The sequence below is a fragment of the Hymenobacter negativus genome (genome assembly GCF_017571495.1).
Classification (GTDB): domain Bacteria; phylum Bacteroidota; class Bacteroidia; order Cytophagales; family Hymenobacteraceae; genus Hymenobacter; species Hymenobacter negativus.
In genome coordinates this window covers 401,680-451,834 of sequence record NZ_JAGETZ010000005.1, presented here as the reverse complement: position 1 = coordinate 451,834, position 50,155 = coordinate 401,680, and the positions used below count along the sequence as shown (strand labels likewise).

Annotated in this window: 34 protein-coding genes (1 of these 34 cut by a window edge); 7 read left to right on the top strand and 27 right to left on the bottom strand. The window is 59.3% G+C overall.

The window, feature by feature from the left end:
* The first annotated feature begins 43 nt into the window (after positions 1–43).
* The 6 genes from J4E00_RS14070 (at position 44) to J4E00_RS14045 (ending at position 11,648) form a co-directional block, all read left to right on the top strand.
* Positions 44–493 carry a MaoC/PaaZ C-terminal domain-containing protein gene (locus J4E00_RS14070; RefSeq protein WP_208175805.1) on the top strand — a complete coding sequence of 150 codons (450 nt, stop codon included), beginning with the start codon at positions 44–46 and terminating at the stop codon, positions 491–493.
* 70 nt (positions 494–563) lie between these two features.
* On the top strand, positions 564–1,868 hold the full coding sequence (gene fucP / locus J4E00_RS14065; RefSeq protein ID WP_208175804.1) for an L-fucose:H+ symporter permease: 1,305 nt from the start codon (positions 564–566) through the stop codon (positions 1,866–1,868).
* A gap of 147 nt (positions 1,869–2,015) precedes the next feature.
* Positions 2,016–5,534, top strand: coding sequence for a glycosyl hydrolase (locus J4E00_RS14060; RefSeq protein ID WP_208175803.1), 3,519 nt, complete (start codon positions 2,016–2,018; stop codon positions 5,532–5,534).
* Positions 5,535–5,537: 3 nt separating this feature from the next.
* Positions 5,538–7,577 carry a glycoside hydrolase family 127 protein gene (locus J4E00_RS14055; protein WP_236049773.1) on the top strand — a complete coding sequence of 680 codons (2,040 nt, stop codon included), beginning with the start codon at positions 5,538–5,540 and terminating at the stop codon, positions 7,575–7,577.
* Between the two features lie 259 nt (positions 7,578–7,836).
* Complete coding sequence (locus J4E00_RS14050) at positions 7,837–9,201, top strand: sialate O-acetylesterase (protein ID WP_236049772.1); 1,365 nt, start codon at positions 7,837–7,839, stop codon at positions 9,199–9,201.
* Positions 9,202–9,302: 101 nt separating this feature from the next.
* Entirely contained in the window at positions 9,303–11,648 is a 2,346-nt protein-coding gene (locus tag J4E00_RS14045) for a DUF5703 domain-containing protein (RefSeq protein WP_410779755.1), read from the top strand.
* A gap of 34 nt (positions 11,649–11,682) precedes the next feature.
* Here J4E00_RS14045 and J4E00_RS30030 read toward each other — a convergent pair whose 3' ends face one another.
* Positions 11,683–12,198: a helix-turn-helix domain-containing protein gene (locus tag J4E00_RS30030; protein ID WP_317196628.1), complete on the bottom strand. Its 516-nt coding sequence runs from the start codon at positions 12,196–12,198 to the stop codon at positions 11,683–11,685.
* On the opposite strand from J4E00_RS30030, the gene J4E00_RS14035 reads away from it, so the two are divergent.
* Positions 12,172–12,840 carry an NAD(P)H-dependent oxidoreductase gene (locus J4E00_RS14035; protein WP_208175800.1) on the top strand — a complete coding sequence of 223 codons (669 nt, stop codon included), beginning with the start codon at positions 12,172–12,174 and terminating at the stop codon, positions 12,838–12,840. The two genes, J4E00_RS30030 and J4E00_RS14035, sit on opposite strands and share 27 nt — an antisense overlap.
* Positions 12,841–12,902: 62 nt before the next feature.
* Here J4E00_RS14035 and J4E00_RS14030 read toward each other — a convergent pair whose 3' ends face one another.
* The 26 genes from J4E00_RS14030 to J4E00_RS13910 all read right to left on the bottom strand — a co-directional run.
* Positions 12,903–14,492 (bottom strand): sodium:solute symporter family transporter, encoded by a 1,590-nt coding sequence (locus J4E00_RS14030; protein WP_208175799.1) that lies wholly within the window; start codon positions 14,490–14,492, stop codon positions 12,903–12,905.
* 170 nt (positions 14,493–14,662) lie between these two features.
* Positions 14,663–15,730: a Gfo/Idh/MocA family protein gene (locus J4E00_RS14025; protein ID WP_208175798.1), complete on the bottom strand. Its 1,068-nt coding sequence runs from the start codon at positions 15,728–15,730 to the stop codon at positions 14,663–14,665.
* A 141-nt stretch (positions 15,731–15,871) separates the two neighbouring features.
* Positions 15,872–16,537 (bottom strand): L-rhamnose mutarotase, encoded by a 666-nt coding sequence (locus J4E00_RS14020; RefSeq protein WP_208175797.1) that lies wholly within the window; start codon positions 16,535–16,537, stop codon positions 15,872–15,874.
* Positions 16,538–16,701: 164 nt separating this feature from the next.
* Positions 16,702–18,885: an alpha-rhamnosidase gene (locus J4E00_RS14015; protein ID WP_208175796.1), complete on the bottom strand. Its 2,184-nt coding sequence runs from the start codon at positions 18,883–18,885 to the stop codon at positions 16,702–16,704.
* A gap of 135 nt (positions 18,886–19,020) precedes the next feature.
* Positions 19,021–20,898 (bottom strand): right-handed parallel beta-helix repeat-containing protein, encoded by a 1,878-nt coding sequence (locus J4E00_RS14010; protein ID WP_208175795.1) that lies wholly within the window; start codon positions 20,896–20,898, stop codon positions 19,021–19,023.
* A 149-nt stretch (positions 20,899–21,047) separates the two neighbouring features.
* Complete coding sequence (locus J4E00_RS14005; RefSeq protein WP_208175794.1) at positions 21,048–22,445, bottom strand: alpha/beta hydrolase family protein; 1,398 nt, start codon at positions 22,443–22,445, stop codon at positions 21,048–21,050.
* A gap of 187 nt (positions 22,446–22,632) precedes the next feature.
* The gene (locus J4E00_RS14000) at positions 22,633–23,763 is read right to left on the bottom strand and encodes a sialidase family protein (RefSeq protein WP_208175793.1); all 1,131 of its coding nucleotides are present in this window, start codon (positions 23,761–23,763) and stop codon (positions 22,633–22,635) included.
* A gap of 26 nt (positions 23,764–23,789) precedes the next feature.
* A complete protein-coding gene (locus tag J4E00_RS13995) occupies positions 23,790–25,031 on the bottom strand; it encodes a glycoside hydrolase family 105 protein (RefSeq protein ID WP_208175792.1) in 1,242 nt (413 codons plus the stop codon).
* Positions 25,032–25,224: 193 nt separating this feature from the next.
* Positions 25,225–27,981, bottom strand: coding sequence for an alpha-L-rhamnosidase (locus J4E00_RS13990; protein ID WP_208175791.1), 2,757 nt, complete (start codon positions 27,979–27,981; stop codon positions 25,225–25,227).
* Positions 27,982–28,220: 239 nt separating this feature from the next.
* Positions 28,221–29,093 (bottom strand): hypothetical protein, encoded by an 873-nt coding sequence (locus J4E00_RS13985; RefSeq protein ID WP_208175790.1) that lies wholly within the window; start codon positions 29,091–29,093, stop codon positions 28,221–28,223.
* Between the two features lie 92 nt (positions 29,094–29,185).
* Positions 29,186–29,554: a hypothetical protein gene (locus tag J4E00_RS13980; protein WP_208175789.1), complete on the bottom strand. Its 369-nt coding sequence runs from the start codon at positions 29,552–29,554 to the stop codon at positions 29,186–29,188.
* A 175-nt stretch (positions 29,555–29,729) separates the two neighbouring features.
* Positions 29,730–30,887, bottom strand: coding sequence for an acyltransferase family protein (locus tag J4E00_RS13975; protein ID WP_208175788.1), 1,158 nt, complete (start codon positions 30,885–30,887; stop codon positions 29,730–29,732).
* A 128-nt stretch (positions 30,888–31,015) separates the two neighbouring features.
* Positions 31,016–31,360, bottom strand: a complete 345-nt coding sequence (locus J4E00_RS13970) for a hypothetical protein (protein ID WP_208175787.1) — start codon at positions 31,358–31,360, stop codon at positions 31,016–31,018.
* An 89-nt stretch (positions 31,361–31,449) separates the two neighbouring features.
* On the bottom strand, positions 31,450–35,907 hold the full coding sequence (locus J4E00_RS13965) for a DUF6531 domain-containing protein (protein ID WP_208175786.1): 4,458 nt from the start codon (positions 35,905–35,907) through the stop codon (positions 31,450–31,452).
* 12 nt (positions 35,908–35,919) lie between these two features.
* The gene (locus tag J4E00_RS13960) at positions 35,920–36,771 is read right to left on the bottom strand and encodes a hypothetical protein (protein ID WP_208175785.1); all 852 of its coding nucleotides are present in this window, start codon (positions 36,769–36,771) and stop codon (positions 35,920–35,922) included.
* A gap of 118 nt (positions 36,772–36,889) precedes the next feature.
* The gene (locus J4E00_RS29860) at positions 36,890–37,012 is read right to left on the bottom strand and encodes a hypothetical protein (protein WP_262898413.1); all 123 of its coding nucleotides are present in this window, start codon (positions 37,010–37,012) and stop codon (positions 36,890–36,892) included.
* Between the two features lie 16 nt (positions 37,013–37,028).
* Positions 37,029–37,253, bottom strand: a complete 225-nt coding sequence (locus J4E00_RS13955) for a hypothetical protein (protein WP_208175784.1) — start codon at positions 37,251–37,253, stop codon at positions 37,029–37,031.
* A 174-nt stretch (positions 37,254–37,427) separates the two neighbouring features.
* On the bottom strand, positions 37,428–37,922 hold the full coding sequence (locus J4E00_RS13950; RefSeq protein WP_208175783.1) for a nucleotidyl transferase AbiEii/AbiGii toxin family protein: 495 nt from the start codon (positions 37,920–37,922) through the stop codon (positions 37,428–37,430).
* Positions 37,912–38,085 (bottom strand): hypothetical protein, encoded by a 174-nt coding sequence (locus J4E00_RS13945; protein WP_208175782.1) that lies wholly within the window; start codon positions 38,083–38,085, stop codon positions 37,912–37,914. The genes J4E00_RS13950 and J4E00_RS13945 overlap by 11 nt, the downstream gene beginning before the upstream one ends.
* A 145-nt stretch (positions 38,086–38,230) precedes the next feature.
* Positions 38,231–41,071 (bottom strand): glycoside hydrolase family 2 protein, encoded by a 2,841-nt coding sequence (locus J4E00_RS13940; protein ID WP_208175781.1) that lies wholly within the window; start codon positions 41,069–41,071, stop codon positions 38,231–38,233.
* 126 nt (positions 41,072–41,197) lie between these two features.
* The gene (locus J4E00_RS13935; protein ID WP_208175780.1) at positions 41,198–43,051 is read right to left on the bottom strand and encodes a six-hairpin glycosidase; all 1,854 of its coding nucleotides are present in this window, start codon (positions 43,049–43,051) and stop codon (positions 41,198–41,200) included.
* Positions 43,052–43,191: 140 nt separating this feature from the next.
* Complete coding sequence (locus tag J4E00_RS13930; RefSeq protein ID WP_317196627.1) at positions 43,192–44,157, bottom strand: glycoside hydrolase family 43 protein; 966 nt, start codon at positions 44,155–44,157, stop codon at positions 43,192–43,194.
* A 6-nt stretch (positions 44,158–44,163) separates the two neighbouring features.
* Positions 44,164–45,531: a glycoside hydrolase family 140 protein gene (locus tag J4E00_RS13925; protein ID WP_236049771.1), complete on the bottom strand. Its 1,368-nt coding sequence runs from the start codon at positions 45,529–45,531 to the stop codon at positions 44,164–44,166.
* A 155-nt stretch (positions 45,532–45,686) separates the two neighbouring features.
* On the bottom strand, positions 45,687–47,348 hold the full coding sequence (locus J4E00_RS13920; RefSeq protein WP_208175778.1) for a polysaccharide lyase family 1 protein: 1,662 nt from the start codon (positions 47,346–47,348) through the stop codon (positions 45,687–45,689).
* Positions 47,349–47,472: 124 nt separating this feature from the next.
* Complete coding sequence (locus J4E00_RS13915) at positions 47,473–49,191, bottom strand: RagB/SusD family nutrient uptake outer membrane protein (RefSeq protein ID WP_208175777.1); 1,719 nt, start codon at positions 49,189–49,191, stop codon at positions 47,473–47,475.
* A 13-nt stretch (positions 49,192–49,204) separates the two neighbouring features.
* Positions 49,205–50,155 carry the 3' portion of a SusC/RagA family TonB-linked outer membrane protein gene (locus J4E00_RS13910; RefSeq protein ID WP_208175776.1) on the bottom strand. The gene runs 2,043 nt beyond the window's last position, so 951 of the gene's 2,994 nt are visible here — the last part of the coding sequence; the start codon falls outside the window, past its right edge — the gene reads right to left on this strand; it ends in the stop codon at positions 49,205–49,207.

Sequence of the window (50,155 nt, the reverse complement as noted above, 5' to 3'; positions counted from 1 at the left end):
GCGCTCGCGCTCGGACTCGCAGAGTCCACGCTACCTTCCTCCCATGTACTTCAAATCAACCTTTTTCGAAGACTACACCATCGGCGACAAGCGCGTGACCCTCGGCCGCACCATCACCGAAACCGACTTCGTGGTGCACGCCGGGCACACCGGCGACTTCTTCCCCCACCACCTCGACGCGGAGTGGTGCAAAACCCAGCCGTTTGGCCAGCGCATTGCGCACGGCACCATGATTTTCAGCATCGGCATCGGCCTCACGGCTTCCGAAATCAACCCCGAAGCCTTCTCCAAGGGCTACGACCGGCTGCGCTTCGTGAAGCCTGTTTTCATCGGCAGCACCATTCATTCCGAAGTCACGATTTCGGCCAAGGAGGAAGGCAAAAAGCCGGGCTATGGCACCGTGACCGAGCACGTGGAAGTCATCAACGAGCACGGCGAAGTGGTGCTGGCCTGCGACCACCTGCTGGTGGTGAAGCTGCGGGGTCAGCTGTAAAACGGGCAGTGCGCCGCCTGACGTTCTTACCTTTCAATACGGACTACTTTTTACCTATTTATCCCACCCGATGGCCCTTGCTCCTGCTTCCACCCCGCCACCCGTTGCTACTGGCGGCCCCGTCAGTGCCCGCACTTATCTGCTGCCGTTTATACTGGTGGTAGGCGTGTTTTTTCTGTGGGGCATGGCGCATAGCCTGGATTCAATTCTGATTCCGCACCTCCAGAAAGCCTGCCAACTCAACAACCGGCAGTCCACCTTCGTGGATACGGCCGTGTTTTTGGCTTACTTCCTGATGGCCATTCCGGCCGGGATACTGCTCAAGCGGCTGGGCTACAAATTCACCATCATTCTAGGTTTGCTAGCCTTTGCGGGCGGGGCCTTTCTGTTCGTACCCGCCGCCGATGCCCGCTCCTACGGCCTGTTTCTGACCGCGCTGTTCATCATCGGCTGCGGCCTAACGACGCTGGAAACCGCCGCCAACCCCTACGCCGCCGTGCTCGGCCCGCCCGAGTCCTCGACAAGCCGGCTGAACCTGGCGGCCTCGTTCAACGGACTGGCGGTTTTCGTGGCCCCCATCATCGGCGCCAACATGATTTTGTCGGGCAAGGAATACACGAAAGCCCAACTGGCCGCGATGCCCGATGCTATCCGTAACACCTACCTCAACCACGAAGCCGCGGCTGTGAAGCTGCCCTACATCGTGCTGGGTTGTGTGCTGGTGGCCGTGGCGGTACTGTTCTTTTTCAGCAAGCTGCCCGAAGTGCGGGCCTCCGAGGCCGAGCCGTCGGAAGGCGGGGGCTTCTTCGCGGTGCTGAAACATCGGCACCTCACCTGGGCCGTGGTGGCGCAGTTTTTCTACGTGGGGGCGCAGGTGTGCGTCACGAGCTTCTTCATCCGGATGGCCAAGCAAGGCGCCGGGGTTGATGAGAAAACGGCCGGCTACTACCTGGCCGTGTACGGGCTGCTGTTTATGGTGGGGCGCTTCATCGGCACGGCTTTGCTTAAGTATATCGCCTCGCAGAAGCTGCTGTCGATTTATGCCGTTGTCGCCATGGCGCTGTGCGCGGTGGCCGTGTTCGGCGACGGGGCCTACGTCATCTACGCCCTGGGCGGACTAGGCTTTTTCATGAGCATTATGTTCCCCACCATCTTCGCCCTGGGCATCGCTGGCCTCGGCGACGACACCAAGCCCGGCTCGTCGTGGCTGGTAATGTCCATTGTGGGCGGCGCCATCATGCCTCCCCTCATGGGCACCCTCATCGACATGCGCGGCGATAACATCCAGATTGGCTACCTCATCCCGATGGTCTGCTACCTGGTGATTCTGCTCTTCGGTCAGTACGGCTACCGCATAAAAGGACAGTTGGCCTAATCGTCTGCGAAAACCAGAACGTCATGCAGAGCGCAGCGAAGCATCTCGCTCACTTCGTTGCAATTAGTTATGAATAGTGCTGCACGCGAGATGCTTCGCTGCGCTCTGCATGACGGTCAAATAATTACAGTTCAACTAATAACACGAATGAAAACCCGCTTGCTTCCCAAGACGCTCCTGTTGCTTGCGCTGCCGACGCTCGGCCTGCTGCCGGCCCCGGTGTGCGCCCAGCAAGCGCCCGATTTAGAATCCGTCTTTAAAAACCCGCCGGAAGCGGCCCGGCCGTGGGTGTTCTGGTACTGGATGAACGGCGCCGTGACCCCGGCCGGCATCACCGCCGACCTGGAAGCCATGAAGGAAGCCGGCATCGGCGGGGCGTACCTGATGCCGATAAAGGACGTGGAAAACCCGCCAGCCATTTCGCCGCCGGCCCGACAGCTCTCGCCGCAGTGGTGGGCCATGGTGAAGCATTCCATGCAGGAAGCCGACCGGCTAGGCCTGAAACTGGCCATGCACGTCAGCGACGGCTTCGCACTGGCGGGCGGGCCATGGATTACGCCCGAGCTGTCGATGCAGCACGTGGTATCGGCCCAAACGCAGGTAACGGGCGGCAAAAAGCTCAGCCTGACGCTGCCTCAGCCGCCCCGGGTGCAGGGCTATTACCGCGACGTGGCGGTGTACGCCTACCCCACGCCCACCGGCAGCGGCGTTTCTACCGCCACCCTTAAGCCCACCATTACCAGCAGCCTCACCGGCGAAAACCTGGACTTAATAGCCACACCCGGCAACAAAAAAGGCTTCAAAACCAGCGACACAGGCTGGATTCAATACGCATTCGACCAGCCTTTTACCTGCCGCAGCATCCGCATCCGCTCCAACGGCTATAACTACCAGGCCAACCGCCTGCGGGTGGAAGTGAGCGACGACGGCCACACCTTCCGGCCCCTCACGCGCCTGCAACCGCCCCGCAGCGGCTGGCAGGACAGCAGCGCCGTGACGCACGCGCTACCGGCTACTACAGCGCGATTTTTCCGCTTCCTCTACGACCCCGCCGGCTCGGAGCCGGGCGCCGAAGACCTCGACGCGGCCAAGTGGAAACAGTCGCTGAAAGTGTCGGAAATCCAGCTTTCGGGCGAGGCACGCATCCACCAGTTTGAGGGCAAAAATGGCGACGTATGGCGCGTGAGCCAGCGCACCACGCTCGCCCAAGTGCCCGACGCGCAGTGCGTGCCGCTGGGCAACGTCATCAACCTCACTGATAAGCTCGACGCCACCGGCCGCCTGACCTGGACCGCACCGCCCGGCCGCTGGACCATCCTGCGCATGGGCCACGCCAGCACCGGCCAAATCAATACCACCGGCGGCGGCGGGCGCGGGCTGGAATGCGACAAGTTCAACCCCGCTGCCGTCAGCTTGCAGTTTGACAAGTGGTTTGGCGAGGCGGTGCGGCAGGGCGGGCCGGAGCTGGCGGCGCGCGTGCTCAAGGTCTTCCACGTCGACAGCTGGGAATGCGGCTCGCAGAACTGGTCGACCAACTTTCCGGCCGAGTTCAAGCAGCGGCGGGGCTACGACTTACTGCCCTGGCTGCCCGTAATGGCCGGCGTGCCCCTGGCCAGCGCCGACCAATCGGAGCGGGTACTATCCGATGTGCGTCAGACGATTGCGGAGCTGGTGAACGACAAGTTTTACGTAACATTGAAGGACTTGGCGCACGCCAAAGGCTGCACGTTTTCGGCCGAGGCCATTGCGCCCACCATGGTGAGCGACGGCCTGCTGCACTACCAGCACGCCGACGTGCCGATGGGCGAATTCTGGTTGCGCAGCCCCACCCACGACAAGCCCAACGACATGCTCGACGCCGTTTCGGGCGCGCACATCTATGGCAAGAACATCGTGCAGGCCGAAGCCTTCACCGAGCTAAAGCTGGCCTGGGATGAGCACCCCGGCATGCTCAAGGCATTGCAGGACCGTAACTACGCGCTGGGGGTCAACCGCTTGGTGTACCACGTGTTCGTGCACAACCCCTGGCTCGACCGCAAGCCGGGCATGACGTTGAGCGGCATCGGCCTGTTCTTCCAGCGCGACCAAACCTGGTGGAAGCCCGGCCGCGCCTGGGTCGACTATGCCAGCCGCTGCCAGGCCCTGCTGCAACTCGGCCACCCGGTAGCCGATGTAGCAGTCTTTACCGGCGAGGAAACCCCGCGCCGCGCCATACTGCCCAATCATTTAGTGAACGACCTGTCCGGCATTTTCGGCCCGCAAGCCGTGACCGCCGAGCAAAAGCGCCTCGCCAACGTGGGCTTGCCGATGCGCGAGCAGCCCGAAAAAGTCTCCGCCTCGGCCAACATGGAAACCGCCGACATGCTGGTCGACCCGCTGCATGGCTACAAGTACGATTCCTTCAACAAGGACGCACTACTACGCTTGGCTAAGGTGGAAAACGGCCGTATCGTGCTGCCAGGCGGCGCCAGCTACGGCCTGCTGGTGGTACCGGGGGCGTTGAAAATGATTCCGGACAGCACGGCCATGTCGCCCGAAGTAGCGAAGAAACTGCGGGCGCTAGTAGATACTGGAGCCACCATTTTGCTCAACCAGCAGCCTAGCCGCTCGCCGTCGTTGCGCGGCTTCCCGAATGCAGATAAGGATGTACAAAAAGCAGTAGTAGACCTAGACCGAGTCAGTGATGTAGCAGCTTTTGCTTCTTATGCAGGAGCGGCGAATAGTGGTAGGTACAACAATAAAGTTTTATTAGGCCCATTCACTACTGAGTCTTTTCAGAAATTGGGTTTGGAGCGCGATGTAACGGCTAGCACCGTCAGCAGCCAGCGTGCCAAGGGCATCGCCTGGACACACCGCGCCGCGCCGGAGTTTGACATCTATTTCATTTCCAACCAACTCGATTCGGCTCGCACCATCAACCTGTCATTACGCGTGACGGGCCGACAGCCGGAGCTGTGGGATGCGGTGACCGGCGAAACCCGCCCGGCGACTGACTGGAAAGTGGAAAACGGCCGCACAATGCTACCGCTGCGCTTGGAACGCAATGGCTCCATTTTCGTGATTTTTCGTGAATCGACAACGCAACGAAGCGCCCAAAATGGCTCCAATTGGCTTGAAACGCAGCCCGTGCAAACCCTCGCCGGCCAATGGCAAGTCCGTTTCGACCCAAAAATGGGCGGGCCGGTCCAGCCAGTTAATTTCTCCCAATTGACGGATTGGAGCAAAAGCTCGGACGCCAGCATAAGCCATTATTCCGGCACCGCTACCTACACCCAAAGCTTCCGTTGGCAGCCGCCCAAGCAACTGAAGAAGCAAAAAGGACAACTCGCTGGCGCGCCTTCGGCCCAGGTTTACCTGGACCTCGGCACGGTTGCCAACCTAGCCGAAGTGCGCGTGAACGGCCAGCCCTGCGGCATCTCTTGGACGCCGCCTTACCGCCTCGACGTTACTCAAGCGCTCAAAAAGGGTGATAACCAGCTAGAAGTCAGCGTCACCAACACCTGGGCCAATCGCCTCATCGGCGACCAAGCCTTGCCCACCGAGCAACGCCAAACCTGGACGCCTGCGCCATCGCCGGCCGCGGGCAAGCCGCTGCTGCCGGCGGGGCTACTAGGCCCAGTAACGCTTGAAGTCAGCAACTCAGCCATTCCCACCTCCACCAAATAGCTTATGAACGTGTCCATTAAAAAGATTAGCCTAGGGCTAGTGGCGATGGCCTTCGCCAGCCCCACTTTTGCTCAGCAAAAGGCCCTCGTGAACACCTCCGCCAGCTCTCACGCCAAGCTGAGCAGCGTAGACATGGGCAGCGTGCAGTGGACCAATGGCTTCTGGGCAGAGCGGTTCGACGTGTGCCAGAAGTCGATGATTCCGACCATGTGGGCGCTCTACCACTCCGACCGCAACCACGCGTACAAGAACTTCGAGATTGCGGCAGGTCTGGAGAAAGGCGCGCATAAAGGCCCGCCTTTCCACGATGGCGACTTCTTTAAGCTGCTGGAGGCCCTGTCGGCATCCTATGCCGTGACCCACGACCCCAAGCTGGATAAACAGCTCGATGAAGCCATTGCGCTGGTGGTGAAGGTGCAGCGGCCCGATGGCTACCTCAGCACCCAGAGTACTATCGCAGAGTTGAATAATCCGGGCCAAAAAGCCGCCTTTAAGGACCGCCTGAATTTCGAGACCTACAACCTGGGCCACCTCATGACGGCTGGCTGCGTGCACTATCGCGCCACTGGCAAAACCACTCTGCTCAACGCCGCCAAGAAAGCCACCGACTACCTCTACAATTTCTACAAAAAAGCCTCGCCCGAGCTGGCCCGCAACGCCATTTGCCCGGCGCACTACATGGGCGTGGTGGAAATGTACCGCACCACCCGCGACCCGCGCTATCTGGAACTGGCCGAAAGCCTCATCAACATCCGCGGGCTGGCTGCTGACATCGGCACCGATGACAACCAAGACCGCCTGCCCTTCCGGCAGATGCAGAAGGCTGGCGGCCACGCTGTGCGGGCCAACTACCTCTTTGCGGGCGCGGCCGACGTGTACGCCGAAACCGGCGACAAAACCCTGCTCACAACACTGGACCGCATGTGGGACGACGTGACCCAGCACAAAATGTACGTCACCGGCGCCTGCGGGGCGCTTTACGACGGCGTATCGCCCGACGGCACGGCCTACAAGCCCGATACGGTGCAGAAAATTCACCAGGCCTACGGCCGCGACTACCAGTTGCCCAACCTCACGGCCCACGGCGAAACCTGCGCCAACATCGGCAACGTGCTCTGGAACTGGCGCATGCTGCAAATCACCGGCGACGCCATGTATGCTGACGTGATGGAAACGGCTCTCTACAACAGCGTCCTATCCGGCATCAGCCTCGACGGGCAGCGTTTCCTCTACACCAACCCGCTGGCCTATTCCACCGACTTGCCCTTCGCCCAACGCTGGTCCAAAGAGCGGGTTGATTATATCAGCCTTTCCAACTGCTGCCCGCCCAATGTGGTGCGCACCATCGCGGAGGTGAACAACTACGTCTACAACGTATCAGACAAAGGCCTGTGGCTGAACCTCTACGGCGGCAATAACCTAAGCACGAAGCTCAAAGACGGCTCGCCCCTCAAGCTGACCCAGGAAACCAATTACCCCTGGGATGGCAACGTGAAAGTTACCCTGCAAACCGCGCCAAAGAAGCCGTTTTCGATGTTTTTCCGGGTGCCCGGCTGGAGCGAAGGCGCCACCCTGCTCGTGAATGGCCAGCCCGTGGCCGCCACCCTCACGCCCGGCAAGTACGCCGAAATCAACCGCCGCTGGAAAGCCGGCGACAAAGTAGAGCTGCAACTCCCGATGCCCGCGCAACTTCTGGAAGCCAACGCTTTAGTGGAAGAAGCCCGCAACCAGGTGGCCGTGCGGCGCGGCCCGGTAGTCTACTGCCTCGAAGCCAGCGACCTGCCCGCCGGCAAACCCCTCAGCGGCTTGGTTATTAATGCCAACATCGTCTTCACTCCGCGCCATACCACTATTGCTGGCTCGGATGTGGTTTGGCTGGAAGGACAGAGTGAATTTGCCGATAACTCGGCCTGGAAGGGCCAGCTCTACCATCCCATTTCCAAGGAAAAGCCCGCTACCGTGCCATTCAAGCTGGTGCCGTACTACGCCTGGGGCAACCGCGGGCTGCACGATATGGAGGTATGGCTGCCGGTGAGCCGGTAGCCCCTGACGCCGGAACCTCCCCCTCGGCTCCTCTCCAAAAGTGAAGGGAGCCGAACGACTCAAAAAATAACTATTTGTTTTTGTAATGCCTTTTTCTCGGTTTTCAAGAAAGGACACGTCAGGCTCCCCTCTCTTTTGGAGAGGGGCCGGGGGTGAGGTTTACCAAGCTGGCTCACCACCACGAAAGAGCAGCGTCATGAGGTTCGTCGTTTGGGCAGCTCTGCTATGCATTCCGCAACTGAGCCATGCCCAGTTGCGCTTGTCCTCGTTGTTCACCGACAACATGGTGCTGCAGCAGCAAGCCGAATGCACCGTGTGGGGCTGGGCCAAAGCCGGCAGTACCATCACCGTGAGCCCAAGCTGGGGCAAGCAAAAATACACCGCCCAGACTGATGCCACTGGCAAGTGGCAGCTGAAAGTGAAAACGCCAGCCGCGAGCTACACGTCCTACACGCTGGGCATCAGCGGCGACGGGCCGACCGTGCAACTGAAGAACGTGCTGGTGGGCGAGGTATGGCTCTGCGGCGGGCAGTCGAACATGGAGATGCCGCTGAAGGGCTTCAAAAGCCAACCGGTGCTGGGCTCCAACGAGGCCATTCTACACTCTCGCAACGACCAGTTGCGGCTCTACACCGTGCCTCGCTCGTCCGTCACAGAGCCGCAGGAAAACAGCAAGCCCTCGCCTTGGCGCCTAGCCGAACCCGAGGCAGTGAGCAACTTCAGCGCCACGGCCTATTATTTCGGGCGGCTGTTGCAGGAGCAGCTACAGGTGCCGGTGGGCCTGCTGCATTGCAGCTACAGCGGCTCTTTCATTGAGGCGTGGATGGACGCCGAAACCGTGCGCCAGTTTGCGGGCGTGAAGGTGCCGGCTAAGGGCGACACCATCAAGCTGGTGAGCCGGACGGCTACTACACTGTATAACGGCATGCTACATCCCATTGAAGGCTACGGCATTAAAGGCGCCATCTGGTACCAGGGCGAATCCAACTACGACAACCCCGACGAGTACCCGGCCCGCATGGCGGCGCTGGTGAAGCTGTGGCGTACGAAGTGGGGCATGGGCGAATTTCCATTTTACTACGCCCAAATTGCGCCCTTCGACTACACCCGCACCTCCAAAAACAAGGGCGGCAAGTACAACTCGGCCTTCCTGCGCGACGCCCAGCGCAAGGCCCAAGAGCAGATTCCCAACTCGGCCATGGCCGTGCTACTCGATATTGGCGAGGAAACCTCTATTCATCCCATGCGCAAGGAGCCCGGCGGCACCCGCCTGGCCCTGCTGGCATTGGCTCAAACCTACGGCCGCAAAGGCTTCGGAGCACTGAGCCCAACCTACGAATCCATGACGGTGAAGGACAACGCTGTAGTGGTACGCTTCAAGAACTCGCCCAATGGCATGACTACTTTCGGACAGGAGCTAACGGGCTTCGAAATAGCCGGTGCCGACCAGAAATGGTATCCCGCCAAGGCCAACATCAGCGGCAGCAGCATCACCGTTTCAGCTGATGCGGTGGAGTCGCCGGTAGCGGTACGCTACGCATTTCAGGACTTCACGCGGGCCACGTTGTTCAGCAACGAAGGGCTGCCGGTGTCATCGTTCCGGACGGATGACTGGGCGCAATGAGCACGAAACCTCACCCCCCGGCCCCCTCTCCCGCGGAGAGGGGGTGCATTCAACATTTTTTGCAACTAGCTCCCCCTCTCCGCGGGAGAGGGGGCCGGGGGGTGAGGTTAATCGTCTGGCTTGTCGCGCTTCTCCCCTTCCTCGCCCAAGCCCAGACCGAACTTGCCTCCAACAACATCGCTTGGAATACCCCCAGCCAAAACGCGGGTGAATCAATGCCCTGCGGCGGCGGCGACATTGGCCTGAACGTGTGGAGCGAAAATGGCGACGTGTTGTTTTACATCGCGCGCAGCGGCACATTTGATGAGAATAACAGCTTGTTGAAGCTCGGCCGCGTGCGCCTGCGCCTCACGCCCAATCCGTTTGAGAAAGGCACCTTTAAGCAAGAACTAGCCCTGCAAACCGGCGACGTGACGCTGACCGGTACCGTAGGCAAAACTACCGCCCGGGTACACGTTTGGGTCGATGTATTCCGGCCCATCGTGCATGTGGAAGTGAACAGCACCGAAAAGCTCACGGCCACAGCTAGCTACGAAAGCTGGCGTTTCGAGGACCGGGTGCTGAAAGGCAAGGAAAACAACCAGAATTCTTACAAATGGGCGCCGCAGGGCGAGGTAAAAACCCGGCACGACAGCATCAGCTTCCGGGGCCACACCGTAGAGTTTTTTCACCAGAACCAACCGCAAACCGTCTTCGATGTGGCTGTGCAGCAGCAGGGACTGGCGACGGTGAAAACTCAGTTATTCAACCCACTGCAAAACCTGGTTTTTGGCGGCGTGCTGTGGGGCGAAAACATGCAGCCAGCCAGCACCACCGACGGCCAGTATCTACGCACACCCTACCGGAGCTGGCAGTTGAAAAGCCGTGCCCCGGCCCATAATCACTCGCTTACGTTGGTTCTGCACACGGCGCATGTCACCTCTCAGCAAGGCCATTTAGGGCTGTTAGCCATTAATTCACCGGCTAAGGTGCAGTGGCAAGCCGGACTGCAACAGGTTATTAGCACCCTCCCCAACCCACTGGCTGCCCGGCGCCGCACTGTGGCCTGGTGGCGTGGCTATTGGAACCGCAGCTTCATCCATATCCAGCCCAGTCAGCCAACGGCTAATGCTCCGGAGTGGCAGGCGGGCCGCAACTACCAGCTCATGCGCTACATGCTGGGCTGCAACGCCTTCGGCACCTCCCCCACCAAGTTCAACGGCGGCCTCTTTACCTACGACCCCGTCCTGACGGATTCCACGCTGAAGTTCACGCCCGATTTTCGCAATTGGGGCGGTGGCACCCACACCGCCCAAAACCAGCGTCTTGTGTACTGGCCCATGCTGAAAAGCGGCGACGCGGCACTGATGAAACCGCAGTTTGACTTCTACCTGCGCCTGTTGCGCAACGCTGAGCTGCGCAGCCAAACTTACTGGCGGCATCCCGGCGCCTGCTTCACCGAGCAGCTCGAAAACTTCGGCCTGCCCAATCCCGCTGAGTATAACTGGAAACGCCCCACCGACTTCGACAAAGGCCTTGAATACAACGCTTGGCTGGAATACGAATGGGATACTGTGCTAGAATTCTGCCTGATGATGCTCGAAACTGAGCGCTATGCCAGTCAGGATGCGACGCCATACCTGCCCTTCATCGAAAGTTGCCTCACCTTCTTCGACGAACACTACCAATACCTGGCCCGCCAGCGCGGGGCCAAGGCGCTCGATGGTGAAGGTCACTTGGTGCTCTACCCAGGCTCAGGGGCAGAGACCTACAAGATGGCCTACAATTCGACCTCAACTATCGCCGGCCTGCGCACGGTCCTCACTCGCCTGTTGGAGCTGCCGCCCGCCTATGGCACTCTGGAACAGCGCCAGAAGTGGACAGCTATGCTGAGCCGGATTCCACCCTTCAATTTCCGCGAAATCGACGGCCACAAGATGCTGGCTCCAGCCAAAACCTGGGAGCGCATCAACAACACCGAAAGTCCCCAGCTCTACCCCGTGTTTCCCTGGGACATTTACGGCGTGGGTAAGCCCGATTTAACCACCGCCGTGAATACTTACCGCTACGACCCCGATGTGCAGAAATTCCGCAGCCACGTAGGCTGGAAGCAACACAACCTCTTCGCCGCCCGCCTCGGCCTGACCAACGAAGCCGCCGAGCTAACGGTGCAGAAACTCCAGGATTCCGGCCGCCGCTTTCCCGCCTTCTGGGGCCCCGGCTACGACTGGGCGCCCGACCACAACTGGGGCGGCTCCGGCATGCTGGGCCTGCAGGAAATGCTGCTGCAAACCAACGGGCGTAAAATCTACCTCCTTTCGGCCTGGCCCAAAGCTTGGGACGTGCATTTCAAGCTACACGCACCCTACCAAACCACTGTGGAGGCCGTGGTGAAGGGCGGTAAAATCCAGGAACTTAAAGTATCACCTGAAGCGCGGCGGGCCGATGTGGAGGTGCTACTGAAATAGCCACAGCAGGTAGTCAATTGAAGGCCACCAGACCTCAGCCATCAGTGGTGGTGACAAGTGCCGTTATTGGTTCGGCTGTTTGGCGGTGGGCGTCACCCCAGGTTTCCAGGCCTTTCCAGATGGGCGAGAGTGCTCGGCCATTAGCTGACAAGTCATACTCAACCCGCGGTGGTACTTCCGCAAATACGGTGCGGCTAATCAGTCCATCACGCTCTAGTTCACGCAATTGTAACGTCAGCATGCGGTCGGTGATGTGAGGAAGCGTTTTCTTTAGCTCACTAAAGCGACGTTTCTGCGGCTCCAGTTTGTGCAGAATCAATAGTTTCCATCGCCCGCCCAGCAGGTTCATGGCGTAGGTCAGTCCGCAGAAATTATCGAGGGCTTCGCGGTTACGATTATTGGTCGAGGTAGGCTTTCGAGCGGCCATTACTTCCTTTTTTGTTAGTACCACACAAAGGGTTATCAACTTCGCTTTTGGCTGGCGACAAAGGTAGTTTTGCCCCACCTCAAACGCCTTCCCTTTATGAATGTACTGATTGTTTTTGCGCACCCCGAGCCCCAAAGCTTCAACGGTGCCCTGCTGCACACCGCCGTGGCCGCGCTCGAAGCGGCGGGGCACGCCGTGCAAGTTTCGAACTTGTACGCCCACCTGTTTGACCCCGTCTCGGACCGCCACAACTTTACGACCACTCGCGATGCATCCTTCTTCAAGCAACAAGCCGAAGAACTGTACGCTACCGAACACAACGGCTTCGCGGCCAACATTGAGGCTGAACTTCAAAAGTTGGCTTGGTGCGATGTTATGATTTGGCAATTTCCGCTCTGGTGGTTCAGCGTGCCGGCCATTCTGAAAGGCTGGGTAGACCGGGTGTTTGCCATGGGCCGAGCCTACGGCAATGGCCGGTTGTACGAACATGGACCGTTCCGAGGCAAACGGGCACTGCTTTCCCTAACTACTGGCGGAAGCGCCGCCGACTACTCATCAGGCGGTTTGCAGGGAGAGCTAGCGGGTATTTTGCGGCCGATTCATCGGGGCATGCTGCAATTCACAGGCTTTACAGTTCTGCCGCCTCACGTGGTGTATGGCCCCGCACGACAATCGGAAACGGAGCGCCAAACAGTGTTGGAAGCCTGGACTGCGCGGCTTCCAGGCTTGGCCGCCGAAGCGCCGCTAGAAGTAGGAAGGTATTAATGCTTTCAAGGTGGTGCCTCTTGGCGTTCCCTAGCCGTTTTTCTGCCACCGGCAATTGCCTGCTAATGCCCGTTGAATACCACGTATAGCCCAATCATCACCAAGGCTAACGCCGCCCACAGCACCTGCACGCGTCGTGTAGGCCGCGCCAGCACCCCATAGTCCACTGCCTGCCGCCGCGCCTGGCCCGCTGAGTCCGCGAGCGAGAGCAGCACGGCGGCCACGAACAGCACCGCAAAGATGAGAAACGACAGTATGAGGTAGTGCGGCCAGAAGCTGTATTTTGCCGATGGCAGCACCCACAAATACACCACGCCCACGCCCAGGCTGAAGGCCGAACCGATGGATAAAATAGCGTTAACCGCCTGCTGCGTGGTGCGCCGCCAGAATACAGTGAGTAGGAAAACCACCGCCAGCGGCGGCGCAATGAAGCCCAGCACCGCCTGAAATACATCGAACAGATTCAAGCCTTTCACACTGTCGATAGCCAGCGCCATGAGGATGGCGAAGCCGCAACCGACCAAAATGGTGGTGCGCCCCACGGCCCGCAACTGCGACTGGCTGGCATCGGGGTTGATGTTGCGGGCGTACACATCCATCGTAAACACGGTGCTTAGGGAGTTGAGCGAGGAACTGATGGTGCCCACCAGCACCGCAATGAGCACCACAATGACCAGGCCCTTCATGCCCGCCGGAAACAGGCTGGTCACCATCGTCATATAGGCTTCGCTAGGGTCTTTGAGGCCCGGATACAGCTCGTAGCACAAGATACCGGTGCCGATGAACAGCGGGAGCGACAGTATTTTAAGCCAGCCGATGAAGTTGACACCGAGTTGCCCCTGCTCCAGGTTTTTGGCTCCGAGCACCGACTGCACCATGGCCTGGTCAGTGCAGAAAAACGCCACCGCCGACACTGGGTAGCCCAACAAAATGGCGTACCACGGGTATTTAGGGTCGGAGGCTGGGTGCAGCAGGTTCCAGTAGTGGCCGGGCACGCCGTGAAAGACCTTGCCCAGGCCGCCCACCTTCGCCACCCCTAGAAGCGTGAGCGTGAGCGACACAGCAATGAGCAAAATCATCTGGAAAACGTTGACTTTGGCAATGGCCTTAAGCCCACCCGCGAAGGCGAAAAATCCCGCGAACAGCACCAGCACAATCACCGACTGCCACATTGGAATTCCAAGAATCTGACGCACCAGAAAGCCGCCCGCAAACAGGCCCAACGACAGCCACGAAATCAGGATTTTGATGAGGGCGTACCAAGCCAGAATATTCTGCGTGGAATCGCCGTACTGTCGGCCCATGAAGCCGGGCATGGTACTCACGCTGGCCGCCAAATAGCGTGGCGCAAATACCACCGCCAGCAGGAACAGAAATACGAAAGCGTACCATTCAAAATTCACCGCCACGATGCCCGTGCTATACCCAATGCTGGCAAAGGCCAGCAGCATCGACGGCCCCACGTTGGTGCCCCACATATTGAACCCGATGCTGGCCCAACCCAACGACTTAATTGCCAAGAAGATGGATTCGTCTGGCTTGTCGCGCTGCGACGCGCTGGCCCGGAAGCCAATGACGACCAGGATAACGACATAGGCCGCGACGATGGCGTAGTCCCAGGCAGTGAGGTGGCCAAGCAGGTTATTACCCATGCGGAAAAGGGGATTGAGGTGAGATTTTAGAATGGGGCGTTATTGTCCTCACGCGCGGGACCTCACCCTCGGCCCCTCTCCAAAAGAGAGGGGAGCTACAGCGGCGCGACCGTCTGTTGTTGTCAGGCTCCCCTCTCCGCGGGAGAGGGGCCGGGGGTGAGGTTACGGAGCTAGAGCGTAATGCCATGCTCGGCCAGCAGGTCGCGCACTTTCACCGGCTGGCCGGTACTCAGCGAGCGGTCCATGGCTTGCAGCAGCGCAATGGTGCCGATGCCCTCTTTCAAGTCAGGGTAAGCCGTGAAATTCTGCTCGATAGAATCAGCGAAATACTCCAGATAATTTTGGTATTCGCCGGCGTGGTGGCTCTTGCCTTCGAAACGGAAGTAGTGCTTGAGCTTGTGCTCCCAGGTAATGAGGCGTTCCTCGCCGGTGCGGTCGGTGACGGCGTAGCGCAGGTCCATGTAGTCGCCCTGGCTGGCGCCCTCGGTGCCGCGCAGGACGCAGCTCATCTCCGAGTCGCGCGTTACGGGTTGCACCGGGCCGGTGTAGGCGCCGCTCACGCGGGCCACGCGGCCATCGGTGGCCTTGAAGATGAAGTGCATGGTATCCTGGTGCTTAAGTCCTCCCTTGGCGCCGTTGCTGCTGAGCATGCCGTAGCCCATCACCTCCTCGATGTTGGGCAAGTACCAGCGGATAAAATCCACGGGATGGCTGAGGCCGCCGTAGAGCCACTTAAAGGCGTTTTCCAGCGACCAACCTTTCTCCAGAAACCACCGATGGTCGGCGTGGTAGTAGGCTTCGATGGTGATGAGTTCACCAATCAGGCCCGCTTCATAGTCGGCGCGTTGTTTCTTCATCGGCTCGAAAAACCGGGAGCTTTGGCCCACAAATAGCTTTTTGCCCGAGGTGCGGCTCAGCTCCAGCAGTTCGTTGGCCTTGCCGAGGTCGTCGATAAAGGGCTTGGTGCAGACGACGTGCTTGCCGGCCCGCAGCGCTTGGGCCACGTGTTCGGCATGCAGATGGTCGGGGGTGTAAATAGCTACGGCGTCGATTTCCGGGTCATCGAGCAGGTCCTGGTACTGCGTGGTGTAGTGGTGGAAATTGAATTCCTCAGCGCGATGCCGACACAGGTCTTCGTTGCGGTCGCAGATGGTTTTGAGGGTCCATTTTGGGCTGTTCAAAGCGGCCGACATGGTGCTGCGGCCTTCGCCGAGGCCCAGGATTCCGAGAGTTAGCATTTCGAGAGATTTATTGGCTGTTAATTATTGATTATTAATTGTTGGTCATACAGAGCGTAGCGAAGCATCTCGCCCACTTCGTTGCTGATACCTATGCTTACTGCGACCTGCCAGATGCTATGCCCTGCATGACACCCCTTTTCATTTCTCAAGCACCACCGGCTGCTTTGCCGCTACCGGCTTCAGAAACACCCACGTCTCACCGGGTTTGGTACCCAGCAGGCCCTCCTGGTACTGCTTCATCAGGGCATTCCAGTCGTCCACGCGCGGGTTGTTCAGGGAGGTTTTCGGGTTCAATTCATCCAGATTGGCACCCTTCGGAATGCTGATAACCAGCATCAGCTGCCGCCCTTGCCGAAACACCAGCAGCTGCTGAAAGCTGGCGTTGCAGAAGCCCTGAGCTACCTCGGGCCACTTTTGAAACTGGGTGGCGTGGTAGGCCAGGTACTCCTGCTGCTTCTTCGGGCTACTGACCAGGTTTGCCGTCAGGATGATGTTGTCCCACTGCTTAGCGGGGATTTTATCCTGACAGTATTGCCGGTCGAATTTGTAGAAGGGCGCGGGGTAAAGCTTCACCTCGTTACCAGCATAAATGGCGGCCAGATTCTTTTGCACGGCCTTAATGCCTCCCGCTTTTCCGTAGGCGATGAGGTGGTTTTGCCACGCGTACACGCCGGTAGTCGGCACCTGGTATTTGCGGCATAGCTTCAACAGGTTTTCAACTGCAACCGGCCCTTTGCCGGGACCAATAACTTCGACTACAGCCATCTTTTCGCCGGCTTGCGCAAGAGCGGAAATGACTGGCAACAGAAGCAGTAAGAGTGTCCCCAAGAAGCTGCTAGCTCGCAGGGCTTTGGAATTAGGTAGAGCCACATCCTTGCATCTCGTCGTCCGCATCGTTTGGCTGTACTCGCTCAACGACGAGACGCAGGGATGCGGCTCTACCTCATTAAGATTAGCGGACAGTTCCATTACAACGCCTGATAAGTCACTACGTACTCGCGCCCCTTTTCCAGCGTCAACTCATATTGCCCGCTGCCTTTCGAGACGATTTTGCCGCCCTTGCAAGAAGGCTTTGACTTGCTTTTGAAACGCAGCGTGCCGGTACCCATAGCCCCTTTCACCTTCAGCTGCTTGGGGCTGGCGGCCACTGTAATGTCGCCCTGCGGCGTGGGCACAGCACCGTCCATCCATTGCAGGCCGCCGAGGTTGGGCACTACTTCGTAGGTCGCGTAGCCCGCCGTGAGGGGCTTCACGCCGAGGTAGTACTTGCCGAGCAGGTAAATCGGGCTGGCTCCCCAGGCGTGACAGAGGCTCTTGCCGAAGGGCCGTCCGTACATAGCATAGTGCTCAGCGCCCTTCTTGGCCGGGTCGTATTCTTCCCAAAAGGAAGTAGCGCCCAGGTCCAACATGCCGCCCCAGTACGACTTCATTTCCTTGAGCACGTAGGGCTGCTCGCCCATCGCGCACAGGGCTTCCAACTCGTAGAAGCGCATGTAGGGCGTCGTGATTTTGGGCACCTGCGGGTTCAGCAGCACCGATTTCTTCACCTGCTGCTCCTGCTCGGGGCTGAGGTAGTCGAAGAAGATGGCGAACATGTTGGCGTAGCGCGTCACGTTGTCGGTAGGCTGGCCGTTGATGCGGCTGTGCACCAGGGCACCTTTGCTGGCATTCCAGTAGGTGGCGAAGATTTTGGCTTTGAGGTCAGTGGCCAGCTGCTGGTATTTCTGGGCTCCGACTTGGTCATCAACCAGCTTGGCGCACAACGCCATGCTTTCGAGGCTGCGGCACAGCAGCAGCTGCTCGAAGCTCACTTCGCCCTTCTTGCTCAGGCCGTCGGCCCAGTCGATGAAGACCCAGTCGCCGGCCAGGCCTTCCACCAGGCCGTCCTTGTTGCGGCGGCCGAGGCAGTAGTCCATCAGGCTCTGCATGCGGGGGTAGAGCTGCTGCACCTGGGCCTTGTCGCCGGTGTACTGGTAGGCATCGCACACGCTGATGAACCAGTAAAAACTATAGTCCATGATGGTGTTGATGTGGCTGGTAACCGGGTCTTTGCCGCGCAGGGCAAACTGCGTGCGGTTCACCGTTGGCGTGTCGAAGTAGAGGTAATAGTTCATCAGGTAGCTCTGGTATGCGTCGCCCGACCATACCCACCGGTCGCGCTTGATGCCGTCGATGAAAAACTCCCGCGTATTGAGGTGCATGGTATAGGCCGCCACGTCCCAGATTTTATTCAGCTGCGCATCCGAGCAGCGGAATTTACCCCGCTCCGCTACCGGCGCATATTCATACAGCATCGACACCGAATCGAGGCTTACGCCCGCCTCCGGCCGGATATTCACGTAGCGAAACGCTTTGGATAAGCTCGTAACCCGGTCGCCTTTCTGCGGCTGGTCCACGGCTAGGTATTCCAGCGTTTCGCCGGTTTCAGTAGCTAAAGCTTCCTCCTTCGATTCGCCGAAATACACCGCCACCTGGCCCTTGCCGCGCAGCCCGTGCAGCTTGATGTAGCCGAAGGTTTCGCGCCCGAAATCGACTACCATGTTCTGCCCGTTACGCTCGACGCGGGCCGCCCGGCGCACCTCCGTCGGCAGCTTGAAAGCCGAGGGCCGCGCCTCGGGCGAGTCAAAATTCCAAGCCCCCGCTTGCAGCCAAGTGGTGGCCGACTGGTCGGAGGTTTTACCCGACGCGTCAATCCATTCCTTATCCTCATAGGTCACCAGCCACGATGCATCGGAAGCAATAGTTTTGCCGCGCACGAACACCGCCGGCGGTGTGGCTTGGTTGTAGACCTTAAGATTAATACGATGCTTGCCGGCGGGCACCGTCAGGCGTGTGGGAGCACCAGTCAGCGGCTTGCCGTCAAGTTTCACGTTGTATTGGCCTTCGGCGCGCAGTTCTACTTCCTCGGGCTGCGCGAGGTCGAAATCCTTATGGAAGTCGATGAGTACATAGTGGCTGTCCATCCGCCAGAACACCGGGAAGAAGGTACCGCGCTCGGTGCGGCGGTTCTGCATCTGGTTACCCAGCCAGATTTCGTAGTCGCCGGGATACCAAATCCAAGTGGCTTTGGGGGCGGTTTGGGCTTGGGCAGAGGTTGCTAGAAGTAGCAAAAGCAGCACAGCCGCAACTCGTTTCAGACAGGGTTTTATCATCAGGTGGGTTGATGTTATTGAGGTTGGTTCGTCATGCAGAGCGCAGCGAAGCATCTCGTTAGCATCTTTGCAATGGCGTTGATTACTGCACCCTGGGAGATGCTTCGCTGCGCTCTGCATGACGTTTTAGGTTATTCATTTCTGGGCTGAAGCTTTCCGTAAATCCTGATAAGGTGGCTCCAGCCCTGCCGCCTGCTTGATGGCTTCACTTACCATTGGTCCGTTGTTCTTCCACACATTGCCGGGCCCGTTGGCATTGGCTAGAAATTTCTCGGCTGGGCACCAGTTGTCCTGCACCGTAATGTTGGAGGAGCCTTCGTCGAGATAGAGGTAGAACCAGTGGTCAGGGTCGTGCACGTAGGGCGCGCGGCCAATTTCATCGACGCGGTTTTCGGTGATAACCGTGCCCGGCTGGGCCGAAAGCGTGTACACGCCAGCCACATCGTAGGTATGCTGGGCGTAGTGGTGAATGTAGTTGGCCTGCACGCGGTTGTTGCGCATGGCGTTGGCGGTTTTGGTCCAGCCCCAGCCCAAGCTAATGCCGGTGTAGGGCACCTGCGAAACTTCATTGTGCCGAATGGTGGTGCCGCGCACGAAGCCGGCGGCTATGCCAACCGCGCCCCAGTCCTCGTTGCCACAATCGGTCACGAGGTTGTTTTCAATCAATTCATTCGTGCTGATTTCCCGTTCATCCTTCGGGTTGTAAGGCAGGTGCGTTTCCACTCCTTCGTCGGAAAACTTGCCCATCTGAATACCATTCACAGCTACATCGCGGAAGGTACAGCCGGTAATTACGTCGTCGTGAGTGCCGCTCTGGAAGTCCAGCCCCGTTGCGCCCATGTGCAGAAACTGGCACCGCTCGAAGCGCGTGTGATGGGCCGCCTGCAGTTCCACCCCCGCCGGCGGCCGGCCAATCCAGCCCTGGTTTTCAAGGCCGGCTTTGTCGGGCGTGCCGGGCTTGGCCAGCGAGTAGCCATCCAGAAGATACATGCCGGCCTGCAAAGGCACGTGGCCCTGCTCAGAGGGCCGCAGCCAGGTAGTGTAAGCGAAAGTCAGGCCTTTGAACTGCACGTAGCTCACGGGCTGGTCGAGGGTGCCGGCTACCCGCACCACTGTTTCCAGGGCTGGCGCTACTACCTGGGCGGTAGCCAGGTTTTCGCCAGAGCGGGGCCAGTAATATACCTGCCCGTGTGGCGCGTCATAAAACCACTCGCCGGGCTGGTCGAGCAGTTCAATGGCATTGGTCAGGAAGAAGGCCGAGCTGCCGTTTTTGCCGTTGATGATGGGCCGCGGCCATGGGTGCTCAAACTGGATGCGGCTTTCAGGCTCCTGAAACGTCACGCGAGCTCTGTCGCCTTGCACGGCCAGGGTTTTCACGCGCAGCACGTTCACGGCCCACATTTGGTGCAGCACCATTTCCAGTTGACCGGGTTGTTTGACGCCACTTAGGGTGGCAGTTGGCACCATGGTTTCCCGCTTATCGGTATCCCAGGTGAGCAGGCGGGGCAGGTTGTCGTTGTTGGGGGTGCGAGCGCGAGTGGCTTTGCGCCCATTCACCCAAAGCTGGCGAAAATCGAGAGCGCGGCCTGCCAGAAGCGGCGCGGCGGCCACCCATACCTGGCCTTGCGCGGCAGCCGGCAAGCCAGCGGTTTTGCCAGCCGCTTTGTACCACCCCGTTACCGACACGCCGCCGCTCAGCACCGGCCGCTCGCCGGGCGCGGCAGCTACGATGGTCGGGCTATCGGCCGTGCCCGCGTCTTCGGGTCGGAAAAACCACGACTCCTTAAGCTGGTACTCGCCGCCCTTCAACCAGATATGCACGCCCCCAACCACCGAGGCATCGTGCAGGCGGCGCAGGTTGCGGGCCTGGCGCAAAGCCTCATTTGGGGTTGCCAACGGCTGCGCTTGGGTACCGGGGTTGCGGTCCGAGCCGGTGGGTGCCACCCAGATATCGGCGGCGTGGGCTGGCGCGGCGCCTAGCAGGCTAAAGGCGATGAATAACGTTCGAGTCATGCTGAAAGTAGCGTGGACTCTGCGAGTCCGCGTAACGAGCGCAGCGAGTATTATCTAGCTGCACTTGAATTAGGATTGAAACTGAACGACGTAGACGCGGATACTCGCTGCGCTCGTTGCGCGGACTCGCAGAGTCCACGCTACATCGTTCATCGGGCGGCCGTCAGCTTATTAAACTCTGCTTGCAAGTCCTCGAAGCTGTGTAGCGCATTGGCCGGCAGCCCCTCCCCTTTCGGACCGAAAACATACTGCGCCTGCTGCTTCTCCACAGTCACTTTCGACTCGTCCAGTTTGCCGGTTTTATCCTCAGCAGCAGTTAGGTTCAGACCTAGATTCTTGGCCATGAACTCATACATGGCCTGGCGCTTCGAGGGGCCATAGTCGTGGCCTTCCTTGGGCAGGTGCACGTTTTGCACAAGGTCGGTTTTGCCGTAGTAGCCGTAGATTTTCTGGAGGTAGGGATAAGCTACTTCGGGCGTCTGGGCAGTCCAGTCGCCGCCGTCGGTGATGGCGAGTTGGGGGCGTGGGGCAGCCATGGCGGCGATTTCGGCGTTGTTGGTGCCGTTGCCGCAGAGGTGCACGGGCTGGCCGCTTTCGCAGGGGCAGCCGCCGCTGTGGTAGGTCGAGAGCATCACCACCGGCACGCTCACTTTGATGCGGTCGTCGAGCGCCGTGAGCAGCATGGTTTGGCTGCCGCCGCCCGAGCCGCCGGTGATGGCTACACGGGTCTTGTCGGCTTCTTTCAGCGACAGCAGGTAGTCCAGGGCCCGCTCGCCGTTCAGGGCCTGCACCGTCATGGCGAGGCTGCGGCGGTGGTCTTCGCCCTTAAATTGCAGCAGCGACTCGCCCCAGGCAAAGAGGTCGTAGCTGTACACCATCGCGCCCATGCGGGCTAGCGTGGCGCAGCGCAATTGCGCATCGGCCCGGTAGCGGCCGTCACCAAAGTGCCCGTCGGGACTGATGATAACCGGGATTTTGCCCTTGGCCTTAGTGGGTTTATAAATCGAGCCCGTCATGTAGTAGCCCGGCAGCGTTTCGATAGCCACATTCTCCACCGTGTAGCCGTCGAATTGCCGCTTATTGGTAATGATGGGTTTGCTGGTCGGCTTGGCGGGCATGGGCGATAGCCGCAACGCCGACCACATGCAGCTGCGCAGCTCTGCTTTGCGCTTTTCCCAAGTGGCCGCATCGTGGTACTGGCTGGCCAGTTGCGCTAGCTGAGCAGCGCCTTCGTCGGGCGTTTTAAGGTGGTATTGGAAGGTTTTGAGCTTGTAAGTTTTATCGCCGGTTTTCGCCGCCTGGTAGTCGAACGGGGCCAGCACGCTGCGCAAGGTTTCGTCCACGTCGGGACGGAAGCGCCACTCGGCGTAGGTCACGTATTTGTCCTTCACCATGGCCGCGTCGGGCCGGATTTTCACCCCGTAGCGCTGCTGAATCTCCTCCAACACCTGCTGCAATGGCTCGCGGTACTGGTCGTCGGAGTTTTGCGCCTGGGCGGCGGTAGTGAGGAAAAGTGAACCTAGGAGCAGGCGGAAGATTCTAGACATGGGTGGGAATGCTGTTGGTGTTTGGGGTACCGCACTAACGGGGGTGCCTAACCCCCTAGCCCCCTCTCCGAAAAAGAGAGGGGGAACTAGTTTCTAGTCTTAGCTCTAATTCAATAGTCATCTGGCTCCCCCTCTCCTTTTCGGAGAGGGGGCCGGGGGGTGAGGCGCCCCGTTGAACGAGCTAGGCTCAGTCCTTCGTAATCTCCGCCTCGCCCACCGGCGCTGTGTAGCCTTTCATGGCTGGCCACATACCGTTTTCTATCTTCACCAGCTTCATCTTTTTGGGGTCGAGCACGGCGTGCTTGATGCGCTGGCGGCGCCAGGTGTACACGAAATGTACCAGCCCGTCTTTGGTCTGAATTACCGAGGGGTACGAGTACTGACTGATGGGCGAGTCCTCCAGAATGGCCACCGCGTACCACTCTTTGCCGTCCTTTGACACGGCCACGTTGAGGGGGGTGCGAGGGCCTTTGGCGAGGGTGCCGGGGGGTAGCACGTGGTTATACACCAATAGTTGGCGGCCGTCTTTCAGGGTCACGGCGTCGGTGCCGGAGTTGTTGTTGGGCAGGGTGGTTTTGGCGAGGGGCGACCAGGTTTTGCCCTGGTCCGTGGACCACGTTTCGAGGATGGCGCGGTCGCGGCTGCGGCAGAGGGCTTGCAGGCGGCCGTCTTTGTAGGTGAGGATGCTGGGCTGAATGGCGCCTTGGGTGGCGCCGTTGGGCACGGGCGCAGTTTTGGTCCAGGTCTTGCCAAAATCCGGCGAAGCCTCAAAATGCACCAGCCAGCCGCCGCTACCCTCGGTGCTGGTGGGCGAAAGCAAGGTACCGTTTTTGAGCAGTACGGGCTTGTTTTTCACCGGACCGATGTAGCCTTCCGGCAGCGCCTGAGCCGCCGACCACGTCAGGCCGTTGTCTTTGGAAGTCCGCAGCCAGCCCTTCCACTCCGAGGGTTTCGGGCCGATTTTGTAGAACAGCAGCAACTCCCCGCCGGGCGCCTGGTAGAGCACCGGGTTCCAGGTGGGGTAGCGCAGGGTTTCGTTTTGGATGCCATTGGCTACCTCCACGGGGGCGGTCCAGTGGCCGTTTTCCTGGCGGCTCACCCAGATGCCCACGTCGGGGTTGCGCTCCTTGGTGCCGCCAAACCAGGCGGCCACGAGGCCCTTCGGTGTCTCGGCGATGGTGGCGGCGTGACTCTCGGGGAAGGGCGCTTTTTCGAAGATGAATTCGTCGGTGACGATGCCCTGTTTCCACGGCTGCGTTTGGGCCGATGCGCCGTGTGCAAGCAGCCCGAGGGCCAGTAGCAAAATGGGGTTTCTCATGGCGGTACGTTGGATGGCCGGAGCCGCTATTTATTGAGTTCGAGGCTGGCCAGAATGAACGGCCCTACCCCTTTCAAATCGTTGATTTTGATGCGCTCGCCCACGTAGTATTCGTAGGAGCCGTTGCGCTCGGTGCCGGGACCTAGGCCTGCTACTTCGCATACTTGCAGCAGGTTTAGCTCGCCGTCGGGCTGGGTTTTGATGAGCTTGGACGTGATGCCGTCGAAGCCTTTTTGGGCTACCGGGCGGTACTTCTTATTGAGGTAGCCCTTGTTCACGCCCTTAGCTAGCGTGTACACGAACATGCCCGAGGCCGACGCCTCCAGGTAGTTGCCGGGCTGGCCGCCCTTGTCCACCACCTGGTACCAGAGGCCGCTGGCGGGGTCCTGGTATTTCTGGATGGCTACGGCCAGTTGGTCGAGCACCTGCACCAGCTTGGGGCGGTCGGGGTGCTTGGCGGGGAGGTAGTCGAGCACATCTACCAGCGCCATGCCGTACCAACCAATGGCGCGTCCCCAGAAGTTGGGCGACTGGCCGGTTTGGGGGTTGGCCCAGGCTTGCACGTGCTTTTCGTCCCAGCCGTGGTAGAGCAGGCCGGTTTTGGGGTCGCGAAGGTGCTTGTCGAGCAAGAGTAGCTGCTTGGCCGCCTCATCAAACCCAGCCGGCTCCTTGAAATACGCCGCGTACTGCGCCACAAACGGGCTGGCCATGTAGGCCCCGTCGAGCCACATCTGGCTGGGGTATTTCTTCTTGTGCCAGTAGCCGCCGTCGCTGGTTTTGGGCTGTTGCTGAAGCTCGGTGTGCAGCTTTTGGAGGGCAATTTTATACTTCTCCTGCTTGGTATCGGTGTAGAGTTGGAACAGGAGCTTGCCCGAGTTGATGTTGTCGAGGCTGTTGTCCAGCGGCTTGTAGTCTTTGTTGTGAATCTCGCCCTGAGCATCCACCATCTTGTCGCCGTACTGCTGCAAGGCGGTGCGCAGGCGCGGGTCGTGGTTCTGGTGTTCCAGCGCTTCCAGCGCGTGCATCAGCAGCCCCTGCGTGTAGCCCCAGGAATCACCTAGGGCAGGGTCTTGCAGCCACGGGCTCCGCTTCAACACCGAAAGCGCCATGCGCTCCGACCACTTGGCGGTGGCGGGAATGGTGATTGGCGCAGCGGTGGGCGCGGGCGTTTGGGCCAGCGCGGCTGGTGGACACGCTAGTAGCGTGGCGCCTATTGCTAGGGCCAGGCCGGTTGCTTTTGCTTTATTGATAATCTTGGCTTTGCGCATCAATTACAGGTCAAATTATGCTAGCTTGTTTCATTAAATTAGAGAACGTGCAGGCGTGATGCCTCACCCCCGGCCCCTCTCCGAAAAGGAGAGGGGAGCCACGACGGCGCGACTGTCTGCAATCGTCAGGCTCCCATCTCCTTTTCGGAGAGGGGCCGGGGGTGAGGCGCCTATAATCGAACAGTGTGCCATTCTATTGCTTCGCCACAAACGCATACTCCCCCGAGCCAACCTCAAACACTGCCCTACCCTCTTCCATCCGCAAAAACTTCACCCCAGCCGCGCCAGAAGCGTTTTTGCCGCCTTCTGTCACGTCCTTCACATCCTTGGCCGGCACGTACACCAGCGCCTTGGCATTGCCCGGCACCGTGATGTTCCAGGTGAAGCGCTTCGCATCCCGCGTCCAGCTGCTGCGCACCAGGCCGCGCACCGATTGATACGAAGCCTGCACTGAGGTCAGCCCGTCAATCAGGGCGGGCTTCATTTCTAGCTCTTGAAAACCCGGCGCGGCCGACTTGATACCGGCCAGGTTCTCGTAGTCCCAAATGATTAAATCGCCGAGCAGCATCACGTGGTTTTGGGAGTTCATGGCGGGGTCGGCGGTGTTGCCGTTCCAGAGCTCCCAGATGGTGGTGGCGCCGTTGGCGGCCATGTAGCCCCAGCTCGGGTAGTCGCGGTTGGTGGCCAGTTTGTAGGCAATGTCGGGCCGGCCCTCGGCGGTGAGGCCACGCATCAGCCACTGCGTGCCGATGACGCCGGTGCTGATGTGGCCCTTGTTTTCGACCAAGATTTTATCGGCGATGTTCTGGAACACCTTGCCCCGCTCGGCGTCGGGCGTCATGCCGTAGGCCAAGGGTAGCAGGTTGGCCGTCACGGTGTTGTTGGCGTACTGCTGGTTTTGGGCGTTCAGGAACTTCTGGTTGAACGCGTCCTTGATTTTGGCACCTAGGGCGGCGTATTCCTGCGCATCGGCGGGCTTGCCGAGCACGGTGGCGAAGCGCTGCATCAGGGTCAGCATGTGGTAGTAGGTGCTGGTGGCGATGACCTCGCCGCTGGTGTTGCGAGCGGGGTCTTGCGAGTGAATCAGCTTCTCCGATTCGGGCGGCACGCACCAGTCGCCGTACTTGTCCTTGGTCACGAGGTAGCCGGCGGTCATGTAGTTGGCCCGCATGTAGGCGAGCCAGCGGCGCATCGAGTCGTAGTGCTTGGCAATGGGCTGGGCGTCGCCGTACTGCGAATACAGCATGTCGGCGATGGTGAGGTAGGTGCCGGGCCAGGTCACGTTGTCGCCGTAGTAGCGCCAGAAGGCGGGGGCCACGTCGGGGATGCTGCCGTCGGCTTTTTGGGCCTGGGCAATGTCGTCGAGCCACTTCGCGTACAGCCGCGAGTTGTCAAACACGAAGCTCTCGCCGTAGGCCCCAGTGGTGCGGTCGCCGAGCCAGGGCTGCCGCTCGTTGCGCTGCGGGCAGTCGATGGGCATGCCCTTGTAGTTGCTCCTGATGCCCCAGTAGGCATTCTTATACACCTGGTTGATGGTGGCGTTGGAGGTCACGAACTCGCCCGTCGTGGCCAGGTCGTCGTACACCACGCGGCCGTCGAAATCGGCCAGCGTGGGCGTGCCGGGGTAGCCGCTGATTTCGACGTAGCGGAAGCCGTGGTACACAAACGTCGGCTCCCAGGTTTCGCGGGCGCCGCCGCGCAGCGTGTACACGTCGGTCACGCGGGCGTCGCGCAGGTTGGCCACGTACAGCTCGCCGGTTTTTTGCAGCGTCTCGGCAAAGCGCAGCGTGATTTTTTGGCCCCTAGGCCCCGTGACGCGCAGCCGCAGCCAGCCCGCCATGTTCTGGCCCATGTCGAGGACGAACTTACCGCCCGCCAGCGGCTTGAGGGCCACCGGCTTCAGGGTTTCCATCACCTTCATGTTCTCGTTCATCTGGGCCTCGAAGGCGCCGCCGGGCTCCTGCACCAGCTCGGCCTTGCCCCATTTTTGGGCGTCGAAGCCGGCGGTGCTCCAGCCGGGCATTTCCTTGGTGGCGTCGTATTCTTCGCCGTCGTACTCGTTGTTGGCCCGGATGGGACCGTCGGCCGTGGCCTGCCAGGTTTCGTCGGTTTTCACGACCTCGTGGCTGCCGTCGGCGTAGGTCACATCCAGCTGCATCAGCAGCTTGGGGTAGCCGAAGGTCTTGATTTTGTACGGCTTGTAGTGCTGCCGCATGGCGTAGAAGCGGCCGTTGCCGAGCACGGTACCTAGGGCGTTGGCGCCCGGCCGCAGCAGGCGCGTCACGTCGAAGGTGTTGTACTTCACGCCCTGGGTGTAGTCGGTGGGGCCGGGTGCCAGCACCTGGTCGCCCACGCGCTGGCCGTTCACATACAGCTCGTACAGCCCCAGCCCGATGATGGACGCCGTGGCCCGCGTCACGGCCTTCGCGGCCTTGAACTCCTTGCGGAAATAACGGGCCGACAGCCGGGCGTGGGTCGTCTCATCGTCCCACGGAAAGGCGCGGTCCAGCCCAATCCAGCGGCCTTTCCAGTCGAGGTAGTTCAGCAGGCCCATGCTCCACTGCGCCGGCGCGCTCCACGCGGTTTCGCCCTGGCTGGTCCAGGTGCGCACCTTCCAGTAGCAGCGCGCTTGGCTGCGCAGGGGCGCGCCCCCGTAGCCCACGTGCACCGACTGCGCCGCGGCTACCTTGCCCGAGTTCCACAAGTCGCCCTCGTCGGCGGCCAGCTTCTCGGGCGTGGAGGCCACCAACACCTGGTAGGCCGTTTGGGTGAGGCCGCGGGCCGGGCCGCTCAGCTCCCAGCTCAGGCGCGGGGCGGTGGCGTCGATGCCTTCGGGGTTGGTCAGCAGCTCGCAGCGCAGCCGCTGAAGCTGCACGGCAGCAGGCGGCGCGGCCCGCAAGACCGTGAGCGACAAACAAGTAAGCAGCAGAAACAGAAGTCGGGCAGTCATAGTCGGAGCCTCCCCCTTGCGCTCGCTCCTAGGTAGAGCAAGCGCCTCGGCCACCGGGCCGGCTGGGGGGTGCGCGGGGCGCAGTTCGGCACCCACATAGTTCGGACTTTTTTGCTTCCCGTTATTCTAGGATGTTAGCACGAATCTGGTCGATTTGTGCATGGTGTGGGGAGGATGGTGGAATGGGGGTGGATACAGGCGGTTTAAATGCGCTGAAAAACCTAATTTTCCTACAAAGTCTACTCTACTTGATTAAATAGGTCAAATTCTAAGTCATCTCCATCAAACATTTTATGTATAACAAATTTGTCAATGTGATATACCACAGTATCTACGCCTTTAATGTTTAAACTAATAGTGTTTTTAATATTTAGCTCAAACATTAGCATGTCCGAACGATAAAACATAATATTATTTTGAGCTACGTCAATTTTCAACTCTTTTATTGGCTTAATTTTCGCAAAAAACTCACTCTCAATATAAAACCCATTAACTACAATACCACTTTTCGAACCCAAGCTATCAAGTGTATAAGCTTTGGCAAAAGCTGTATTCATTTGAAATTCAGCAGGATTGTATACAAATGTTGTATTAAGCAGTTTTTTACCATAATCACTCACGTTGTTTTCATCATAGTACAAATTAGAGTGACCAGTAGTAGAAGCAGCCGAATATTGCACTCGCTGCCCACCAGCTACAACTGTTCGTACACCAACATTATGTACTTTAGTAATTCTTAGCAAAGATAAATGAGAGAATAAAAGGTCTCTGACATAGAGCAGAAATACGTGCGCATCTATCCGATCAATGTGCAATAAGTCAATTGTTCTGGCAATACCATCATTGAGAACTATAACCTTGTCATTTGGGTATGGGTCTATTCCTATCATTAAAGGCCTACCCGCAATCAAATGCATCTGATTCAACAAATAGACAACGCCTTGCTCTTGCAGTCTCGCCAAATCCCAATCATTAGCCTCTAATAAACTGCCAAATCCGCAGATATCGGTCCAACTTGAAATACAATTATTAATATTTAGTCTCTTCTTTCTTGATGCATCCCGCCAGTAAGCTGCATCTGAAAATTCCTCACTCTCAAAAGGCGTTGCCATCTAATTTCAATTGTTTATAAAAATTGAATATTCGGCTCATCGACTAAAAGTATCAATCAATGAGCCGAATAATATTCAAAATAACTTTAAAGTTAATCCCTCAACTTTTTTAAAGGAGTGATTTTTACCGAATATTTCCCAATTTTTGCATTTTGCTTGTGAGTGTCTGATATTAGAAGATACTCACCATCCACGTGCTCCATTTTTTGCCATTTGGCATCAAAAACAGTTGGGTACAAATATGGGTCTAAGTCGCTTTGCATTAGTTTCACTTGGCCCATGCTATTATAATCGTTAAACGTTATCATCACATCTACATTTCTATTCATGACCTTATTGTCGGCTATAGCTGTAGTTATAGTCACATTAGAATTAAAATGTACGACAGAATAACTGTCTCTTAAATCGTGTTTCTCGACAAAATCACGAAGTTCTCGGCTGCTTAAATCTTCATTATTCATTTTTGAGATTTTAAAAGGTTTTAAAAATTGTTTTTGCGTCTGTCTCTCTAAGTAGATAAGTAGAGGACATAAGTTCCCGCAATATAAATATAAATCCTATTATGGAAGCTACATCAAACCTTGCCTCGCCTAGAAGAACCGCATTTTCCGCATTTTATAAACACAAAGGCTTGGTTTATACTATTGAAGAACCCACCTCCGATGCCTGAGCCCATTCCCCATCCACTAGCACCTTCTTTCTCAACCACTCCCGCACCGGCTCATCGTAAAATTTCAAGCACCCATACGCCAGCGCCACCGCCGCCAGATAGACCAGCGCCGCCACGGGCAAGCCCTCGCGCAAGGACACTTTATGGGTAGCGACCCAGGCCGTGTAGGTGTAGATGAGCGGGTAGTGCGTGATGTAAATCGGATACGAAATATCACCTAGGAAGCGGCACAGCCGCTGGGCCGCGCCCGAGCGCACCGCCCCGCTGGCCCCGAAGAAGATGATAGCGGGGAAGACGAAAATGATGCAGAGCGCATCGTAGAGCCCATTTTGCCACAGCTGCGCGGGGCTGCCGATGCGGGGCATGGCCAGCACCACTACCACCGCCAGGCTGCACCACCAAAAGGCATTTTGCACCGGCCGCAGCCGCGCCAGCCGAAACAACAGCAGCCCCGCAAAAAACGGGTACGTCATGCGGGCGAAGCCGATGTGCAGTTGCTCGGGCTCCAGCGACCAGCCCCCAATGACATCGCCCTGGGGACTGGTGAGGCCTAGGTGCAGCAGCGCCCCCGCCGCCAGCACCACCAAGATGCCCAGCGCCAGGTTGGAGAAGCGGCGCACCACCGTCGCGTACAGCACGTTGGCCACGTACTCGAAAAACAGCGACCAGCCCGGCCCGTTGAGCGGAAAGGTTTCGTGCCAGCCCCGCACGTCGAGCGACACGGGCACCGGCACCATAAAGCAGCCGATGAGCATCACGAGCAGCATCTTCCACACCGGCGTCTGGCCGATGATGGGGAACAGCGCCGACGCCTGGAAGTAGTACATCCCCGCCCCTATCACCATGCCCAGCACCACCATGGGTTGCAGCCGCACCAGCCGCCGCTTGAAGAAACCGCCCACCGTGAGGCGGCCCCAACGGTCGTCGTAGGCGTAGCCAATCACGAAGCCCGACAGCAAAAAGAAGAAATCCACCGCCAGGTAGCCGTGGTTAATCACCTGGTCGAGGTGGCTGGTAGCGTGGGCCTCGCACAAGTGAAAGGCCACCACCATAAGGGCCGCCACGCCCCGTAGGCCGTCGAGAATGGGGTAATGGGGTTTGGTGGGTAGCGGGGTAGGCTGCATGCGGGCGGGAAAGGTTAGCCCGCAAGATAAATATGGTTGCTCATGCGGCGCTCGGCATGACTGACTGCATACAGCCTTACTGCACAACCTGCTTTCAGCGAATGTCTCCCAATTCCAGCCAACAATTCCTAAGCGGCGACAAATGCGGCTTGCGGGTTTTGCAAATTATTCGCCTGTAAAAAGGCGGCGTGACATGCCTGACACACCGGGATTGTTTGCGCGTAGGCTTCAAAAGACGCTTCCTCCCCCAAGTTATCCAACGACAGCGCGGAAGGAGCTGTTTCGCAGCTAAACCCTAGCTCGTTAATGAATTGCAGATTGCTCCAGAAGTAGGCATGGGTATCCAGCACTTCAATATACATTTTCACCGGGAAAATTTCTTCCTGCACTCGTTCATCAGCCAGAATGAGTTTCTGGATGTAGGGAGATGTAAAGACAATATCCTGCAGCCCGTGTTTGTCGCAGTTTACCATATAGTTCGAAGGTTTTAAGAGCTTTGTAAAAACGAATGGCTGCATGAGGTGCCGGCATTTTGTAGCTCAGTGCCTGAAAGGATTGGTTTTTAGAAGCCCAGGCTTTTCAAGAATTTTAGCTGCCCCAGTGGGGTTTTGGGAATATCTACTCCGCCTTCGCGCAACACTTCGCAAACGTGGTCGACGCAGCTGTTGGTCTTTTTATCGTAAGGGCCCAGCTGCTCGCCCAGTATCTTATCCTGGTACTTCATGGCGTCCTCGGCTTTGGGCAGGGCTACTTCCACCGATTTGGTAACGCCCTCGCGTTGCCCCATCACAATATCCACTTCCGTAGCAGAATAGTCGCGCTTGGTGATAACCTGATGCGTGTGCACTTTCGTGACTTCGCCCGACTTGCTAATCTGGCGCGTTTCGACGCTGTAGTGGCCGAAGGGGTTCAGCTCATTGCCTGGGGAATGGTGAATCTCGGCGGTTCCGATTCCACACTCACTCAGCCCCAGAATATCGAGCTGGTGCAGGGGGTTGAGCACGTAGCCGTATAGCCGGTGGCCGCCCTGCACACCAATCGGGTCTTGGGAGATGTAGCTGCCGGCTTCCGCATCGTAATAGCGGAAGCGGTTGTAGTAGAGGCCGGTTTCGGTGTCTTCGTACTGGCCCTGGTAGCGAAACGGACAGTCCTGAGGCTTGCCCCTACCTTGACGCACAGCGCCGTAGGCGTCGAGTGTCATCTCCCAGGTGGCGTTGCCGCGGCCGTCGTACATCGTCAGGGGCGTGCCCAGGTGGTCGCACACAATGCTGTAGGCGCCCTGGGCCGTGAGCTTCGCGGCTGGCACAAAGCTTTCTTCATTGAACAGCCAGGTAATGACATCGGCGGCACTGCTAGCGGTGGCGCCTACTTCCAGCTCCGTCCACTCGTGCAAGGGCTTGTCGCGGTCCCACAGCCACTTGGTTACCCGTCCCCGGAACCGTTTGCTCAGGCGGCGGCCCAGCGCATCGTACGTGAACGTAACGGCATAACCATCGGGCCGGGTAACGCACGCAAGCTGCCCGGCGCCGTCCCAATCGTAGCGCCATTGCTGGCCGTTGGGCAATATTTTCCGAATCAGGTTGCCTTCTGCGTCGTACTTGTAGCGGACGTTATCGGCCTGCTGTAGCTGCCCGCCTTTGGTGTAGTGCCGGTCGGTGCGCGTGGAGGTGCGGAACAAGTTGCCGGCTTCGTCGGGGTGGCGCAGCTCCTGCGCATTATCCGGGTATGCAGCGGCTTCCAGGTTTCCCCAGGCATCATAAGCGAATTGCGTGGTGCCGGCCAAGCTGTCCTCCAAGGCGGCCAGCTGGTCGGTGTGCTGCCAGTGGTAGCGGCGCTGATGCGGGGCACCACCCCCGGCCGTGGTGCGTTGGCTAACGAGCCGGCCCAAGCCATCGCGCTGCCAGTTGGTCCGAATGCCGCCGCTCATCTCCCGCTGTATTTCCAGCCCTTCAGCATCGCGCCCAATCACGCTTTGCCAGGTGCCGGCCTGCATGCGGTGCACTTGGCCCCGGTCGTCGCGCTCGAAGCTCACGGCTGCATGTAGCGAAGAGGCTAAGCTGACCCGCCGCCCCCCCAGGTCGTAGCTACTTGTAACGGCCTCGCCATTCTGAATTTCGCGCAGAATTCGCCCTAATGGGTCGCGCTCAAACTGCACAATGCTGGTCGCGTTACGGGCTTCTACCAGGGTGCCATCGGCACGGTAACGAAAGCTGGTGCGCTCCGCTTCGTTGTAAACTACTTCGGTAATCCGGCCCGCGGGGTCATACGTGTATGTGGTGGTGGCGCGTGCGGCCGGCCGCTGCACCCGCGTCACGTTGCCGGCGGCATCCCGCTCGTAGTGGCGGGTCAGCCCGTCGAAACCGGTTTCTGTTATAACCCGGCCGGCGGCATCCAAGACGAACTGATGGCTGTCGTTCTGCTCGTTGATGATGCCCGTCAGGTTGCCTTCCAGGTCATAGGTAAACTGCACTTGCTGGCCGGCCTCCTGGCGCAACGTAACCCGGCCTGTGGGAGAATGGGCGTACTCGATGGTTTGCTGGCCGTCCTCGGCCCGCACCACCCGGCCTTCGGCATCGTACGTGAACCGCCGCACGGAGCCATCCGGCATCTGCACATCGGTGAGCTGCCCCGCCCGGTCGTACCGGCGGCGCTGCACATGGCCGGAAGCATCGGTTAGCTTGATTAACCGGCCCAGCACGTCGTATTCCCGGGAGCGAATGCTGCCGTCCGGCGTTACGGTGTGGGCCAGGTTGCCGTGGGCGTCGTAGCGGAGGCGCGTGGCGTAGCCAAGACTGTCAGTTACCTCAAGTAGCTTCCCGCCCTCGTCGTAAGCGTATTGGGTAGTAGCCTGCGTGGGAAGCGTGCGGCCGGTCTGCTGGCCGTGGTCGTCGTACTGCCAGTGCCAGGTGCCGCCATTGGCATCGGTGCCCTGCACGGGCAAGTCCAGGGCATTGAACTGCGAGGCTACTTTGCTGCCATCGGGGTAGGCCACGGCGGTCTGGTTGCCGCGGCCGTCGTGGTCGTAGCGGGTGAGCTGGCCCAGGGGGTCCAGGTAATGCTCCAGCTCGGCGTATTCGTTGTAGCGCCAGTGCTGCATAGCCCCGAGCGCATCCTGGCGGTGCGTTACCAGGCCCCGCTGATGGAAATATTCTTTTTGGTGACCGTAGGAGTCCCACACGGTGGTATGACCAGGGGTATTGTAGCGCAGGCGGGTATCGAAAATCCCGCCGTCGCCCCAGGTGTGGGTGCAACGAGCGTCGGGACCAGAGCCGTCGTATTCAAAATAGAAATTGAGGCCCGAGCGGAAAGTCTCGCGAGTGAGCAGGTGGCCGGCGTAGGCAAAACGGGCGGCGTGACCCAGCGCGTCGGTGGACGCGAGCAGGTCGCCGGCTTCGCCATAGGCGTAGCGCACCAGGGCGAAGGTGGCACCGGGAAGGTCGGGGTCGGGGGCATGCAGGGCCAGCAGGCGGCCGGCCGTATCGGTTTCGCAGGGCAACACCCGACCCGCGCTGTCGGTGAGGGCGGCGAGGTGGCCAGCAGGTGAGTACGCGAATCGGATGCCGACTCCGTTGCTGTTCTCCACTGCCCGGAGGCGCTGCTGCATTTCAGAACTGGCTGGCTCGAATACGTACCACAGCCGCTCGCGCAGGCTCCAGACCCGCCAGCTGGTGGCTTCCTGAACCAGTTCCAGCTTGTGGCGGCGGTTGAAGCTGCGAGCGCCGGGAGCCGGGGCGGCGAATACCGCCAGGCGGCCGTCGGCTAGGCGTAGCGTGGCCCCGCCATCAGCGGTGGGCATCAGGGCTAAATCGTAGCTGTGGTGCCAGCCGTGGCCCAAGGCCCCGCGATGGGTGGAAGCTGAAAACCAGGTGCGCGTCCAGACCAGCGGCAGGGGACCCGGCAGGGTGAAGTCGGTGGCCTGGGTGAACAAGAGACCCGTAGCCACATCGACAGGGTGGCCTTCGGTGAAGCATTCCTTCACCCCGGCAAACAGTTCTTCAAGCTTACCGGGAGCTTGCGCGGCTTCGGCAGCGTCGGCGCCCTTGGCGCCGGTTTTTACTTCGCCCAGCAGGCGCATTCCGCTGGCGGCAGCCTCTCCCCCTTCGGCTAGTTTGGCGCCTTCGGCGGCTTTGGCCAGCTTGGTTTCGGGCACCAGCAAGGCGGCTACCTCGAAGGCTACCCGGCCCTTTATGGTACTACGCTCGTAGTCGGTGAGGCCGGCTTCCCAGGCTTTGGCTTTGGCATAGGCTGCTCCCACTTTGGCCCGGTTCTGCTCGTCGCTGAGCCAGACGGCCCCCTTGACGGCCAGAACGCCGGGTATGGCATTTTCGGCCACGTTGGCAGCGGCAAGCCAGTTGTCTTTGTCGGTTACGGCCTGCCAGCCGGCGCTAGCGGCCCGCTGGGTACCTTCGGCCACGGCATGGGCGGCTTCAACCGGGTGGGCGATGGCAAACAGCAGCGCATTGTCTACTTTCTGGTCGAACTCGGCCTTCATTTTGGCCAGGCTCACCAGTCCCTCGCCCAAGCTGTAGAGCCCCTGCCACACGCCTTTGGCATTGCCCAACGTGTCGCGCAGCTCACCGCCAAAAGGCGGGCCGACACTTTCCAACGACGCATAGGCCGAGTCAAAGGCTTGCGATACCACATCGGGCAGCGTAGCCAGCGCCGCCGCTTTGGTGAGATAGATACTGATTTGCCCGCCCACCACACACCGGATTTTTGAGTCTTCCAGCAGGGCCTTGCCACCCAGCGGGCCTACTTCTACGGTCTCCATCACCGGGCTCCAGCCAGGCGGCAACGGGGCGTAGGTACAGGGCACGTGGGTGACGGCGCACACTCCGAATGGCGGCACGTTCAGCAACGGAAGTTCGTCAAACGAAGTAGCGCAAAGACCTCCCGGCAGCAATACGGTAGACTGCGAGGTCACCGTGAGCGGCATGGGCACGGGGGCCACGCATTTGTCACAAAGCAAAAAAGCTCCTGAATGAACGTACTTCTTCTCACTCATACCTGGGGTAGACAATTTGGCGAAGGATTAGTGGTTTCGGGTGTGCAGCAACACCGTCAGTTGCCGACTCATTACCCCTAATACGTCAGCGCGGGTGTAGCGGCTGGCTTCCAACAACTCGTGCTGTTGCCCAAACGTGTAGCATTCGTGATGCACGGCCTGCACTTCCGTATTGAGGTTGGGCTCATCGGTGAGGGTGCACAAGGCCTTGCGGGCTTCATCGGCCTGGTAGTGGGATACATCGACTGCTCCTGCTACGCTCACCAGTGCGGCCGCTTCCGCCAGCAGCGGAGTACCAAGTAGGGCTTCGGTACGCAAGGGCAGGTCAATTTCACCGACAAAGCGGGGAAGAGAGGCAGTGCCATACACCGGAATTTCGGCAGAGAATGTGCGGCCGTAGAGTGGCGGAAAAAGGAGGCTGTACTCGGGCGAACTGGCCAGCATAGCTTCGAGCGCGGTGCCTTCGTCGAGCACCTGCCCCAGCTGTTCCAGTAAAGCAGGCGGCACGTAGGGGTGGTGGCGGTAGGTGGCTTGCAGGCGGGGCAACAGCGCTTCCCACTGCTGGCGCAAGGCTCGCTTGTTTAGCACGCGCACTAAACGGCCAATAGCATCGGTTTCGATTACCAGCTTGGCCAGCAAGGGAGCCAATTCAGCAGTCAGTTGCTCGGCTCCCTGCCCGGGGGTTTGCACGCGGGAAAGTGTCGTGACATCGAAGACGAACCCGCCACTGGGAGTTGTATGGTGCAGGACTTTGCGCACCCGTAGCTGGGAGGCCCGCTCGCTGCTGAGGTTGCCCAGCCGCAACGCAGCCTGGGTAGTAATGGTGTAGACAACTTCAGGCACCAGGGCCACTAGCGAAGGAGAAAAAGCGCTCAGCATGACGGCAGCTGGGAGAAGCCCAACCTATAGAAAGAAGCGGTAGAAAGGACGCGCAGCTAGTTCCGAGCCCGAACAGCAAGATGAACAAATCTACTGCTAGATGGCCGTGCTTAATAACCTAGTGGTGGCCGGTGGCGTGGACCTCGCGCAGGTGAAAGGCCACCACCATAAGCGCCACCACGCCCCGCAGGCCGTCGAGGATGGGGTAATGAGGTTTGGTGGGTAGCGGGGTGGGCTGCATGCGGGTGGAAGTCGGGCTATTTCAAGTCTTCGCTTTTAAGCAGCGTAAACTTAGCCCTACCCAGTGAATCGCGCTGGTATTTCAGCGTGTGTCTTTCATGCGAGAATTCTTCAAGGATGAAAGAGCCGTCGCTTGTAATGATGGCCTCTTTTACGCCGTCGTTATCTGTGTCCTCAAAAGTCAAAGCCCCGAAGTCGGCCCCAACCGTAGGCCCAAGCGCTGTATTCTTATTCGCTTTCAAAACGGGGGTAAATGTTCGGTATCTATCGCCAGCACCGGGTCAGTCTTCCACCCACTCAACTTCAGGATAAGGATTGTGAGACTTCGACGTGAAGTAAAGCCCTAGTAAGCTAAGGAGAACGATAATAAATACTGGCTTTGAGAACAGCTTTCTCATACAAAGCGCTTAGTCGCTTTACTTCCTATTTCTTTTTAGCTCCTCAATATCCATTATATCCTTGGGGCGTGCATTAGCCTCTTTATCGACTATCAAATCATCAAAGCTTATGAATGGGATATCGACCTCACGGATGGTAATAATCTCACGCTTATTGAAAGACACACCAAATTTTAATGGCGCCCGCAATTCCGGCAAAAGGTCTAGTGTGAATTGCTCGAATTCGTACTTGAAGAATGACTTCCTGGGATTGGGCGACTGTTCTTGCTTGAATTTATTAACGTCCTGCCCAAGTTCTTCCAGCGTCTTCAGCACCCTGAAATAATTGCTATAAGTCGGGTTATACCAGAAATCTAAATCAGGTTTTTCCGCGACTACCCCAGCTGCATTCATCGATTGTCGGTAGTAGCCGTGCAACGCAACCGCGGTTCCGCCAACAATAAGATATTCGACATCCTGCTTGTTGAGGATACCGCAGACGGTGAGGAGGCTATTTACCAGGTTACCGTTCATCGGAGGGCTTTGCGCTCTTCTTGGCTGCTAACTCGCGTTGCAGAAGCTTTACAAACTCCTCGAATTCAGCATGCGCTTTGGCACTATCAGCTTGGTTCAGCTTGGCCGGCTGAATATCCGATTTCAGCGCTTCGAAGCTTGTGTATCGTGTCAGCTTTGCCATGATTGTATACTTGAGACTAACTCTCAGACCCTCTCCGCTAAGGTATAAGGTAAAAGAACTCTGATAAAGATAATAGCGGGCAACAAACCGGATTGGTTCGCTGCCCGCTACTTGTGACACTTAAGTTTCTAAAACGGGTTCCCTCCTACTTCTTCCCCAATGCCTTTGGCACGGGCGCATTATCCCCCGAAAAATCGAAGTACAGCGTGATTTCCTTGGCGTAGGACGGGTCTTTGCTGTAGTCGTAGTACATGTTGGTTTTGCCCATGGGGCCCATGTTTTCGGCTTTTTGCGACTTGGTGCCGATGGGTGTGATGCCGTGCATGAACGAGAGGTTGCCGCTGGGGAAGGCCGGGGCCGTGTTGTAGGGCTTGGCGGCGAAGCGGGGCGTGAAGAGGCGCAGGTACACGTCTTCCTGGTCGCAGATGATGGTGAGGGGCTGGCCGGTGGTTTGGAGCGTGAGCCAGTAGAAGTTGGAGTAGTAGCCCTTGAACTCGGGGTAGAGCGGGCTTTTGGTGCCGTCGGGCTCGCCGGTGCTGGTGTTGTTGTAGGCCTTGGTCCACACGCCTAGGTTGGTGCCTTTCAGGCGGTCTTTCCAGACGCGGTAGGGGCCATCGCCGCGCCACTGGATGCCGCGCACCTCCTTTTCGGGGTAGTTGAAGCTGAGGCCGGCTAGGGCAAAATCATAGTCTTTGGGAAAGTACTTGGCCGTCATGCGGACCCAGCCCGAGGGGTACACCGTCCATTGCAGCGATTGGTAGCGGCTGGCCTTGCCGAAGGTGGCGTCGATGACTACGTTGGGTCCATCCTGGTGCTGCTTGAGGCCTTCGAAGGCGGTTTCGCCTTCAGCCAGCACGGGGCCGTTGGTGAGCGGAATGAGGCCCTTGGCGTTGCGCACCTGGCGCAGCAGGCCGGTTTTGCGGCTGAAGGTGAGCGTGACGCCGTGGGCGCTGGCGGTGTAGAGCGAATCGGTTTCGGTGATAGTGGCCGAGCCTGTGCCGGTGGCGGGCACCAGCAGCTGGGCCACCTGCGCGGGGCGGGCAATGGGCCAGCTCCAGGTATAAATTTCGCGGCCGCTAGGGTCGTTGGCAGTCACGTAGAGCACATCGGCCTGCTGCCAGTCGGCGGGCAGCGCCAGCTTGAGCGGGCCGTACTCGGTGGGCGCGATGCTGGGCGCGGCGATGGTGCCGGTGCGTGGAGCGGGCGCGGCGCTGCTGCCAGGTGTGGACAGTTGGGCCAGCTTCCAGGCGAATTTGCAGGCGCTTAGGTTGGTGTAGGTGAAGCGGTTTTGGATGCGGAAGGTACCGTCGAAGGCGGGCGTGATTTCGCGGCGCTCGAAGAATATGGGGCTCCACACTTCCTTGATGGTAAAGTAGCTTCCCTCCTTCTCGCGGTACGGGCCCACGATGCCGTCGGGGCCGTGGTCGCCATCGGTGTCGAGGATGCCGCCTTTGTCGGTGCGCACCACGGCGGCGTCTGAGAAGTCCCAGAGGAAACCGCCGGCCGAGAGCGGCTCGCGCCACATTTGCTCCCAGTAATCTTCGAGGCCCGCGCCGTGGCCACCGTCGTACAGGCCGTGTAGAAACTCGGTGGGAAACACGATGTTGTGGCCGTGCAGGTGGGTGCCGTTGCCGTAGTCGTAGTTGATGTAGTGCTGGGTATCGGTGCCGCGAAATACTTGCCAGGCGTGCACCACGGGGCGCTTTTGCAGGTCCATGCGGTCGAGCACGGGGTCGAGGTCGAAGTTGTGGCCGCCCTCGTTGCCGTTTATCCAGCCGATGATGCTGGGGTGAGTTTCGTCTTTCACCACCATTTCTTCGGTGAGCTTGGTGCCGGTGGGCGTGTCGTAATTGGCGTGCCAGCCGGCCACTTCGTCAAACACAAAGAGGCCGAGCGAGTCGCAGGCTTCCAGGAAATGGTCGTCGGGCGGGTAGTGCGACATGCGCACGGCGTTCATGTTCATGTCCTTCATCAGGTTCACGTCCATGATGCTGAGCGCCTTGCTGGTAGCGCGCCCCGAGCTGGGCCAGAACGAGTGTCGGTTCACGCCCTTAAACTTGACCTTCACGCCATTCACGTAGTATCCTTCACGCTCGCGCAACTCCACGGTGCGGAAACCGAAGCGCTGGTTGAGCGTGTGCACGGTCTGGCCGCCTTTGCGCAAGGTGAGGGCCAGGCGGTAGCGGTTGGGCGTTTCGGGCGTCCAGGGCTGCGGATTGGAGACTGTGGTTTGCAGGTGCGTGGCTGCGCCCCCAGCCGCTACTGCAGCTTTGAACTCCCCTCCTACTTTCTGCCCATCCAGTGTATAAAGCTGTCCCAATACTTCATCGGCCTCGCCGCCCGCGTACACATCGGCTTTGAAGCTGCCGTCGGCCCGCGCATCTAGCGCCACGCGGCTGATATGCGCGGCCGGCAGCGCCTCCAGAAATACCGGGCGGAAGATGCCGCCGAAAATCCAGAAGTCGCCGCGCCGCTCGGCGTCATTTACTGACTCGTTAGCCGAGTGCTTGCTGACCTTGGCTTCGAGCAGGTTGGTTTTGCCATATTTCAGCAGCTTCGAGATGTCGTACTTGAAACGGTAGTACGAGCCCTGATGCACGGCCCCAGCCGACTGGCCGTTGATTTTGACTTCAGTATCCGTCATCGAGCCATCGAACACGATATTCACGACTTTGCCTTGCCAGTTGGCCGGCACTTTGAACTGATACTTATAGAGGCCGCTTTCTTTGCCGCGAGCAGTGTCTTTGTTGTGGCCGTAGTTGTATTTGCCGAAGCCTTGCAGTTCCCAGTTGGATGGCACCGGAATGGTAGTCCACTTGCCCGAATTGCGGCCGGCGGTGCAGTAGAACTGCCACTTCACAGTTTTGTCGTTGCCCGTGCCGGAGAGCATCTGGGTTTCGGTGCGCTGCGCGTGGAGTTGGCTCAGGGGAAGCAGCAAGAGTAGCAGCGCGACGAGTTTGGAAATCTGGGGTAATCGGGAAGGCATGCGGTTCGGGGTGTAGAGACGCGACACTTCGCGTCTCGTCGTTACTGATGTTGGTAGTGGTGAGGTGCTGATGCTTGGTTTTGGTTGTTCAACGAGGAGACGCGAAGTGTCGGTCTCCACATCGTTCTAATTGGCGCCCAAACCTTTGGGAGTTGGGTCCGGCGCCGACGTCTTCAACGACTTCAGATAAAACACCGCCAGCGGCTCCGAATCGCCGGCTTTGGGCAGGTCGTAGGCTTGGTCGGCGGGCGTGTCAGGCGTGGGGAAGTGGCGGGCCGGACCGGTGCGGAACATCACTCGCTCAAAGGCGGCGACTGGCGCGAAGAAGATGAAGGTGCTGGTTTTGCCGTTGGCCGTGATGGTGCAGGTGCGGCTGGGAGCATCCAGCGTCACTTTTAGGTCCAGTGGCTGGCCGGCCTGGTATTTGGTCACGCCTTTGAAGCGGGCGCCGGCTTTGTAGCTAAGCGTGCCGGTCGAGTCGAAGCTGAGCTGTACGGCGGGCTGGCCCTTGGCGTCCTGAAACTCGATTTGCAGTAGGCCGTGGTCGTTCTGGCCGGGCACTACCGACAGCTCGGCCACCAGTTGCTTGCTTTCGGGAATGATGCGCTCAGCCTTGGCGTAGTCGAACTTGTCGAAATCCTTAAGAATTAGGCCTTTGCTCCCATCGGGCAGCTTGCCGATTTCGACCGGCGCCTGTACGAGGCTATAGGTATTCCACTGGTCCAGTTCCTGCCCGGCGGGCAGCTGGGCGAAAACCTCATTGGCGTGGCTGGTGGCGGTGGCGCGCACAGGCACCGGTACCGAGGCCACCCAAAGGTCTTCTTTGTTCACGCTGTAGCTCACCCATAGCTTTTTATCGGGTGGCAGGCCGTCGCCTTCCTGGATGCCGCGCACGTACTGCGGGCCGTAGCTTTTGTAGTTGCCGCCGTAGCGCATGGGCGTGAGTTCGCCGTGCACCAGCCAGAGGTCGGTGTAATCGAGGCCGTTTTCGCTGGTTGAAATTGCCAGCGGCCAGCGAAATTCCGAAGGATTATACACCGTGGCGTAGCGTCCATCGGAGGTGCGCTGGCCCCAGATTTTGGCGTTGCTATTTACGAAGTGCGGCGCCCGAATGACCGGGTTAGGCCAGGTTTTGCCGCCGTCGGGGCTGATGGTGGTGAGGGCGTGCTTCCAGAGGCCCACCACGCGCTGGCCATCGGGCAAGTAGTAGTAGCTGAAGGCCTTGTAGTCCTTCTTAATGGGAATCAACGGGTCGTCCTTGTCCTGCTCCTCCACCATCTGCTGCATCATCAGCGGGTTGGCCAGTATTTCCTCGCAGGCGGCCACGAAGCCTTTGTCCTTGCTGGTGGTGTAGAAGGGATAAGCCGATTTAGACTTGTCCCAGGTCTTGTTGTTCCGCAGGAAATAAATCGGCCCAAACTTGCCGCCTGGCAGCACCTCGCGCACCACCCGGCCAATGCCCTGCCCGTCGTTGGGGTCGTCCTTGGCGTCGAGGGCCACGCCGTAGTAGCCCAGCGTCAGCAGGCGGTTTTTCTTCGAGGTGTAGAATCCGATGCGCTGGTGCATCACGGCCAGTAGGTTCTTGGCCACCTTGCCGGGCTGGTCGGGTTTGGTGAAGCCGTCGGGTACCTTATATGGAGGGAAGATGACCCTGGGGTTGGTCCAGGTGTAGCCGTCCTTGCTGGTTAGCAGCAGCGTGCGGCCGGGCGGCACGTGCTCGCCTACGGGGTTGCTGAGGTACTGGTAGTAAAACTGCCCCTGCCAGTAGGCCAGCATGGGCGCGTGGTTGTAGGTCCAGCCCTCGCCATTGGCGGCGTCGGGGTGCTCGCGATTGGCGCGCAGCACCTGCCGGGCGTGTGTGCCGATGGCCGGCCGCAGCTGTCCGTGGTGGTAGTCCACGTTGCTGAGCGTGGTGCCGGTGTAGCGGATGGTTTCGGGCGCGGTTTGAGCTTGGGCGGCCAGGGACCCTAGCGCCAGCACAGCCGCCAACCTCACCCCCCGCCCCCCTCTCCCGCGGAGAGGGGGAGCCAGCAGTTGCAGTGGTTGAACACTCCCTCTCTCCGCGGGAGAGGGGGCCGGGGGGTGAGGTGAGCTGTTGCGTTGTGTGACGGAGAATTCACTCATGGTTTTCCAATAGCTGATGCTGCACCCCCTACCCCTACCGGCGCGGTTTGCAACAAATTCTTAAGCGTCTTGCGCGGCACCATGAAGATGGTCCCGTGCTTGTGGCCGGTCGGCACGCTCACCTGGGCCGAGACGTCGGTGAAGGTTTTGAAGTCGCTGGTTTTAGCCGCGCCGTACTTCTTCTCTTTATAAGCGTCGTAGTAAATCAACCATTGATTATGCGGCAGCTTGGCCACGCTGGGACCTTCAGTGAAATTATCGGTGAAGGGAGGCGAGACTTGCAGGAACGGGCCAGTGGCGGTGGGCCCGAAAGCTATTTTGATGTCGCGCTCGGGCCGGGTGTTATCCTTCACCACCAGCACGTAATCATCCACGCCGCGCCGCAGCACTTCCGAATCGATGGCGCTGAATCCAGGGTCGAGATAGAGTTTCGTTTCTGAAAACTTCTGGAAATCCTTGGTTGTGGTGTAGTAGAGGCGGTGGTTATTATCCTCGTCCTCCACTCCTTTGGGGAAGCGCAACGGGATGGTACTGGCCCACACGATGAGAAATTGCTGCGTGGGTGGGTCGAAGAAAATTTCGGGAGCCCACACATTCACGGTGCTGGGTTCGTGGCTCATCACGTCGATGAAACGCTGCTCCGACCAATGCACCAAATCCTTAGAACTGGCATAACCGAAGCCCTTGTCGCCCTTCCAGCCGCAGGTCCAGACCAAGTGGTAGGTGCCATCCGGACCTTGTGCGATGCTAGGGTCGCGCATCAGCTTACTGGGGCCCACCTGTGGCGTCAGAAACGACTTACCGGCGTCCTGCCACTTGTAGCCGTCGTAGCTGTAGAGGAAGTGGAGGCCATCGGTAGCCGGCTCGTGGAAGGACGTGAACATGTAGGCCTCCTTCGCGCAGGAGCTTAGCAGGACGGTGCTACTGAGAATCAGGAAAGATTTGGAGAGGGATTTAAGCACGGTGCTTTAGCTGACGGAGTCCAGAATGAGCACCCAGTCGTTGCCATCCTTCTGCTCGCCGGGCGGGTTGAATTCCTGGGTGCCTTTATTGGGGAAGGTACCAATGGCGGTGGTTTTGCCGTCGCGCGGGCTGAACCACGAGGCCTTCACTTTTGCGCTGGTAATTTTGCCCAGATTCACCTTCATATTTCGCCCGTTGTAAGCGTAGATGAAGGCGTAATTCTTGCCCCGCGTAGCAAACAGGCGGTTGTACTTCTCGCCCGCATCACCGGCAATTAGCGACTGGTCGGGCACTCGCTCAAAATACGGCCGCGACAGCATCAGCTGCTTCAAATACTGCATCTGAGCCGCGCCAGGCGCATTGATGGCCGACGACCACAACTCACTGGAGCCATAGGCGCTGCCCTTATCGAAGCTGCTGTGCATCTGCATCACCGAGTTCTGCCCATAGGTATAGCCGAATGCACCTGCGAATACTGACCAGTAGCCATAGCGGCGCACGTCGGCATCGGTCCAGCGGGGCTGTTTGATATCATGCAGGCCTTGGGGAATGCCTTCGTAGGAAGGCTCACCGTCGATGCTCGGTTTGGCAGGTTTCAGCGCATAGTCAGCTTGTTGGTATTTCCAGTTATCGGGGCCGTAGTGGTTCTTCTCCTTGCGTGAGGTATCCTGTTCATAACGTTGGTGGCCCGACTGGTACATGTTGAAATCCAGCCAGCTGGCGTTGTGGAACCAGTCCGACGACTGCGTGCGGCCACGCGGGTGGTAGGTTTCTAGGTGGTTCGGGTCCACGGCTTTCAGGGTGGCCCCAATGGTGTTCCAGACCTTCAGCGAGTCGCTACCGGCGATGTCGCCACCGTTCAACCAGATGATGTTCGGCCGGTTCTTATACCGCTCGGCCAGGAAAGTGGCGTAGGTTTTGGCTTGCGCCTGGTTCACCTTGCCACCCTTTACATTGGTGCCCCATACCGGCACCATGCCCATGTAGAGGCCCTTTTTGGCGGCCAGGTCCACGATGTAGTCCATGTGGTCCCAGTAGTCGTATTGCGCGGCATCGGTCGGCGAGCTGCCGGGCGTGGTAAGGGGCCGGGCCACGTTGCCGTGCACCATCGCCGAGTCGCCGTACACGTTGGCGATGGGCACCTGGTGCAGCACCATCACTTGGATGACGTTGAATCCCTTTTTGCGGCGGTCTTCGAGGTACGTTTCAGCCTCTTCGCGCTTGAGCTTGCTGAAAAGCAACCAGCCGGTATCGCCCAGCCAGAAAAAGGGTTTGCCGCTACCCGTCATCAGGTAGCGGCCGTTGGGCGATACTTTGAGCGGGCCGGTGGTGGGCGCGGCCGGAGCAAAGGCTACTAAAAGCAGCAGAAGCAACGCAGAGAAACGGGTTATTATGGTCATCTATTCGTTACAAACAACAACAGAACGGTCATGCTGAGCGAAGTCGAAGCATCTCTATCGCAATGCTAACATTGATTACTTGCGAGGTAGAGATGCTTCGACTTCGCTCAGCATGATATTCTTATTCGTTAAGATTTCACCTTGCTGGCATTGGGCCGCACGTTCTGCAGCGGCACCACGCTGTTCAGGTATTCCTCGATATTGGCGTAGCCATCCTTGTCGCGGTCCTGGGTGGCGTCGGCGGCGCTTTTGGGGTTGAGGCCGTGAGCGGTTTCCCATTTGTCGGGTATGCCGTCGTTGTCGGCATCGGCGTAGGGCGTGCCTTTGTAATCGGGGTAACCACCCACTTGCGCAGGGTCGGTGATGATGCCGTTTTTATAAGAATCGGCGGGCAGGCGGCGCTTGATGTAGGGGCTTTGGGGCGTGGATTGCGCGTTTTTGGCGTAGGTAATTTTGCCGGTGCGCACGTCTTCCACAATGCGGGTATCTACAGCGTCGCGCTTGGGCAGGGTGCAGCCAGCGTTGGCCAGCACGTACTGGTAAGCCTCCTGGGCGGGCAACACGGTGTTCATGTTGGGCAGCGTGAAGGGCTTATCAGTCCGAACTTCGGCCACGATTTTCGCGGCGTCGGGCTGGTCTTCCACCTGCACGCCGCCGGCCCAGTTGTCCTGGGTCACTTTGTCGTTGCCGGCCACCACGTTGCCCGCCACATAGGCTTTGCCGAACAGGTTCTTCTGGTCTTTGTCGCGGCCCGATTCGGGCTTGAGGATGCGGTAAGAAATGGGTTCACCGGCCGGCGTGATGGGGCCGGGCTTGTAGTAGTTGTTCACGAAGTTGTACTCCGAGTGGTTGTCGCCGCCATCGGCCGAGCGGTTCCACCAGTTGAATACCACGTTGTTGGCGAAGTTGAAGTCGCCGTACATGCCCACCGATGGATTGCGGGCAATGTTATTGGCCCACAGGTTGCGGGTAAACAGGCTGTTCAACCCGCCGATGGTGCTGCCAAAAGCGTGGTTATAGGTATCGAGGCCTTCCGAGAAAATGGAGTTCTGAATGGTCACGTTTACCGTGGGCAGCTTGTCGGCCTTGCCGGTTTCGGGGTTGTGGTACACGTGCCGGTAAATGGACATGTTCTCATCCAAGCCCCAGGAAGCCGAAACATGGTCGATGATAATATTACCCACCGGATTACCGCCCAGGCCGTCATCGCGCCGGGCCACATCGGTAGCGCCGCGACGGAAGCGCACGTAGCGTACCACCACGTCGTGGGTGTTAATCCAGATTGACTCGCCCGCTACACAAATGCCGTCGCCCGGGGCCGTTTGGCCGGCGATGGTGACGTAGGGCGCTCGAATAATAATGGGGCTTTGCAGCTTGATGATACCCGCTACATTGAACACGATGATGCGAGCCCCGCCCTGCTCCAGCGCTTCGCGCAACGTACCAGGGCCACTGTCGGCCAGACTTTTTACCACGTACACCTTGCCGCCCTGCCCGCCAAAAACGTGGGCTCCCCCACCCTCCGCGCCAGGAAACGCCAGCCGGCTCGACTGAGGTAGGTCGCTGGGTTTGGCAGCCCAGGGAACGTAGGGCTTTCCAGCTTTGGCTTCGGCCTGAATGACGGGCTGCGCTTTCTGCCAGGCTTCCTCGGAGCGTTTTTCGGCGTCGGCCAAGGCGGCGTCGGCTTTAGCTTGTACCTCCGGCGGAATCTTGGGATACTGGGCGCGGGCGACTGGTGCGGCGCAGGCAGAGGCGAAGAGAACAGTAAGGAGGGCGCGGCGGTGGGACATTTGGGTTGTGTTTTTGTCATGTCGAGCGCAGCCGAGACATCTCGCTCGCTTTGTTCAACGATTGGTTTAGTAGTGACACGCGAGATGTCTCGGCTACGCTCGACATGACGGCTTTTGGTTCCTGTTAATAACCTGGGTTTTGCCGGAAGTCGCCCTTGTTCGTCACGGCGTCGAGGTCGCTTTGCGGGATGGGGCGCAGGGTATGGAAATCCTGGATATTGGGAGCCGCGTCGGGGTTGTAGAGGCGCACGCGCTCCACCAGCTTGCCGGTGCGCTTGAGGTCGAACCAGCGGACTTGCTCGCCGGCCAGCTCGCGGGCGCGCTCGTCGAGGATGAAGTCGAGCGTTACCTGGCTGGCGGTGATTTGCATGGCAGGGACGCGGGCAGGCGTGAGGGCAGCCCGGGTGCGAACCTGGTTGATGTAGTAGGCGGCCGAATCAAGCTTGCCGTTGCGGAACTGGGCTTCGGCGGCAATCAGGTAGATGTCGCCAAGGCGGAGCAGATTGGCATCGCGGGAGCTTTCCTGCACGGTGGCAGTGGCGCGGGTGGGGTCGTCAAACTTCCGCAGCGAGGGGTAGTGAAACCGGTCGAGGGGCGTGCCGTTGGCGGCGTAGATGTCGTCCACATCATACACCCGATAGCGGTAGCGACGGGTATACTGCTGCTGAAAGTTGGGAATGGAGCGCTTGGTGGTCAGCACGGCCGTGTCACCAATTGCGAACTTGTTTTGGCCGGTTAGGCCGGCTAGTTCGGTCGGGTTTTGGGCGACTTCGGCGGCAGTCCATTTGGGGATGGTGGCGGCGTTGTTGGCCAGCCAGGCCTGCTTGAAGGTGGCGTTGTAGCGGGCGTCGTTCTGCTCGTTGTAGAGGTTGAGCAGGAAGCGTGTAGGCATGTAGCGCACGTTGGCGAAGCCATTCAGGATGTCGCGTTGCAGGCCAGGCAGCGTACCGTAATCCATCAGGAAGAAGGTATTGCCCAGGTTGCTGCCGGCGTTGTAGGTGAGCGTGGGCGAGTAGTTCACGGCCCACAGCACCTCAGAATTGCGCTGATTGGCAATGTCCCAGAGGCTGGCGTAGTTGGTTACCAGACGAATGCCCTGCCCGGTGTATTTGCTTACCACGCGGTTAGCCAGATTGGCGGCGCGCTGGTACTGGCCGCGGGTGAGGTAGACTTTGGAGGCAAATGCCTCGGCGGCCGGCTTGGTGATGCGGCCGTAATCGGTGGTGGTGGCCGGCAGGTTGGCAGTAGCAAAATCCAGGTCCTGGAAAATCTGGTTGTACACGTCGGCCACGGGGGCGCGGGTGGCGGTGGTTACCACGCCTTCGGTGGGCTCCAGGCGCAGCGGTACGTCGCCGAACGACTCCACCAGATGGTAGTAGTACCAGGCCCGCATGAAGCGGATTTCGGCTTCGAGCACCGGGCGGCGGGCAGGCAGCAGGCCAGCGGTGTTTACGTATTTCAGGGCCTGGTTGCCGAGGTTGATGGCGGCGTAGCACTGCTGCCAGAGCTGGGCTTTCACCCAGATATTATCGGAAATTAGGCCCTGGTAGGTGGTCAGCGCTGGCTGGGGTGCGGCACCGCTCACCACCGTGCCGCCGTTGTTGGCGGCATTGGTCCAGATATCGGTGCCCATTTCGAGCAGCGCGTAGCCGGCCTCTTTGCCGTAGAGGGCGCGGTTGTAAGTGTACATGCCGGTTACGGCGGTTTCGAAGCCCTCGGGCGTAGTGAACACGGCTTCGGCCGTGGCGCCGCTGGGGTTGTATTCTTCGAGCTGGTCTTTGCAGGCGGTGGCCGCGAGCGCCAGCAGCGCCAGGGTCAGGTTCTTTTTGAGAGTCGTTTTCATGACGTCAATTCTATTAGAAGCCCACGTTCAGACCCACCACGTACACCCGGTTTAGCGGGCGGTCAATCACGCCCTCGCCTTCGGGGTCGAAGTCCTTGAGGTCGCTGAGGGTGTAGAGGTTTTTGCCCGACACGTACAGCCGCACGTTGTCGATGCGCAGCTTGCCGGTGGCGGCTTTGGGCAGGGTGTAGCCGAGGGTCACGTTGCGCACTTTGGCGTAGGACGCCTGGCGCTCGGTGAGGGTGGTTACGTAGTTAGAAACGCGCGTGGCGTTGGGTCGCGGGTACTCGTTGGTAGGGTTTTCGGGGGTCCAGTAGTCCACCACGGCGCCGTTGTTGCTGCCGCTGCGCTGGTACTTGGCGTAGTAGTCGGAGCTAATCCACTGGCCGACGCGGGCCACGAACAACACGTTCAGGTCGAAGCCCTTGTAGCGGAAGTCATTGCTGAGGCCGCCGGTCCATTTCGGCACGCGCGAGCCGATGATAGTGCGGTCGGCGGCCGTGATTTTGCCGTCGGGCACACCGTCGGGGCCTGACAGGTCGGCCACTTTGATGTCGCCGGGCTGGAACTGGCCCGGGGTGCCGGCCGCGGCCGCCGCGGCTTCCTCGCCCAGCTGCCAGATGCCGATTTTCTTGTAGTCGTAATAAATCTGGGAGGGCTGGCCTTCGATGAGCGAGTTGCGGTAGTCGTCGGCGATAACGTTGCCGTTGGGCAGCGACACGATGGTTTCGCGGTTGGCCGCAAACGTGGCGGTGGTGGACCAGGTGAAGGCGCCGCCGCGGAAGTTTTGCGAAGTCAGCGAGACTTCGATGCCGCGGTTGCGGGTTTTGCCGATGTTGCGGTTGACGGTGGTCACGCCCGTGAACAGCGGTAGCGTGTAGGGGAAAATCAGGTCGTTGGTGCGGGCGTCGTAGTAGTCCACGGTGCCGGTCAGGCGGTTGTCGAACAGGCCGAAGTCCACGCC

Coding starts and splice junctions, on each gene's coding strand:
- J4E00_RS14070 (WP_208175805.1), top strand. CDS start 44: ATGTACTTCAAATCAACCTTTTTCGAAGACTACACCATCGGCGACAAG.
- fucP (WP_208175804.1), top strand. CDS start 564: ATGGCCCTTGCTCCTGCTTCCACCCCGCCACCCGTTGCTACTGGCGGC.
- J4E00_RS14060 (WP_208175803.1), top strand. CDS start 2,016: ATGAAAACCCGCTTGCTTCCCAAGACGCTCCTGTTGCTTGCGCTGCCG.
- J4E00_RS14055 (WP_236049773.1), top strand. CDS start 5,538: ATGAACGTGTCCATTAAAAAGATTAGCCTAGGGCTAGTGGCGATGGCC.
- J4E00_RS14035 (WP_208175800.1), top strand. CDS start 12,172: ATGAATGTACTGATTGTTTTTGCGCACCCCGAGCCCCAAAGCTTCAAC.
- J4E00_RS14030 (WP_208175799.1), bottom strand. CDS start 14,492: ATGGGTAATAACCTGCTTGGCCACCTCACTGCCTGGGACTACGCCATC.
- J4E00_RS14025 (WP_208175798.1), bottom strand. CDS start 15,730: ATGCTAACTCTCGGAATCCTGGGCCTCGGCGAAGGCCGCAGCACCATG.
- J4E00_RS14015 (WP_208175796.1), bottom strand. CDS start 18,885: ATGATAAAACCCTGTCTGAAACGAGTTGCGGCTGTGCTGCTTTTGCTA.
- J4E00_RS14010 (WP_208175795.1), bottom strand. CDS start 20,898: ATGACTCGAACGTTATTCATCGCCTTTAGCCTGCTAGGCGCCGCGCCA.
- J4E00_RS14005 (WP_208175794.1), bottom strand. CDS start 22,445: ATGTCTAGAATCTTCCGCCTGCTCCTAGGTTCACTTTTCCTCACTACC.
- J4E00_RS14000 (WP_208175793.1), bottom strand. CDS start 23,763: ATGAGAAACCCCATTTTGCTACTGGCCCTCGGGCTGCTTGCACACGGC.
- J4E00_RS13995 (WP_208175792.1), bottom strand. CDS start 25,031: ATGCGCAAAGCCAAGATTATCAATAAAGCAAAAGCAACCGGCCTGGCC.
- J4E00_RS13990 (WP_208175791.1), bottom strand. CDS start 27,981: ATGACTGCCCGACTTCTGTTTCTGCTGCTTACTTGTTTGTCGCTCACG.
- J4E00_RS13985 (WP_208175790.1), bottom strand. CDS start 29,093: ATGGCAACGCCTTTTGAGAGTGAGGAATTTTCAGATGCAGCTTACTGG.
- J4E00_RS13980 (WP_208175789.1), bottom strand. CDS start 29,554: ATGAATAATGAAGATTTAAGCAGCCGAGAACTTCGTGATTTTGTCGAG.
- J4E00_RS13975 (WP_208175788.1), bottom strand. CDS start 30,887: ATGCAGCCTACCCCGCTACCCACCAAACCCCATTACCCCATTCTCGAC.
- J4E00_RS13970 (WP_208175787.1), bottom strand. CDS start 31,360: ATGGTAAACTGCGACAAACACGGGCTGCAGGATATTGTCTTTACATCT.
- J4E00_RS13960 (WP_208175785.1), bottom strand. CDS start 36,771: ATGCTGAGCGCTTTTTCTCCTTCGCTAGTGGCCCTGGTGCCTGAAGTT.
- J4E00_RS29860 (WP_262898413.1), bottom strand. CDS start 37,012: ATGCAGCCCACCCCGCTACCCACCAAACCTCATTACCCCATCCTCGAC.
- J4E00_RS13950 (WP_208175783.1), bottom strand. CDS start 37,922: ATGAACGGTAACCTGGTAAATAGCCTCCTCACCGTCTGCGGTATCCTC.
- J4E00_RS13945 (WP_208175782.1), bottom strand. CDS start 38,085: ATGGCAAAGCTGACACGATACACAAGCTTCGAAGCGCTGAAATCGGAT.
- J4E00_RS13940 (WP_208175781.1), bottom strand. CDS start 41,071: ATGCCTTCCCGATTACCCCAGATTTCCAAACTCGTCGCGCTGCTACTC.
- J4E00_RS13920 (WP_208175778.1), bottom strand. CDS start 47,348: ATGTCCCACCGCCGCGCCCTCCTTACTGTTCTCTTCGCCTCTGCCTGC.
- J4E00_RS13915 (WP_208175777.1), bottom strand. CDS start 49,191: ATGAAAACGACTCTCAAAAAGAACCTGACCCTGGCGCTGCTGGCGCTC.